The following is a 56801-nucleotide window of genomic DNA, read 5'->3' as shown; positions in this document are numbered from 1 at the left end:
GCCCGTTTCTCGGGCCGGGCGGTCGCGACTTACGTGGGTGGAACGAAGGTACATTCGCTGGACTGAGGAGGCCGCGCATGAATCAGAACGAAACCGAACGGCATTTCCAGCAGCGCAATCTCGACAAGGACATGGCGGAGGCACACAAGAACGCCTTCCCCGTGCTTTCGAAGAAGCAGGCGTCGCGGCGCTACTCGTCGACTGTCGTGCTCGGCACGGTGTTCGTGGCGCTCTGCACGCTGATCGCCACCCTGCTCGGCGGCGCGGAAATCTGGATGATCGAGAACGGCTAAGGCAAGCGGCATCGGGACAATGCTGCGAAGGAAAAGGTAGAGGGGCATGATTTCGGAACTCACCAACTGGCAGATCGCCTTGCCGATGGCGCTTGTGGCAGCCGTCGTCGGCTACCTGCTGGGCTCGATCCCCTTCGGCCTGATCCTGACGCGGGCGGCCGGTCTCGGTGACGTGCGCAATATCGGCTCCGGCAATATCGGCGCCACCAACGTGCTGCGCACCGGCAACAAGAAGCTTGCAGCCGCAACACTGCTGCTCGATGCGCTGAAGGCAACGGTCGCCGCCTGGATCATGGCCTATGTGGCAGGTCCGGAAGCCAGCGCGATCGCAGGTCTCTTCGCCTTCCTCGGCCATCTCTTCCCGGTCTGGCTCGGCTTCAAGGGCGGCAAGGGCGTCGCTACCTATATCGGCACGCTGCTCGGCATCGCGCCGCTCTTCGTCCTCGTCTTCGCGGCCATCTGGCTCGCGGTCGCCTTCATCTTCCGTTACTCGTCGCTGGCGGCGCTGACGGCGATGCTTGTCATTCCGGTTGCATTGTGGATATTTGGAGCCGAAAAGGTTGCAGCCGTCATGGCGATCATGTCGGTCATCTCCTATTACAAGCACAAGGCCAACATCTCCCGGCTCATCAGCGGGACGGAAAGCAAGATCGGGGCGAAGGGATAAGATGAGCGCCGAAAGCGCAAGGCCAAAGGGAATTGCGCTTTCAGACCGGCAACGGATCGCCTGGCTGCGGCTCATTCGCTCCGACAATGTCGGCCCTGCCACCTTCCGCGATCTCATCAATCATTTCGGTTCCGCCGAGGCGGCACTGGCCGCCCTCCCCGAGCTCTCGGCCCGCGGCGGCGCAACGCGCGCCATCAAAATTGCAACCGAACATGAAGCCCATCGCGAACTCGAGATCGCCCGCCGTTTCGGCGCCCGGTTCATCGGCATCGGGGAACCCGATTATCCCCAGGCACTGCGCCAGATCGATGGCGCGCCGCCGCTGATTGCGGTCAAGGGCGATGTCTCCATTCTCCATCGCCCGGCCGTCGGCGTCGTCGGCTCCCGCAATGCCTCGATCAGCGGTGCGAAGTTTGCGGCGATGATCGCCAGGGATTGCGGACGGGCCGGATATGCCGTGGTCTCCGGCCTGGCGCGCGGCATCGATACGGCCGCCCATCGCGCCAGCCTCGATACCGGCACCGTCGCCGCGCTCGCAGGCGGTCTCGATCAACCCTACCCGCCCGAGAACGTGCCGCTGCTGGAGGAAATCTGCGAAGGGCGCGGACTGGCGATCAGCGAAATGCCGTTCGGTTGGGAGCCCCGCGCCCGTGATTTCCCGCGCCGCAACCGACTGATCGCCGGCATGTCGCTTGGCGTTGCCGTCGTCGAGGCGGCCACGCGCTCGGGATCGCTGATCACCGCACGCCTTGCCGCCGAATTCGGACGGCTGGTCTTTGCCGTTCCCGGCTCGCCGCTCGATCCGCGCTGCCAGGGTACCAACGGATTATTGAAGGACGGGGCGATGATCATCACCTCTCCCGAGGACGTCATCGAGGCGCTGGCGCCGCTCTCGCAGCTCGACCTGTTTTCGGCACCGGTTGCCGAGGAGCCTGCGGGCAACGGCAGCGACCTTGCGCCACCTGATGATTCCGATCGCGCGCGGATTGCCGATGCGCTCGGGCCGACGCCTGTCGAGATCGACGACATCATCCGGCATACCGGCCTTCCGGCGGCGTCCGTCTATCTCGTTCTCTTGGAGCTGGATATTGCCGGGCGACTGCACCGGCATCCCGGCGGCATGGTCTCCCTTGCGATGGGAGACTGAGTGCACTACATGCGGTTGTGAAGCTCGCCCGCCTCAACATAGGCCATCTCGATCAGATAGCAGAGCATGCTGGCGTCCTCTTTCTCGGCAACCTGACGCAGCTCCGCCAGCATCTGCCGGATGAAGGCGATGTTTTCGCGCGAAGCCGATCTGTCGGTTCTCTTGTTGAAACCCTTGGGCGACATGGACAGTCTCTGAATGACGGACGGCTGCTTGGGAGGGGCCTTGACCACACTTCAAAAACGATAACGCAATTATCTTAAATTGCAATACGTTTATAATCCCCCTAAGGTTGTATCGCGTTGCAAAGCGTAAAATTGAAGCAAACCCCTTGACCGAAGCGATTTCCCTGTCCATGTCGGAGAACCGGCAATCTGCAAGCGGCAAGTATTGCGCTCATCCTCCCGCCGGGCGCGGTAGTTTTTAGAGAATCATCATGAATGTAGTCGTGGTAGAATCGCCTGCGAAGGCAAAGACGATCAACAAGTATCTGGGCTCCGGATACAAGGTGCTCGCCTCCTTCGGTCATGTTCGCGACCTGCCGGCAAAGGACGGATCGGTTTTGCCCGATCAGGATTTCGAAATGCTGTGGGAGGTCGACGGGGCCTCGGCCAAGCGTATGAAGGATATTGCCGATGCGGTGAAATCCTCCGACGGCCTGTTCCTGGCGACCGACCCTGATCGCGAAGGCGAAGCGATTTCCTGGCATGTCCTCGATATGCTCAACAAGAAGAAGGTGCTCGGCGGCAAGACCGTCAAGCGCGTGGTCTTCAACGCCATCACCAAGAAGGCCGTTCTCGATGCGATGGCCGAGCCGCGCGATATCGACGTGCCGCTGGTCGACGCCTATCTGGCGCGCCGCGCTCTCGACTATCTCGTCGGCTTCAACCTGTCGCCGGTGCTGTGGCGCAAGCTGCCGGGCGCCCGTTCGGCCGGCCGCGTGCAGTCGGTTGCGCTCCGCCTCGTCTGCGATCGTGAATCCGAGATCGAACGCTTCATCTCGGAAGAATACTGGAACATCTCGGCGCTCCTGAAGACGCCGCGCGGCGACGAATTCGAAGCCAGGCTGGTCGCTGCCGACGGCAAGCGCCTGCAGGCCCGCTCGATCGGCAACGGCGAAGAAGCCGGCAGGCTGAAGGCCCTGCTCGACGGCGCCTCCTATGTCGTCGACAGCGTCGAAGCGAAGCCCGTCAAGCGCAACCCGTCACCACCTTTCACAACCTCGACCCTGCAGCAGGCCGCATCCTCGAAGCTCGGCTTCTCGGCATCGCGCACCATGCAGGTGGCGCAGAAGCTCTATGAAGGTGTCGATATCGGCGGCGAGACCGTCGGTCTCATTACCTATATGCGTACCGACGGCGTGCAGATGGCGCCCGAGGCGATCGATGCGGCACGCGCCGCGATCCTCGACCAGTTCGGCGGCCGTTACGTTCCCGACAAGGCCCGCTTCTATTCCACCAAGGCGAAAAACGCCCAGGAAGCCCACGAAGCGATCCGCCCGACCGACTTCAACCGCTCGCCCGACCAAGTGCGCAAGTATCTGGATGCTGACCAGATCCGTCTTTACGACCTGATCTGGAAGCGCGGCATCGCCAGCCAGATGGCCTCGGCCGAAATCGAGCGTACCACCGCCGAAATCACCGCAGAAAACGGCGGCCAGAGGGCCGGTCTGCGCGCTGTCGGCTCCGTCATCCGTTTCGACGGCTTCATCGCTGCTTATACCGATCAGAAGGAAGACGGCGAACAGAGCGACGACAACGACGACGAAGATGGCCGCCTGCCGGAGATCAATGCCCGCGAAAACCTCGCGAAGCAGAAGATCAACTCGACCCAGCATTTCACCGAGCCGCCGCCGCGTTATTCGGAAGCCTCGCTGATCAAGAAGATGGAAGAGCTCGGCATCGGCCGTCCGTCCACCTATGCAGCGACGCTCGCCACCCTTCGCGACCGCGAATATGTGACGATCGACAAGCGCAAGCTGATCCCGCATTCCAAGGGCCGGCTGGTGACCGCTTTCCTCGAAAGCTTCTTCACCAAGTATGTCGAATACGACTTCACCGCCGATCTCGAAGAGAAGCTCGACCGGATCTCGGCGGGCGAACTGAACTGGAAGCAGGTTCTGCGCGATTTCTGGCAGGACTTCTTCTCGCAGATCGAAGACACCAAGGAACTGCGCGTTACCAACGTGCTGGACTCGCTGAATGAATCGCTGGCGCCGCTGGTGTTCCCGAAGCGCGAGGACGGCAGCGATCCGCGCATCTGCCAGGTTTGCGGCACGGGCAACCTGTCGCTGAAGCTCGGAAAGTACGGCGCCTTCGTCGGCTGCTCGAACTATCCGGAGTGCAACTATACCCGCCAGCTCTCCTCGGAGAACAATGGTGAGGGCGAAGGCACCGCACTGAACGAACCGAAGAACCTCGGCACGGACCCGACGACGGGCGAAGAGCTGACGCTGCGTTCGGGCCGTTTCGGACCCTATATCCAACGCGGCGACGGCAAGGATGCCAAGCGCTCCTCGCTGCCGAAGGGCTGGAAGCCTGAGGATATCGATTACGAGAAGGCCATGGCGCTGATCTCGCTGCCGCGCGATATCGGCAAGCATCCCGAGACCGGCAAGATGATCTCTTCCGGCATCGGCCGTTACGGACCGTTCCTGCTGCATGACGGCAGCTACGCCAATCTCGAGACGGTCGAGGACGTGTTCTCGGTCGGCCTCAACCGCGCCGTCACCGTGATCGCCGAGAAGGCGAGCAAGGGTCCGGGCGGGCGCACGCGTGGGACACCGGCAGCACTGAAGGAACTCGGCGATCACCCGGATGGTGGCCCGATCACGGTTCGCGACGGCAAGTATGGTCCCTACGTCAACTGGGGCAAGGTCAACGCGACGCTGCCGAAGGGCAAGGATCCGCAGGCGATCACCGTCGAGGAAGCCCTGGAGCTGATCACGGCCAAGGCCGGAAAGGCGCCGGCCGCGAAGGGCAAGGCCAAGGCGAAGACGGCCGCCGCCGAGGGCAAGGCGACCAAGACCGCCGCCAAACCGAAGGCTGCTGCGAAGCCCAAGGCCGCGGCAAAGCCGAAGGCTGCCGCCAAGACAACGAAGGCCAAGGCGCCGGCGAAACCGAAAAAGAGCTGAGTGTGAGCAAGATACCGCGCGAGAAGACTAGGGTCCCGGGCAAGCGTCCGGGCAAGATCGGCCGCGCGGGCAACGATGCCCCCGCCGAGGAGGCGAAGATCACGCCCGGCGCTATGCCGTCGCGCGAGGTCATCCTGCGCTTCATCGCCGACCATCCGCAGAAGGCATCGAAGCGCGAGATCGCCAAGGCATTCGGCCTGAAGGGCGATACGCGCGTCGAGCTCAAGCATCTGCTGCGCGACCTCGAGCAAGAGGGCATGCTGCAGAAGACCCGCAAGTCGCTGATCCGGCCGGGCGCCCTGCCCCCGGTCACCGTGCTCGACATCACCACCCGCGACAAGGACGGCGAGCTGATCGGCCGCCCGGCCGAATGGCCTGACGATCAGGGCGTGGCGCCTGCCGTCGCGATCCGCCAGACTTCGCCTGCGGGACGCCAGGGCAAGGGCAAGGCGCCCGTGGCCGGGATGGGCGACCGGGTTCTTGCGAAGATCTTTCCGGCTGCCGACCGCGGCGGCCCGGCCTATACCGCCCGCATCATCAAGGTTCTCGACAAGCGCCGCGGCGCCAGCATGGGCGTGTTCCGCACGGCCCCCGGTGGCGCCGGCCGCCTGCTGCCGATCGAACGGCGCGGCGAGGAGATGGTGATCGACCCTGATTATACCGGCGGCGCCAAGGACGGCGACCTGGTCGAGGTCGAGATCGCAAGGCTCGGCCGTTTCGGCCTGCCGCGCGCCAAGGTGCTCTCGGTCGTCGGTTCGGTCGGTTCCGAAAAGGCGATCTCGATGATCGCGATCCATGCCCATGGCATCCCGAATGTCTTCCCGCAGGCTGTCATCGACGAGGCCGAGGCTGCCAAGCCCGCCTCGATGTCGCATCGCGAGGACTGGCGCGACGTGCCGCTGATCACCATCGATCCGGCGGATGCCAAGGACCATGACGACGCCGTCTACGCCGAAGCCGACCCCTCGCCTGACAATGCCGACGGCGTGATCGTCACCGTGGCGATTGCCGACGTCTCCTATTACGTCCGGCCGAAATCGCAGCTCGATCGTGAAGCGCTGAAGCGCGGCAACTCCGTATATTTCCCGGATCGCGTCGTGCCGATGCTGCCGGAGCGGATTTCCAACGACCTCTGCTCGCTGCGCGAAGGCGTCGACCGGCCGGCGCTGGCCGTGCGCATGGTGTTCTCGAAGGAAGGCCGCAAGATCGGCCACACCTTCCACCGCATCATGATGAAGAGTGCTGCAAAGCTCTCCTACCAACAGGCGCAGGCGGCGATCGACGGCAAGCCCGACGACAAGACCGGGCCGATGCTGGAGCCGATCCTGAAGCCGCTGTGGAACGCCTATGCCGTGATGACGCGCGGCCGCGACCGGCGCCAGCCTCTCGAGCTCGACATGCCCGAGCGCAAGATCCTGCTGAAGGGCGACGGCACCGTCGATCGCGTCGTCGTCCCGCCTCGGCTCGATGCGCACAAGCTCATCGAAGAAATGATGATCCAGGCCAACGTCTCGGCTGCCGAGACGCTGGAGAAGAAGCGGCAGGTGCTGATCTACCGCGTGCACGACGGCCCGACGCTGGCCAAGCAGGAAATCCTGCGCGAGTTCCTGGCGACGCTCGGCATCTCGCTTGCCAAGGGCGGCAACATGCGTGCCAACAATTTCAACGGCATTCTTGCGAAGGCAGACGGCACGCCGCATCAGACGATGGTCAACGAGATGGTGCTGCGCTCGCAGAGCCAGGCGATCTACAGTCCCGAGAATATCGGGCATTTCGGCCTGAACCTGATGAAATACGCGCATTTCACCTCGCCGATCCGCCGCTATGCCGACCTGATCGTGCATCGCGCGCTGGTGGGTTCGCTGGGGCTCGGCGAAGGCGGCATCACGCCCGAGGAAGAAGCCTCTCTCGACGATATCGCCGCCGAAATCTCGACCTTCGAGCGCCGCGCCATGGCCGCCGAGCGCGAGACCGTCGACCGCCTGATCGCCCATCACCTTGCCGGCCGCGTCGGCGAGGAATTCGAGGGCCGCGTTTCCGGCGTGACCAAGTCGGGACTATTTGTCGCCCTGCCGGAGTATGGAGCAGACGGCTTCATCCCTATATCTACCCTGGGCCAGGACTATTTCATCTATGACGAGGCGCATCAGGCCTTGTCGGGTGAGAAGACCGGGCTCGGTTACCGGCTTGGCGACAGCGTGACGGTGAAGCTTGCGGAAGCCATTCCGCTTGCAGGCGCGCTGCGCTTCGAGATGGTCAGCGAAGGCCGCGCCATGCCGACGGCAGTGCGCTCCTTCCACAAGGCCGGCCGCCGCGACAACCGCATGGCCGCCCGCAAGAAGGTCGGCACGAGACCGCCGAGAGGCCGGCGCTAGAAACGCCAGAGGAAAGAGCGATGACGACGCCTGCACAGGAACAGCCGATCCAATATGGCGGAAGCGACGCTTCCGAACGCCCGCTTGGCCGCTCCATCATGCGCGGCATGCTGAACAAGTGCCCGCATTGCGGCAGCGGCAAGCTGTTCCGCGCCTTTCTGAAGCCGGTCGACAATTGCGCAGCCTGCGGCGAAGCGATGCATCATCACCGCTCCGACGACCTGCCGCCCTATCTGACGATCTTCGTGATCGGCCACGTCGTTCTTGGCGGCTACATGCTGACCGATCTCGTCTGGCCGCTGCCGATGTGGCTCACCTTCGCCATCTGGGCGCCGGTGACGCTGCTTTCCGCCCTCCTGATCATCCAGCCGATCAAGGGCGGCGTCATCGGCCTGCAATGGGCGCTGCGCCTGCATGGTTTCGGCGGCCATAGCGACGATCACGACGTCTACGAGATCCCCGGCCGCGACCAGCCGTAAGCGGCATCGCGGCGACCTTCACCGTCCAGACATAATTCGCTTGTATTGGGCAACGCTCACGAACTGTGCGGGCGGCTTTTGCTGCGCGCATATGTTCTCCGGCGAATAAAATGGTGCGCGTTTTCTTGACCGATCTGACGTTCGAGTATTCGATCTATTGCATTCTGCGCCGGACTTCCCGTAAAGCTCTGCCCGTCACCTGGTTTTGGCATCTCTGTGCCCTTCTATGTGGCACGAGACGGGCGATTCGTTTCAGTCATTCAAGGATGGATATATGTCTCAGCCGAGAAACGGCACGCCGGGCGATGTTGAAGAAATCCATTGGCCGTCGCTGGTTGCCGCCGTCTCGTCGATCTCTGCTGTCGGCATAGCGATCGGACTCGGACTGCCGCTGCTCTCCATCATTCTCGAGAAGCGCGGCGTTGCCTCCACTCTTATCGGGCTCAACACGGCGATGGCCGGCGTGGCCGCCATGGCTGCGGCACCGGTGACCACCAAGCTCGCCCATAAATACGGCGTCGCCTCCACCATGCTCTGGGCGGTGGTGATCTCGGCGCTCAGCGCCATCGGCTTCTACTATGCCCAGGAATTCTGGATGTGGTTCCCGCTGCGCTTTGCCTTCCATGGCGCGACGACGACGCTGTTCATCCTCTCCGAATTCTGGATTAACGCCGCCTCGCCGCCGACGAAACGCGGCTTCGTGCTCGGTATCTACGCGACCGTGCTATCGCTTGGGTTTGCCGCCGGGCCACTACTCTTCTCGATCCTCGGCAGCGACGGCGTCTTGCCCTTTGCCGTTGGGGCCGTGGCCATCCTGCTTGCCGCCATCCCGATCTTCGTCGCCCGCAACGAGAGCCCGGTGCTCGAAGAGAAGCCGGAGCTGCATTTCATGCGCTACGTCTTCCTGGTGCCGAGCGCGACGGCTGCCGTCTTCATCTTCGGCGCGGTCGAGGCTGGCGGTCTGGCGCTTTTCCCGATCTATGCGACGCGCGCCGCCTTTACCGAATCGCAGGCCGCCCTGCTGCTGACCGTGATGGGAATCGGCAACGTCATCTTCCAGATCCCCGTCGGGCTTCTTTCCGATCGCATGAAGGACAAGCGGCCGCTGCTGGCGGCCATGGCCACAATGGGCCTGATAGGCTCGCTGATGCTGCCCCTGCTCGTCCATAGCTGGGCGATGATGGCGGGCGTGCTGCTCTTCTGGGGCGGCTGTGTGGCCGGTCTCTATACGGTTGGTCTCAGCCACCTGGGCTCGCGCCTGACGGGTTCGGACCTAGCGGCTGCCAATGCCGCCTTCGTCTTCTGTTACGCCGTCGGCACCGTTGCGGGTCCACAGGTTATCGGCGCGGCCATCGATGTCGCCGGGAATAACGGCTTTGCCTGGGCAATTGCCGGTTTCTTCGGGATATATGCGGTGCTTTCAAGCATAAGACTGCTTTTCATTAGAAAGCGGGGTTGACTTTTCGGGCGGGATTCGTAGTTTCGCGCCAGAATTTGCCGTGGAGCCCATCCGGCTTGCCACGGCTTTCATTTTATTAAAGGCAGGACGACCATGGCCAAGGCTACCACAATCAAGATCAAGCTGCTGTCGACGGCCGACACCGGTTTCTTCTACGTCACGACGAAGAACAGCCGTACGATGACGGACAAGATGACGAAGACCAAGTACGACCCGATTGCTAAGAAGCACGTCGAGTTCAAGGAAACCAAGATCAAGTAATCCTTGATCCCTGGGTTTTAAAAAGGCGCGCGCCCAACGGCTGCGCGCCTTTTTCGTTTTAAGGTCTCTCATCGCGGGAAATGTTAGCGCAAACAAAAACGCCGCCCTACCGATCTATCGGCAAGGGCGGCGTTTTTACGAAAGGGGGTCGGCCAGCAAGCAACGCGGCACGAGGAACCGCTTAAGGTTGCGAACTAGCCGACCGACCCCACGACCCAGGAGATGCGGCGGACCTGAGCATCATGGGGTATCTCGGCCTCCCGGTTCCGGGAGCGCTTTTCTTATGGCTCGATAATTTGCCCGAAAATGAAAGAAAATCAACAAATTCTTAATGATTAGATTTCTTAGCTTGCTTCTATGGTTAAAAGTCCAATTTTGGGGCAGGCCCGAAAACAACGAATCACGTTTCTTTACTTGATGAAGAAAAACGCGATTGAATATAACCATAAATATACATCAGTACAATTATGGCGATCTTCCGTTACGTCAGGCGAACACGTTACATCTCGCCGAATAGTAATACCACGATAACTCTATAAATTGCGGCAGCTATGCTTTACACGCGATACTTAGATTGATTCTATTCGTGAAAATGAGCACAAATTACCCTCAAATTGGACGATCCGGCGTCCTCTCCATTTTTGGGGTATTTGGTTGAAAAACGCCCGGCGCTTTGGCGGCCGCATCATTAAAATTTGTTAATCTTTCGCCGCCACCAGTGGAAACTGAGGATAACCTACCCGGCAAAGGCGCTCCGGCGTCAGGCCGCAGCAGCAACGACTCGGTTGCGGCCAGTATTCTTCGCTTCATAAAGCGCGAGATCAGCCTGCTTCATCAGCTGATCGGGCGTCAGTACGCTCGACAGACGAGAGGCGATACCGAAAGACGCGGTGACTTTCAACTCTTCGCCGGTTGACTTCAGCGTGAAGCCGCTGGTCTCGACCGATGCACGCAGGCGCTCGGCAACGGCGGCAGCCACCTCCGGCGAGGTATCGGGCATGATGATGACAAATTCCTCGCCGCCGTAGCGGCAGGCGAGATCGGCGCCGCGCACCGTCGAGCGGATGCGGTTGGCGAATTCCTTGAGCACCTCGTCGCCGGCATCGTGACCGTAGGTGTCGTTCACCTGCTTGAAGCGGTCGATATCGGTGATCAGCACAGAGAGCGGCTTGCCGCGCGCCATCGAGCGGTTGAACAGCACGTTCAGGTGATTATCGAGATAGCGGCGATTGTTGAGGCCGGTCAGCGCATCGGTGACGGCGAGCTCGATCGTCTGCTTGACGCTGGCGCGCAGGCGGTCGTTAAAGCGCTTGCGGCGGATCTGCGTCAGGCTGCGGGCGACCAGCTCGTTCGGGTCCAGCGGGCGGACGATATAATCGTTGACCCCGAGATCGAGCGCCCGGATGACCATCTCGTCATCGCCCTGATCGGTGACGATCAGGATAGGCAGGAAGCGCGTGCGCTCCAGCGAACGGAACTGCGAGCAAAGACGAAGCGGATCGTAGTCGTCGAAGTTGGTATTGACGATGACGAGTTCGAAGGCGTTTTCCGCAGCTTCGAAGAGGGCCGCCTGCGGATCCGAGATTGCCGTGATGTCGGCGATCGGCTTCAGCGTCCTGATGATGCGTTCCTGGGAATTGGCGCGGCCATCGACGAGGAGGACCTGCCCTGCATCCTCGGCGCGCCCCTCGCCTGTCCGCAAGAGATCGTCGATCCCCATGGTCTGCGCCGTCTCGGCGCGGATGCGCAGTTCGTCGCTCAGCGTCTTCAGGCGCAGCAGGCTCTTCACCCGCGAGATCAGCTGCAGGTCGTTGACCGGCTTGGTCAGGAAGTCGTCGGCACCGGCCTTCAGGCCGCGCACGCGGTCGGCCGGCTGATCGAGCGCGGTGACCATGACGACGGGGATATGCGAGGTCTTCTGGTTGGCCTTCAGCCGCTCGCAGACCTCGAAGCCGTTGAGGCCCGGCATCATCACGTCGAGAAGAATGATATCGACCTGATTGCGCTCGCAGATCGCCAGCGCCTCATAGCCGTCGGCGGCCGTCAGGACATCGAAATACTCCGCGACCAGCCGCGCTTCGAGCAGCTTCACGTTTGCCGGAATATCGTCAACAACCAGAATGCGCGCAGTCATAGGCTTCTTTCCGATGCGCTAGGCATCGCCGAGATAGGTCTTGATCGTTTCGATGAATTTCGGGACGGAGATCGGTTTTGAGACATAGGCCTCGCAACCGCCCTGGCGGATACGCTCCTCATCGCCCTTCATCGCAAAGGCGGTGACGGCGATGACGGGAATGACGTGCAGCTCGTCGTCTTCCTTCAGCCACTTGGTCACCTCAAGCCCGGAAACCTCCGGCAGCTGGATGTCCATCAGGATCAGGTCCGGACGATGTTTGCGAGCAAGATCAAGCGCTTCCATGCCATTTCGGGTCTGGATCGTGGTATATCCGGATGCCTCGATCAGGTCGCGAAAGAGCTTCATGTTGAGCTCGTTATCTTCTACAATCATCACCTGTTTGGGCATGGCAAGCTCGTTCCTATGTTCCGTCCCTGCAAATGTCCGCCTGACGTGAAGCGACATGCGAACGCGCGGCTCGACGAAACCGATAGCGGCAAGCTACCGGTATTTGGTTGAAAAAAAGGTAACTTACCCAGCGAAATGCAAAGCAACTTCAAGACTTCGAAACAACTCGCCAGAGATCCGCATGAAACGGCGATTGCCGTACTTGGCTGGCTCGCCAACGAACCCGACATGTTCTCGCGATTCCTGGCGCTGACAGGCGTCGAGCCGGTGCAGGTGCGCAACGCCATCAACGATCCGGGCTTCCTCTCCGGCATGCTCGATTTCGTCATGCAGCACGAGCCGACAGCCATGGCATTCTGCCAGGCCACCGAGACACCGCCGGAAGCGCTGACGGCTGCCTGGCAGCACTTCTCGTCGCCAGGCCTCGATTCCGGGCAGTATTGAAACCGATGCTGATCGACGGTCTCGACACATCCCATGTACGCCTCGGCGACAGGCCGCTGATCGTCTGCGATGTCGACGACGTCGTGTTGCAATTCATCGTGCCGTTCGAGCGCTTTCTGGTCAGCGAGGGCTACCGGCTGGTGCCGCGCTCCTTCAAGCTGCATGGGAATATCGAGACGGCGGATGGCGCGCCAGCCGATGACGTGACAGTCAGCCGCTTGATCGAGACCTTTTTCGAGCGGCAGGAAGACTGGCAGGCGCCGTTGGCGCTTGCGGGGGAGAGCCTCGCCGCGCTGTCTGCGACAGCCGATATCGTTCTGCTCACGGCCATGCCGCCCGTCTACCGCGACCAGCGCCGTCGGCTGCTCGACCGGTTCGAGCTCGACTATCCGTTGCTCGCCTCGCTGCGGCCGAAGGGGCCGATCGTCAAGGCCCTGCATGGCGCCCGCGACTTGCCCGTCGTCTTCATCGACGACATGGTGCGCAACCTGCATTCCGTGCAAGAGCATGTCGATAGCTGCCTGCTGCTGCATCTGATGCCGGTATCGGAGATTCATCGCTTCGCGCCCTCCGCCATGGATGGCATTGCCAAGGTTGCGGGATGGGAAGAGGCCGCCGCCCATATCGGCGAACATCTGTCGCTGCCGCCGGCCCCTGCCCGCGACTGACTGTCTACCCCCATCGATGAAACGGCCTCAAAATGCCGTCTGATATCCAATGCCTGGCTGCTCCTCTTGTCTTGAGACTCGAAAGCTTAGAGCGTAAAGTCGCCATGTTCAACATTTGTTCCAGCGATGACTCACCCTGCGCCTGACAAGACACACGGCTTCTGTCGCGACTGCCTTGCCGAGCAGAAGGGCGAAGCGCGCCGTTGCACGGCCTGCGGCAGCCCGCGCGTGGTGCGACACAAGGAACTCTACGGACTGACGCTGGCGCATATCGACTGCGACGCCTTCTATGCGGCTGTCGAGAAACGCGACAATCCGGAGCTTGCGGACAAGCCCGTGATCATCGGCGGCGGCAAGCGCGGCGTCGTCTCCACCGCCTGCTATATCGCCCGCATCCATGGGGTGCGTTCGGCCATGCCGATGTTCAAGGCGCTCGAGGCTTGCCCGCAGGCGGTCGTCATCCGGCCCGACATGGAAAAATACGGCAGGGTCGGCCGTGAAGTTCGCAGCATGATGCAGGAGCTGACACCACTGGTGCAGCCGCTGTCAATCGACGAGGCCTTCCTGGAGCTTGGCGGCACTGAGCGCCTGCACCACGATCCCCCTGCTCGCACGCTGGCGAAATTCGCCCGGCGCGTCGAAAAGGAGGTCGGCATCACCGTTTCCGTCGGTCTCTCCTATTGCAAATTCTTGGCGAAGGTCGCCTCCGACCTGCAGAAGCCGCGGGGATTTTCGGTGATCGGCCGCGAGGAAGCGGTCGAGTTTCTGGCGCCTCGCCCCGTCACCACGATCTGGGGCGTCGGCAAGGCATTTGCCGCCACGCTTGAATCCGACGGCATCCGCACGATCGGGCAGCTGCAGCAGATGGAAGAGACCGACCTGATGCGCCGCTACGGCAGCATGGGCCAGCGCCTCGCCCGTCTCTCTCGCGGCATCGACGACCGCGAGGTGCATCTGAACGAGGCGGCAAAGAGCGTCTCGGCGGAGACGACATTCTTCGAGGATATCTCGCGGCACGACGATCTGGTGCCGATCCTGCGCAATCTCTCCGAGAAGGTCTCCTGGCGGCTGAAGAAGGATGATATCGCCGGGCATACCGTGGTGCTGAAGATGAAGACCGCGGACTTCAAGCTCCGGACGCGCAACCGGCGCCTCGAAGACCCGACCCAGCTTGCCGACCGCATATTTCGCACCGGCATCGAGCTTCTGGAGAAGGAGACCGACGGCACGAAATTCCGCCTGATCGGCATCGGCGTCAGCGATCTCTGCGATCCCGGCCGCGCCGATCCGCCCGATCTTATCGACCAGCAATCGACACGGCGGGCGGCGGCGGAAGCGGCGATGGACAAGCTGCGCGACAAGTTCGGCAAGGGCACGGTCGAGACCGGCTATACATTCGGCGGCGGCAAGCGCGAGCGCTAGACCGGTTCGACCGCGTGCAGTTCGGCAAGAACGGCCGCCTTGTTCAAGGCCGCCTGAGCGTAATCCGGTGTCTTTTCAAGAGCATGCGAATAGCTCTCGACGGCCTCGTCGAGACGGCCCATCCGGCGCAGGACATTGCCGCGATTGTTGAAGGCCGTGGCATAGCCGGGCGACAGGGCGATCGCCCGGTCATAGCTCGCCAGCGCCGCCTCATCGCGCTTCAGGGCCGCAAGGATGTTGCCGCAAGTGCAATGGGCGGCGGCATCTTCCGGCCGTAGCGCCAGTGCCTCGGCCACCTCTGTCTGCGCCGCCTCGAACCTGCCCTGCTGCAGCAGGACCAGCGCCAGCTGATGATGGGCGGCGAAATGAGCGGGCTCCGCCTCGATGACGCGGCGATAGCCTGACGCGGCCCGATCGAGCGCGCCCTGGCGGTGATCGTTGACCGCGGTCTGCATCAATGTGTCGAGCTCGCCCGCATTGGCCGGGCGGCGGCGGGCGGCTTCGAGATTGGCCCAAAGGGCGCGGCCGCGCGCATGATCCGGATCGACCGCGAGGATCTGCCGGCAGCAGAGCGCGGCATTTTCCAGATCGCCCTTCGCCGCCATATGCGAGGCACGGGTGCAGACGGCATCCAGCGATCGCGGATCGAGGCGATCGCCGATATTGCGCTCCGAGACCGTCATCACCCGACGGCGCTCGACCTGGTGCTGCTCAGCACCGAAAGTGAACTTGTAGGAGTAATCCCCGGTGCCGAAGTCATAGACACGGAAGCCGTTTTCGATCGCCCAGCGCAGGCAGTAGCAATGCAGCGCAAAACCCGGACTGTGAGACTGCGCCTCGCTATCCCGACCGCCGATAAAGCAGTGCATCGTCTTCTTCTTATGGTCGAGATAGAGGATCTGCGCGGCAACCGCCCTGTCCTCCTCCCAGAGAACCGGCACGAAGAGCGATCCGTCATCGAAGGAGCCGCGCAGCATCTTGCGGCAACCATCGATGATCCCCGCCGCATATTCCGGCTGGCGCGCACCCCATTGCGCATTCCACATGGCGTAGAAGGTTTCGAGGTTCTGCTCGAATGTCTCTGATGTCGTGTGGGTGATGTGCATCCCGTGCTTGCCGTTCGCAAGGTCGCGCAGCGCCCATCGCGCATTACGGCGCGTCTTGGGGCTGAGACGGGTGCTGAGGAAGGTCTCGAAATCATCCTCCAGCGGAATATAGACATAGGCGTCGTGATCGATGTCTTCGCCGGCATCGGTGATATGGCTGGCGCGGACCACCTTTGCCGGGACGAAATCGGCGCGCGGAAAGCTGCCGATCAGCGCCTGCAGGCGCTCGTCCGAGAGATAGATTTCATCGAGATTGAAGCGGCGCCAGTTGAAGGTCTGCAGGCTGGCGGCGAAGGCGGCCATCGCATGGCTCATCTGCTCCGGCAGCGAGAGGATGCCGCTATAGACCGAGAACGGCATGCCCGCCATGTGAATGGCATTGTAGAAGCCGTGGCCGGGCTCGAAATCCAGGCGGATCTGCAGCGGCAGGAAGGCGACATAGGGCGCGCCCTCGGCAGGTCTCGCCGCGAGAACATGCCAGTTGCCGCGCGTTTCCAGATAGCGCCGCATCCAGTTCCAGGACATGAAATAATGCGATTCCGGATCGGCATCGTAGACGGCCTCCCAATCCGGGCGCAGTCTGTCGAGCTCGTCGAACGCGGATACAATATCGACGTACATGGCGGGTCTCCCAACCGCTTAGCCCCGGCAGATTTGCATATATTCGATCACCCTACAATAAGCGGCCGCTTGATCACTAATGCGTGAGACGCGAAGCCGGACGGCGCGGGTCAAGCCTTCCTTAAACTTCGTTGAATATTGTCCCAGCCAAGTATTGCGTATTGGTTGGGTAACATGTTCTCGCGTATTGTTTTCGGCCTCGGCTTGCTGTCGGCGACCGCCTTGGTGAACCCTGCTCTTGCGGCAGACGCCCGGACGCTGCAAATCATCGTCTCCAAGGACAAGCAGTCGCTTGCCGTCTATGACGGCACGGAGGTCGTGGCGACCTCGAAAGTCTCGACCGGCAAGCCCGGCCATACGACGCCGAGCGGCATCTTCTCGGTGCTCGAGAAGAAGAAATATCACGAATCCAATCTCTATTCGGCTGCCCCCATGCCCTGGATGCAGCGGCTGACATGGTCCGGTATTGCGCTGCACGAGTCGAATTCCGTGCCGCGCTATCCGGCCTCGCATGGCTGCGTGCGCATGCCCGCCGCCTTCGCCAGGGAACTTTACAAGATGACGGACCTCAGCGTTCCCGTCATCATCAGCAATGCGGCCGTGGTGCCCGAGCCGATCGATCATCCTTCGCTGTTCCGCCCGAATGCGCCGGAACCGGCGCTCCTGCTTTCCGACGTGCAGCTGCGCCCGGCAATCGGCAGCAGCGATGGCGAGGCGGTGCAGCTGGCGATGAATACGGTCTCAGCCTCGCTGATCCCGCCGGCTGCGGCAGCGCCTGAAAATGTCGAACCGATCCGCATCCTGATCACGCGGCGCGCCCAGCGCGAGGCGATCATCGACATCCAGACCTATCTCAATCAGCTGGGCTTCAACGCCGGCAATCCCGATGGCCTGCTAGGCCCATCGACGGTGCAGGCGATCAACGCTTTCAAGGCATTGCGCCCCGCGCAGTTCAAGGGCGACCGTACGCTGACCAGCGATACTCTCCTAAGGGAAGTTTACGCCGCTGTCGGCAAGGGCGAACCGCCGAACGGCGTGTTGATGATCCGCCAGGATTTCAAACCGCTGTTCGAGGCGCCTGTGATCATCGACAATCCGCAGCTGGCGCTCGGCACGCATTTCTTCACGCTGCATAAGGTGGATCAGGAGAACGGCACCGCCGACTGGCTGGGCCTGACGCTCGACAACAATCTGCCTTCGCAGACGATGAAGCGGCTCGGCATCAAGACGCAGGAGGGCTCGATCATCATGGGCAGCCCGATCAGTAACGCGCTGTCGCGCATCCAGATCCCGGACGAGACGCGCAAGCGCGTCGACGCGCTGCTTGCCGCCGGTTCGACGATGACCATATCCGATACCGGCATTGGCCCGGAAACCGGCGCCGGCACCGATTTCATCACCGTGACGCGCTAGACAAGCTCGACATCGATAATCCCCGGCGCGGCCCGCAAGGCGGCCGCGATTTCGGGCGTGATCCGGTATTTCTGCGGCAGCGCCACCTCGACCTCGCGCTTGCCGTCTTCCTTGATGACGATGAAGGACACCAGGCCGTCGCCCTTGGCATTCAGGTGCGCAGCGACCGCCTTCAGCGGACCGGAATCACGGACATAGACGCGCAGCGCCTTCTGCATCTGAAGCGATTTCTCTTCCAGCGACTGGACGGTCTGCAGGCGCAGGCTGACGCCTTCCGGGCGCTCTTCGCCGGTTGCCGTGATCACGAAGGATTTTCCGGGCTCCAGGATATCGCGATACTGGTTCAGCATTTCCGAGAACAGCACGGATTCGAACTGGCCGGATGAATCCGAGAAGACGATGATGCCCATCTTGTTGCCGGTCTTCGTCTTGCGCTCCTGCTTGGAGATGACGGTGCCGGCGAGACGCCCGTTGGCGGCACCCTGTTTCACCGCCGCCGAGAAATCCGCGAAGGTCTGGACGCGCATCTTCTGCAGCAGGCTGTTGTAGGTGTCGAGCGGATGAGCCGTCAGGTAGAAGCCGAGGACCTGGAATTCCTTGAGCAGCCGCTCCGAGGCCAGCCAGGGCGAGAATGGCGGCAGCGCGATCTTCTCCGGTCCTGACGACAGAGCGCCGCCAAAAATGTCCGACTGGCCGCTCAGCTTGTTTTCCTGGGCGCGCTGCGCATAGCCGAGAACACGGTCGAGACCGGCCGAAAGCTGGGCACGATCGATATTGAAGCAATCGAAAGCGCCAGCATAGATCAGGCTTTCCAGCACGCGGCGGTTCACCTGGCGCGGATCGATGCGCAGGCAGAAATCCTCGATGCTGGCGAAGGGCTTGTCGCCACGCACGTTGACGATGTGCTCGACGGCGTTTTCACCGACGCCCTTGATCGCCGCCAGCGCGTAGTAGATCCGCTGGTCGCCGGTTTCGAAATGGCGGAAGGAGGTCTGCACCGAGGGCGCGATGACCTCGATGCCGAGACGCTTGGAATCCTGGCGGAAGTCGTTGACCTTGTCGGTATTCGACATATCGAGCGTCATCGAGGCGGCCAGGAACTCGACCGGATAATGCGCCTTCATATAGGCGGTCTGGTAGGAGACAATGGCGTAGGCGGCGGCGTGCGACTTGTTGAAGCCGTAGTTCGCGAACTTCGCCAGCAGTTCGAAGATGTTATCGGCCTGCGGCTTCGATACGCCGTTCTTGACGGCGCCGTCGACGAAGCGCTCGCGCTGCTGGTCCATCTCAGCCTTGATCTTCTTACCCATGGCGCGGCGCAGCAGGTCGGCCTCGCCGAGCGAATAGCCCGAGAGAACCTGAGCGATCTGCATGACCTGCTCCTGGTAGACGATAACGCCCTGGGTTTCCTTCAGCAGATAGTCGATCGTCGGATGGATCGACTCGACCTCTTCCTCGCCATGCTTGCGGGCATTGTAGGTCGGGATGTTTTCCATCGGGCCCGGACGGTACAGCGCTACCAGCGCAATGATGTCCTCGATGCAGTCGGGCTTCATGCCGATCAGCGCCTTGCGCATGCCGGCACTTTCCACCTGGAACACACCGACCGTTTCGCCGCGCGACAGCATCTCGTAAGTCAGCTTGTCGTCGAGCGGGATGGAGGCGAGATCGACTTCGATGCCGCGCTTCTTGCAGAAATCGACCGCGACCTTGAGCACCGTCAGCGTCTTCAGGCCGAGGAAGTCGAACTTGACGAGGCCGGCCTGCTCGACCCATTTCATGTTGAACTGGGTGACCGGCATGTCGGAACGCGGGTCTCGATACATCGGCACCAGCTTCGACAGCGGACGGTCGCCGATGACGATACCGGCGGCGTGCGTGGAGGCGTGGCGGTAGAGACCCTCGATCTTCTGGGCGATATCGAGCAGGCGGGCGACGACGGGCTCCTTGTCGGCCTCTTCCTGGAATTTCGGATCTTCCTCGATCGCCTTGTGCAAGGGGGTCGGGTTGGCCGGGTTGTTGGGCACCATCTTGCAGATCTTGTCGACCTGGCCATAGGGCATCTCGAGCACGCGGCCGACGTCGCGCAGTGCAGCGCGGGCCTGCAGCGAACCGAAGGTGATGATCTGTGCCACCTGCTCGCGGCCGTATTTCTTCTGCACGTAGCGGATCACCTCTTCGCGGCGATCCTGGCAGAAGTCGATATCGAAGTCGGGCATCGAAACGCGTTCCGGATTGAGGAAGCGTTCGAAGAGCAGCGAGAAGCGCAGGGGATCAACGTCGGTGATCGTCAGCGCATAAGCGACGAGCGAGCCCGCACCCGAACCGCGGCCGGGGCCGACGGGGATGTCATGCTGCTTGGCCCATTTGATGAAGTCCGCAACGATCAGGAAGTAGCCGGGGAACTTCATGCGCTCGATGACACTGAGCTCGAATTCCAGCCGCTCGCGGTAATCCTTCTCTTCGTAGCCAGCCGACATGCCGAGTGTCGCGAGGCGCATGTCGAGCCCCTCCTCCGCCTGGCGGCGAAGCTCCAGCGCCTCGGCGCGCTCGGCTTCCTCGGGATCGGCGGTGGCGCCGGTGAAGCGCGGCAGGATCGGCTTGCGGGTCTTCAGGACGAAGGAGCAGCGCCGGGCGATCTCGATCGTATTCTCAAGCGCCTCCGGCAAATCGGCAAAGAGCTTCGCCATTTCGGCGCGGCTCTTCAGGTAATGGTCCGGCGTCAGGCGGAAGCGGCTGTCGTCGGAAACGATGGCGTTATGGGCAACCGCCATCAGCGCGTCATGCGCGTCGTAGTCGTCGCGCGTCGGGAAGAAGGCCTCGTTGGTGGCGACCAACGGCAGGTCGTGCTCATAGGCGAGACCGATGATCTTCTGTTCATGGCGCTTGTCGTAAGTGCCGTGGCGCTGCAGCTCGACATAGAGCCGGTCACCGAACAGTGACTTCAGCGTCAGCAGCCGCGATACGGCCGGCGCCAGGTGTCCCTGCTTGAGGGCCATATCGACCGGGCCGCTGAGCGAACCCGTCAGCGCGATCAGGCCTTCGGTGCCCGCCTCTTCCAGCCAGGACGAGCGGATGTGGATCGCCTGTCCGTCCTCGCCGCCGAGATAGGCGCGGCTGACGAGATCGACGAGACGCTCGTAGCCGTCATCGCTGGCGGCAAGGACGACGATCGACGGGAGCTTGCCCATCATCTGCTGGCCGCCGCGCTTCTCGATCTCCAGGCCGTCTTCCATGTCGATCGACAGCTGGCAGCCGATGATCGGCTGCAGGCCCTCGTCCATGGCTTTTTGCGAGAATTCCAGCGCGACGAACAGGTTGTTCGTATCGGTGATGGCGATCGCCGGCTGGCTATCGCCCGCAGCCTTGTAGAGAACCTTCTTCAGCGGCAGCGCGCCCTCGAGCAGTGAATAGGCCGAGTGCACGCGCAGATGAACGAAGCCCGGCGTCCCGCCGATAAATCCGCTCTCTGCTTCCGCCATGACACGTCCCTTCAATCGCCCGTATGAATCGGCGCCATTGTCGGTCGTGGCCGTGGAGATGTCCAGAAGAAGACCCCGTCTTGAACCGCATGGCAGCCATGCGGTCCCCTGAAAAATTACATTGCCATCAGGATCAGCGAGAAGCTGGCAACGAACATTGCGATGGAGGTGAATGCTGCGACGTCACGGATCATGTCAGTCATTTGGCTCTCCTTTACTCGTTATGTTTTTAGTTTGTTCCACTCTTGTTCTTTCGTCAACAGGAATCTTTTCCGTTTGGTTAACGCGCGTCCGGGGGCGTTCGCCCACCTATCCCAGCCGGCGGCAATCGCTCTGTTCTCTATTTGTTCTTTACAGAAGGTCACGCATCTGCGACAACGCCCGCAGGAGGCGCGCCATGTATCTCACCCTGCTCAATGACTTCATCGTCGAGGCGAAATCGAGGACCTACGTGGGTGGCGGCAGTCCCCGCCCATCCTGCCGTCCGGGTTCGCATGACATCGGCTACGAGCGTGGCGAATGGCGCTATCTCGACAGCTATTTCGGCGGAACGGATTTTTGCGGCCAGGAAACGGTCTGGCTGAATGGCGAGCCCATCTGGGCGATGAACTATTTCGGCCACATCCTCGAGCCCGGTTTGATCGACGGCAGCCGCGCCGGCGCCGTCATCAAGGCGGCCCTGTCGTCGATGTATTCGGAAAAGAAGCGCTTCCTCGGCGGCATGAAATTCGACCACGCCTTCGGCCTCTATATCGACAGCAGCGAGGGCGACTGCGCGCATTTCCGCGGCGTGGAAATGATCATCGTCGAGGAAAGGCGCGCCTATGAACTTGACTACCGCGGCGGCCTGATCCGGCTCTGAGGCTCAGAAGTCGACGACCTTGCCGTCGCTGATCGTGACACGTCGGTCCATGCGGCTGGCGAGCTCGTGATTATGCGTGGCGATCAGGGCCGCCAAACCGGACTGGCGCACCAGCGCCTCCAGAGCATCGAAGACATAGTTGGCCGTCTCCGGATCGAGATTGCCGGTCGGTTCGTCGGCGAGCAGCAGGCTTGGCGCATTGGCAACAGCGCGCGCAATCGCCACACGCTGCTGCTCGCCGCCGGAGAGTTCGCCAGGACGATGAGCGCCGCGGTGGCCGATGCGCATGTAGTCGAGCAGCTGCTTGGCACGCTCGGCAGCTTCCTTGCGCGGCAGGCCCGAGATCATCTGCGGCATCATGATGTTTTCCTGCGCGGAGAACTCGGGCAGCAGGTGATGAAACTGATAGACGAAGCCGATCTCGCTACGGCGGATCGCCGTGCGCTTATCGTCGGACAGTCCGTTGCAGGCATGACCGTTGATGCTGACCTCACCGTCATCAGGATGTTCCAGGAGACCCGCCAGATGGAGCAGCGTCGACTTGCCGGTGCCCGACGGCGCAACCAGAGCGACGATCTCGCCGCTATGCAGCGTGAAGTCGGCCCCCTTCAGGATGGAGAGCACCGTATCGCCCTGCCCGTAGTGACGCTCGACGCCGGAAAGCTTGAGAACGACATTGCGTTTCATGGAGTTCAGCATTCCTTATTCGTAGCGCAGCGCCTGCACCGGATCGAGCCGTGAAGCCCTCCAGGCCGGGAAGATGGTCGCAAGAAAAGACAGCGTCAGAGCCATGATGACGACCGAAGTCGTCTCGCTGACGCTCATCTGCGCCGGCAGCTGGCTCAGGAAGTAGAGCTGCGGATTGAAGAGTATCGTTCCGGTGACCCAGGAGAAGAACTGGCGGATCGACTCAATATTGATGCAGACGACGACGCCGAGCAGCACGCCGGCAAGCGTCCCGACTATGCCGATCGCAGCCCCGGTCATGAAGAAGATGCGCATGATGGCGCCGGAGCTCGCCCCCATGGTTCTCAGGATGGCGATGTCGCTGCCCTTGTCCTTCACCAGCATGATGAGACCCGAGATGATGTTCAGCGCAGCGACGAGAACGATCAGCGTCAGGATCATGAACATGACGTTGCGCTCGACCTGCAGCGCCGAGAAGAAGGTCTGGTTGCGCTGGCGCCAGTCGGTGATGGCGATCTGGCGGCCCGCGGCAGCCTCGACCTTCGGCCTCAGATTGTCGATATCATCTGGATTGCTGGCGAAGAGCTCGATCGATTGCACCAGCCCTTCGGAATTGAAATAGAGCTGCGATTCCTCGAGCGGCATGTAGATGATGGCGGAATCATACTCCGACATGCCGATCTCGAAGATGCCGGAGACCGTATAGGACTTCACCCGCGGATTGATGCCCATCGGCGTGACGTCACCTTCGGGCGAGATCAGCGTGATCGTATCGCCCGCCTGCAGGCCGAGCTGGTTGGCCATGCCGGAGCCGATCAGCACGCCCTGCCCGGACATGAAACCGACGAGGTCGCCCGACTTGATGTTGTCGGAGACGGTCTTCAGCTTGGTCAGATCTTCCGGTCGAATGCCGCGCACCAGCGCGCCGGTGCCCGCACCGCCCTGACCGGAGGCCAGCGTCTGGCCCTCGACAAGCGGCAGGGCCATGCGGATGCCGGGAACGGCGGCGAACTTTTCCGTCAGCGCCGCATAATCGGTGAAGGGCGCATCGACCGGCTGAACGATCATGTGGCCGTTGATGCCGAGGATGCGCGAGATCAGCTCGGTGCGGAAGCCGTTCATCACCGCCATGACGATGATCAGCGTCGCAACGCCGAGCATGATGCCGACGAAGGAGAAGCCGGCGATGACCGAAATGAAGGCTTCCTTGCGCCGGGCGCGCAGATAGCGCCAGGCGACCATGCGTTCGAAGGTGGAAAATGGCTTGCTCGCCGGACCGAAGCCGGATTTCGAACCCCGCTTGTCCACTGCTGCCTCTGCCATTTCGCCTCCGTTATCAGCCCAAGAGCTTATTGATTGCCGCGTCGATGGTCATCGTCTCGCGGGCGCCCGTCTTGCGGTCCTTGACTTCCACTTCGCCGTTCGCGACCGCGCGCGGGCCGGCAATGATCTGAACGGGAACGCCGATCAGGTCAGCCGTCGCAAACTTCGTTCCGGCGCGATCGTCGGTGTCGTCATAGAGGACGTCCTTGCCACCCTTGGAGAGCGCTGCGTAGATCTTCTCGCAGGCACTGTCGCAGGCGGCGTCGCCGGCCTTCATGTTGATCACGATCGCATCGAACGGCGCGACGGAGGCCGGCCAGATGATTCCGTTCTCATCATGCGATGCTTCGATGATGGCGGGAACAAGGCGTGTCGGGCCGATGCCGTAGGAACCCATGTGAACATTGTGTTCCTTGCCGTCGGGACCCTGAACCTTAGCGCCCATCGGCTCGGAATATTTCGTGCCGAAATAGAAAATGTGGCCGACTTCGATACCGCGGGCCGACAGGCGTTCGCCTTCGGGGATCGCGTCGAATGCGGCCTCATCGTGCATTTCGGAGGTCGCGGCATAGAGCGACGTCCACTTGTCGAAGACGCTTTCCAGACCCTTGACGCTGTCGAAATCGGTGTCGGCTTCCGGGATGTCGAAATTGACGAAATCCTTGTGGCAGAACACTTCAGACTCGCCGGTGTCGGCAAGGATGATGAATTCGTGGCTGTGGTTGCCGCCGATCGGTCCGGTATCGGCGCGCATCGGGATGGCGCGCAGGCCGAGACGGTCGAAGGTGCGCAGGTAGGCCACGAACATCTTGTTATAGGAGTGGATCGCCCCCTCCTTCGTCAGATCGAAGGAATAGGCATCCTTCATCATGAACTCGCGCGAGCGCATGGTGCCGAAGCGCGGACGGATCTCGTCGCGGAACTTCAGCTGGATGTGGTAGAGGTTGAGCGGCAGGTCCTTGTAGGACTTGACGTAGGCCCTGAAGATGTCGGTGACCATTTCCTCGTTGGTCGGGCCGTAGAGCATCGGACGGTCCTGGCGGTCCTTGATGCGCAGCATTTCTTTGCCGTAGGCATCATAGCGGCCGCTTTCCTGCCAGAGCTCGGCGGACTGCAGCGTCGGCATCGACAGCTCGATGGCGCCGGCGCGGTTCTGCTCTTCGCGGATGATGTTGTTCACCTTGTCGAGAACACGCTTGCCGAGCGGCAGCCAGGAATAGATGCCCTGCGACTGCTGGCGGATCATGCCGGCGCGCAGCATCAGCCGGTGGGAGACGATTTCCGCCTCCTTGGGGTTTTCCTTCAGGATGGGCAGGAAGTAGCGGGACAGACGCATGGCGGATTCCAGAGCAGTTGGGATTCCACTTCAATGGCGGAATCGACGGCATTCGTTAATGGTGGGAGCGTTCATAGCTGCTTCGCAGCCGGAAAGAAACCCGCGAGCAGCGCAAGCAGCCTTCCGCAGACGCAAGTTGGCGTCCGGAAAACGCAAATGCAGAAAAAATCGCGCGTTTATAAGGGCTTGCATCAAAATCTTGTCAACAGGAATTTTTTGCCCGACTGTAGCAAAAATGCAAAAAAAGCTGGTGACAAAGCCCAATCTTTGAGCTAGTTTCAGCTCACAAAACAGGCAAGGAGATAAATTCTTGCCAATTCGCGGTCAAGTCTTGGGAGGATCAGATCTTAGGCGCGCTCGTCGCAGCCCCGGCAACGGTTACAGATCACGCGATACTTAAAACAAGGCTTTTAGCCTTGTTTTTTTTTGGTTTTTCGGCCCTTTCCCTAACGTGAACATAAGAGAATTGACGTAACGGCAGACATCGCTGCCGCCGCGTGAGCTCTTTGCATCATGTTGATGACAGCCGTATGACGGCATTTTCGCTGGCGCTAACACATATGCTCAAAGATTGAGCAAAAGCCCTATTCGATATTGAAGCTCGGGCCGATCTGCGGCAGGGCATCGAAGCCCCAGCCGAAATAGGTCGAAGACACGTACCAGGTGCCATAGATGATCGCCGAAATCACCGTCGTCAGCGAGAAGACGAAGAGCGGCCGGAAGCGCGCCGGAGCGCTCGGAACCGTGCCGAGCACCACCTCATTGTCTTCCGCCTGGGTGCGCAGACCGATCGGCAGAACGGCGAATAGCGTGAGCCACCAGACGATGAAATAGACGGCGAAGCCCTGTAGGAAAATCTGCAGCATGGCGGGTCCCAAATCGCGTTACGACCATCGCAACGCCGCGCTTATAGAGTGGAATGGCGCAAATCTCAAATCACGCCGCGACCAATGCTGGGGACTAGGTCACTCTGCCGCAGAGGCAGTGGTCAGACCTGCTCGAGCTCGATCAGCGTGCCGAAGAAATCCTTGGGATGCAGGAAGAGCACCGGCTTGCCATGGGCGCCGGTCTTCGGCTCGCCATTGCCAAGCACCCTCGCCCCTGAGGTAATCAGATGATCGCGGGCGGCGATGATGTCGGCGACTTCGTAGCAGATGTGGTGCATGCCGCCGGACGGGCTCTTTTCGAGGAAGGCGGCGATCGGCGAGTTTTCGCCGAGTGGTTCCAAGAGCTCGACCTTGGTATTGTCGAGCTCGACGAAGACGACGGTGACGCCGTGCTCCGGTAGGGGCTGCGGCGCCGATACCCTGGCGCCGAGCGTATCGCGGTAGCTGGCCGTCGCAGCGGCGAGATCGGGGACGGCAATCGCGATGTGATTGACGCGGCCGAGCATGATCAGACCTTGGTCAGGAAGGCGGTGACGACGGGTTTCTTGCCCCAGGCATGGTTGGCGGCGGCGCGCACGGCGCGGCGGATCGCTTCCTGCACCATGTCGAGATCCTTGCGGCGGGCGCGCGGAATGCTCTCGACGGCGCCGATGACGGCGTCGAACAGCGTGTCTTCCATCTCGTCGCCCTCATCGTCATAGACCGGCAGACCGATAGCGACGAGATCCGGCTCGCCGATGATGTCGTAGCGGCTGTCGAGGACAACGTTGACGGCGACATGACCGACATAGGCGAGCTTCTTGCGCTCGCCGATACCCATCTCGTCGAAATCGCCGATCAGGGAGCCGTCCTTGTAGATGCGGCCATGCGGGGCTTCGTCGATGACTTCGGCCGGACCAGGTGCCAAACGCAGGATGTCGCCGTTGCGCACGCGCGGCACGCTTGCGATGCCCGACTGCTCCGCCAGTTCCTTGTGCGCCGTCAGATGCGTCGCCTCGCCGTGGACCGGCACGACGATCTTCGGGCGAACCAGCTGGTACATCCTCTGCAGCTCGTTGCGGCGCGGGTGTCCGGAAACGTGGACCAGCGCTTCACCGTCGGTGATGATGTGGACACCCTGCTCGACGAGGCCGTTCTTGATGTCCTGGATCGCCTTCTCGTTGCCCGGGATGGCGCGCGAGGAGAAGACGACGATATCGCCGGCGGCGAGCGCCACATTGCGCATCTCGTCGCGCGAGAGCTTGGCGAGTGCGGCGCGCGGTTCGCCCTGGCTGCCGGTCAGGATCACCACGACCTTGTCACGCGGGATGTAGCCGTATTCGTCTTCGGATATGAAGGGCTTGATGCCTTCCATGATGCCGATGTCGCGCGAGACGTCGACGACGCGCTTCAGCGAGCTGCCGAGCAGCAGCACTTCGCGGCCGGCGGCTTCGGCAGCCTCGGCGACGGTACGGATACGGCCGACATTCGAGGAGAAGGTGGTGATCGCCACACGCCCCTCGGCATTCTCGATGATCTTGCGCAGGCTTTCCGAGACGTCCTTCTCCGAGGGCGAGACGCCGTCGCGCAGGGCGTTGGTAGAATCGCACATCAACGCCAGAACGCCTTCGTCTCCGAGCTGGCGAAAGCGGTTCTCGTCGGTCAGCGGCCCGAGCGACGGCTCGTGGTCGATCTTCCAGTCGCCGGTGTGAATGACATTGCCGAGCGGCGTGCGGATCATCAGCGACATCGGCTCGGGAATCGAGTGGTTCACGGCGACGCCTTCGATGCTGAAGGGGCCGACATTGATCGTGTCGCCTGCCTTGAAGATCGTGACCGGCACTTCGCCGATCGCGTCCTTCTCGAAATTGCGCTTGGCTTCGAGCAGGCCCGCGGTAAAGGGCGAGGCATAGACGGGAACATTGAGGCCCGGCCAGAGATCGGCCAGCGCGCCGTAATGATCTTCATGCGCGTGGGTGATGATGATCGCCTTCAGGCTTTTGCGCTCGGTGGCGAGATAGCGGATATCGGGCAGCACGAGATCGACGCCCGGCAGGTCTGGACCCGGGAAGGTCACGCCGCAATCGACCATGATCCACTGGCGGTGATCCGCGGGGCCATAGCCGTACAGAGCGAGATTCATGCCGATCTCGCCGACGCCGCCCAGCGGAAGAAATACCAGTTCGTCTTGTTTCGCCATTAGGTCCTACTATCCAAAGAAAACGTCGCCGGCGGCGATCTGCATCATCCTGCCTGCGCCGGTATCGAGCATCAACAGCCCATTATCATCAATTCCAGCGAAATGGCCGGAAATCGACCTGTCCGGTAAATTCACGGTAATCTTCTCGCCGACGCCACAGGCGACCTCGCGCCAGCGCGCGGTGATCTCCTTGATGCCGCGCCCGGCGTTCCAGACATCCAGCACTTCGGCCATGGAAGCAAAGAGATGGGCGAAGAGCTCCTCGGGCGAGGCCGAGCTGCCCTGCTCGCGCAGACATGTCACCGGATACATCGGGTTGTCAGGCATGACCGAGACATTGATGCCGATGCCGATCACCAGCGCATAGCGCCCGTCCGGCAGCTGCTCGCCCTCGACGAGAATGCCGCAGGTCTTCTTGCGTCCGATCAGGATGTCGTTCGGCCACTTGACCTCGAGCGGCTCGGCGCCCGGCGGCAGGACCTGGCGGATCGCCTGATGGACGGCGACAGCAATCGCCAGCGGCAGGGAGCCCATGCGCTCCATCGGAGCAGGATCGATCAGGAGAAGGGAAGAATAGAGATTGCCGGGTTCGGAGACCCAGGGGCGTCCGCGGCGGCCGCGGCCGCCGGTCTGCCTGACCGCGGTCACCCAGAGGAGGCCGGGGTCCCCTGCCCGGGCTCGGGCAAGGCATTCTGTGTTGGTCGAAGGTGTCTCCGTCAGGGCTTCGTGCCTGATATCGCCGAGCGATATCCGGCGCCGCGCTGGAGACATCATCAGAACAGCGTCGCTGCCGCCAGCTCAGCCGCACCGCCGATCGGACCGCCGATGAGAACATAGGCGAGAACGAACAGGCCGGAGAGACCGTACACCAGCTTGAGGGCGCCGGAGACGCGGGCAAACTCGCCCTTGGCTTCATCGAACCACATCAGCTTGATGACGCGCAGGTAGTAGTAAGCACCGACGACCGATGCGAGAACGCCGATGATGGCGAGCGCATAGAGCTTGGCTTCGATGGCTGCGACGAAGACGAAGTACTTCGCGAAGAAGCCAGCGAGCGGCGGGATACCGGCAAGCGAGAACATCAGGATGGTGAGAACCGTCGCCATGAATGGGTTGGTGCTCGAGAGACCAGCCAAATCGTCGATCGCTTCGACGACGGTGCCATCCTTGCGGCGCATCGACATGATGATCGCGAAGGAGCCGAGTGTCATGACCATGTAGATGACCATGTAGAGCATGACGCCGGAGACGCCCGTCTGGTTGCCGGCTGCAAGACCGACCAGCGCATAACCCATGTGACCGATCGACGAATAGGCCATCAGTCGCTTGATGTTCTTCTGGCCGATAGCGGCGAAGGAGCCGAGCAGCATCGAGGCGATCGAGATGAAGACCACGACCTGCTGCCAGTCAGCCATGATCGGCTGGAAGGCGGTGATGACGATACGGGTCATCATGGCCATGGCGGCAACCTTCGGAGCGCTCGCCAGGAAGGCGGTGACCGGGGTCGGCGCACCTTCGTAAACGTCGGGCGTCCACATGTGGAACGGCACGGCCGAGATCTTGAAGGCGATACCGGCGAGGATGAAGACCAGGCCGAAGATCAGGCCGAGCGAACGCGCGCCTTCGACATTGAGCGCCTGGGCGATATCGGCGAAGTGCGTATGGCCGGTGAAGCCATAGACCAGCGACATGCCGTAAAGCAGCATGCCCGAGGACAGCGCGCCGAGCACGAAATACTTCAGGCCGGCTTCCGTCGACTTGACGCTATCGCGGTTGATCGCAGCGACGACGTAGATCGCCAACGACTGCAGCTCGAGGCCGAGATAGAGCGCGATCAGGTCGTTTGCCGAGATCATCAGCATGATGCCGAGGGTGCAGAGCACGAGGAGAACCGGGAACTCGAACTTGTCGAGCTGGTTTTCCTTGGCGTGGCCGAGCGACATGAAGAGCGCCACGAAGGAGCCGGTCAGCGCCGTCACCTTCATGAAGCGGGAGAAGCCGTCCGCCTTGTAGACGCCGCCAAAGGCGAGGCCGTTGGACGGGATGAAGATCAGCCAGAGAGCCGCAGCCGCGAACAGGATCATGGCGAGCACGCTCACCAGACGCCCGGACCGCTCGCCCGTGAAGACACCGATCATCAGCAGGACAAGGGCGCCTACCGCGAGGATCAGCTCCGGCGCGGTGAGATGCAGGCTTGCAAGAATGGTTTCAGCGGTCATGTCCAAAAAGTCCCGTCATCAGTTCATCGACAGCGCAACGTTCTGCGCTGCGTGTACGGCGGCCGTATAATTGTTCACCAGCATGTCAACCGAAGCGGCCGTCGCATCGAAGACCGGAGCCGGATAGACACCGAAGAAGATGGTCAGCGCGATCAGCGGGTAGAGCAGCATCTGCTCACGCGGCGAAAGATCGAGCAGAGCCTTCAGCTTTTCCTTTTCAAGCGCACCGAAGATCACGCGGCGATAGAGCCACAGAGCATAGGCAGCCGACAGGATGACGCCGGTGGCAGCGAAGAGTGCAACCCAGGTATTGGCGCGGAAGACGCCGATCAGGGTCAGGAATTCGCCGATGAAGCCCGAGGTGCCCGGCAGACCGACATTGGCCATGGTGAACACCATCATCGCCACTGCGTATTTCGGCATGTTGTTGACCAGACCACCGTAAGCCGCGATCTCGCGGGTATGGGTTCGGTCGTAAACGACGCCGACGCAGAGGAAGAGCGCGCCAGAGACGATGCCGTGCGACAGCATCTGGAAGATCGAGCCTTGAACGCCCTGCATGTTGGCGGCGAAGATGCCCATGGTCACGTAGCCCATGTGCGCTACCGACGAGTAGGCGATCAGCTTCTTGATGTCGTCCTGCATCATCGCCACCAGCGAGGTGTAGATGATGGCGATGACGGACAGTGCGAAGACCATCGGCGCAAAGAAGTCGGAGGCAACAGGGAACATGCCGAGCGAAAAGCGGATCAGGCCGTAGCCGCCGAGCTTCAGGAGCACGCCTGCCAGGATGACGGACCCGGCCGTCGGCGCCTGAACGTGCGCGTCGGGAAGCCAGGTGTGAACCGGCCACATCGGCATCTTGACAGCGAAGGAGGCGAAGAAGGCCAGCCATAGCCATGTCTGCATCTGCGGCGGGAACTTGTAGGCGAGCAGCGCCGAGATATCGGTCGTGCCGGCCTGCCAGTACATCGCCATGATGGCGAGCAGCATCAGCACCGAGCCGAGCAGCGTGTAGAGGAAGAACTTGTAGCTCGCATAGACGCGGTTCGCGCCTCCCCAGACACCGATGATCAGGAACATCGGGATGAGGCCGGCTTCGAAGAAGACGTAGAAGAGCACGATATCAAGCGACACGAAGACACCGACCATCATCACTTCGAGGATGAGGAAGGCGATCATGTATTCCTTCAGGCGCTTCTCGATCGAGAGCCAGCTTGCCAGCACGCAGAAGGGCATGAGGAAGGTCGACAGGATGACGAACAGCATCGAGATGCCGTCGACGCCGACATGGTAGCCGATGCCGGTACCGAGCCAGGCGTGCTTCTCGACCATCTGGAAGCCCGGATTGGCGTTATCGAAGCCAGTCCAGATGAGGAGCGACAGCAGGAACGTGACGATCGTCGTGATCAACGAGATGTTGAGCACGTTGCGGCGGCCGTTCGGGCCGCTTTCATTCATCAGCAGCAGAAGCACCACGCCGACGAGCGGCAGGAAGGTGACCGTTGTAAGAATAGGCCAATCGGTCATCAGAAGGAACTCCCGAGCATCATCCAGGTAACGAGCGCTGCAATGCCGATCAGCATCGCGAAGGCGTAGTGATAGAGGTAACCGGTCTGCAGGCGGACCACGCGGTTCGTGACATCGACGACGCGGGCGGCAATGCCGTTCGGGCCGTAGGTATCGATGACGCCGACGTCACCCTTCTTCCACAGGAAGTTGCCAAGAGCCTTGGCGGAGCGGACGAAGAGGAAGTCGTAGAGTTCGTCGAAGTACCACTTGTTGAGCAGGAACTGGTAGAGGACGCGGTGCTGCTGCGCGAGAACGCGCGGCGTCGACGGCGACTTGATGTACATGTACCAGGCGGTCACGAAGCCGATGACCATCGCAATGAACGGGCTGAGCGCGACCAGGGCCGGAACGTGATGGAAGTGCTCCAGCAGTTCGTTTTCCTTGGAGGTAAACAGCGCGCCCTTCCAGAATTCGGCATATTCTTCGCCATAGAAGCGGCCCTCGAAGAGGAAGCCGGCGAAGACTGCGCCGATTGCCAGGATGTAGAGCGGCACCAGCATGACCTGCGGCGATTCATGGACGTGATGCATGACTTCGTGGGAAGCGCGCGGCTTGCCGAAGAAGGTCAGGAAGATCAGGCGCCAGGAATAGAAGCTGGTGAACAGAGCGGCGATGACGAGCAGCGTGAAGGCGAAGCCTGCAGCCGGCGAGTGCGACGCGTAGGTAGCCTCGATGATCACGTCCTTCGAGAAGAAGCCCGCAAAACCGATCGGAGTGAACGGAATGCCGACGCCAGTGATGGCGAGCGTACCGATCATCATCATCCAGAACGTGACCTTGATGTGCGGACGCAGGCCGCCCATGTAACGCATGTCCTGCTCGCCATCGACGGCGTGGATAACCGAACCGGCGCAGAGGAAGAGCAGTGCCTTGAAGAAGGCGTGCGTAAAGAGATGGAAGATCGCGGCACCATAGGCCCCTACTCCGAGCGCCACGAACATGTAGCCGAGCTGCGAGCAGGTGGAATAGGCGATGACGCGCTTGATGTCGTTCTGAACGAGACCGACCGTTGCCGCGAAGAAGGCAGTGATCGCGCCGATGATGGTGACGAAGGTCAGCGCATCATGCGACAGTTCGAAGAGCGGCGACATGCGGGCGACGAGGAAGACACCGGCGGTAACCATGGTCGCGGCATGAATGAGCGCCGAAACCGGCGTCGGGCCTTCCATGGCGTCCGGCAGCCAGGTGTGCAGCAGGAACTGAGCCGACTTACCCATGGCACCCATGAAGAGCAGCAGGCAGACGGCGGTCAGCGCATGCGTCTTGTCGAGCTGCATGCCGAAGAGGTTGAGAACGACTTCGCTGGCAGCTTCTGCACCTTCATGCGGCGCGAAGTTCGCAGCGTTGGCGAAGATCGTGTCGAAGTTGATGGCGCCGAAGAGAACGAAGACGCCTGCGATACCGAGCACGAAGCCGAAGTCGCCGACGCGGTTGACGATGAAGGCCTTCATCGCCGCAGCCGAAGCCGACGGCTTCTTGAACCAGAAGCCGATCAGCAGATAGGACGCCAGACCAACGCCTTCCCAGCCGAAGAACATCTGCAGCAGGTTGTCGGAGGTCACCAGCATCAGCATGGCGAAGGTAAAGAGCGACAGATAGGCGAAGAAGCGCGGACGATGCGGGTCGTGGTGCATGTACCCGATCGAGTAGATGTGCACGAGCGTCGAGACCGTGTTGACGACGATCAGCATGACCGAGGTCAGCGTGTCGATGCGCAGGGACCAGGAGACGTCGATGCCGCCGGACTGGATCCAGCGCAGGACTTCAACCTTGATCGCGCCTTCCGGATGGCCGAGGGCCACCGTGAAGAAGACGTACCAGGAGAGAGCGGCGGCGATGATCATCAGGCCGCTGGTGACATATTCCGATGCCTTGGCGCCGATCGCGCGGCCGAAAAGGCCGGCGATGATTGCGCCGATCAAGGGAAGAAAGACGATAGCCTTATAGAGGAACATGAGCCGCTCAGCCCTTCATCATATTGACGTCTTCGACCGCGATCGAACCGCGGTTGCGGTAGAAGACAACGAGAATTGCAAGACCGATGGCCGCTTCCGCAGCCGCGACGGTCAGAATGAAAAGTGCGAAGACCTGGCCGACGATGTCGTTGAGGAACGACGAGAAGGCGACCATGTTGATATTGACCGCAAGCAGGATCAGCTCGATCGACATGAGAATGACGATGATGTTCTTGCGGTTCAGGAAGATGCCGAAGACGCCGAGCGTGAAGAGGATGGCGCTGACCGTCAGGTAATGGGAAAGACCGATGACCATGTTCTTGTTCCTTGTCCCTGCGCTTAGAGGCCCTGCCCCGGCTTGACGGTGACCACCTCGACGGCGGTCGCCGGCGTACGGGCAACCTGCTGGGAAATATTCTGACGGCGAATGTTGGTGCGGTGCCTCAGCGTCAGCACGATCGCACCGATCATCGCGACGAGAAGGACCAGACCGGCGATCTGGAAGAAGTAGACGTAGTTCGTATAGAGCACGTCACCGAGCGCCGCCGTGTTGGTGCGCTCCGTCAGAGCCGGGATCGGCATGGCGACGGTCTTGGCGATCTCGGGCGAGATCACGCTGCCGCCGATGACGATGATCAGCTCAGCGGCTAGGATGATGCCGATCAGCGCGCCGATCGGCGCATATTCGAGAACGCCTGCGCGCAGCTCCGTGAAGTCGATGTCGAGCATCATGACTACGAAGAGGAAGAGAACCGCGACCGCGCCGACATAAACGACCAGCAGGATCATCGCCAGGAACTCGGCGCCAAGCAGCAGGAAGAGGCCCGCGGCATTGAAGAAGGTCAGGATGAGGAACAGAACCGAGTGAACCGGGTTCTTTGCCCAGATGACCATGAACGCCGACGCGACCGCGACGAAGGCAAAAAGATAGAAAAATAGAGCCTGCAGACCCATGTTGGTGCCTTTTTCATCTTCCCCCGGGCAGCCGGGAGTTTCCCTGCCCGATGAAGCTCCGTCTACCCTGAAGGGCCGGCAAAGCTCCGGTGCATGTTGACCGCGGGCGGCTGTCGCCTGCCCTGCGGCATTTCAAATTTCAATCAGCGGTACGGCGCGTCGATCGCGATATTGCGCGCGATTTCGCGTTCCCACCGGTCGCCATTGTCGAGAAGCCGCTGCTTGTCGAAGTAAAGCTCTTCGCGGGTTTCCGTGGCGAATTCGAAATTCGGGCCTTCGACGATCGCATCGACCGGGCAGGCTTCCTGGCAGAAGCCGCAGTAGATGCACTTCACCATGTCGATGTCGTAACGCACCGTACGGCGGGTGCCGTCATTGCGTCGCGGGCCAGCTTCGATGGTGATCGCCTGAGCGGGACAGATCGCTTCGCAGAGCTTGCAGGCGATGCAGCGCTCTTCGCCGTTCGGATAACGGCGCAGCGCGTGTTCGCCGCGGAAGCGCGGAGAAACCGGACCCTTTTCGAACGGGTAGTTGATCGTCGCCTTCTGCTTGAAGAAGTAGCGCATCGACAGAAAGAATGCGCCGACGAATTCCTTGAGGAACAGCGAGCTGACGGTGTTTGACAAGCTTGCCATCTTCAACCTCCAAATTTGCCGGAAACGAGGGATGTCATGATCATGCCCATCCCGTCAGTTTCAGCACGAATGCAACGATAATGACCATGGCGAGCGACAGCGGAAGGAAGACCTTCCAGCCGAGGCGCATCAGCTGGTCGTAGCGGTAGCGCGGCACGAATGCCTTGACCATCGCGAACATGAAGAACACCAGGCACGACTTGAGCATGAACCAGATGATGCCCGGGACCCAATTGATGAGCCAGAAATCAACCGGAGGCAGCCAGCCGCCGAGGAAGAGGATCGTCGTCAGCGAGCACATCAGGCAGACGGCCGCATATTCGCCGAGCATGAACATCATGTACGGCGAGGAACCGTATTCGACCATGAAGCCGGCAACCAGTTCCGATTCCGCTTCCGGAAGGTCGAAGGGCGGACGGTTGGTTTCAGCGAGCGCCGAGATGAAGAAGATGATGAACATCGGGAACAGCGACAGCCAGTGCCAGTCGAGGAACGAGCTGGGCAGGCCGAGCTTGGTGCCGAGACCGGTCTGCTGCGCCATGACGATATCCGTCAGGTTCAGCGAACCCACGCAGAGAAGAACGGTGACGATGACGAAGCCGATCGAGACTTCGTAGGACACCATCTGCGCAGCAGAGCGGAGCGCGCCGAGGAACGGATACTTCGAGTTCGAAGCCCAGCCGCCCATGATGATGCCGTACACTTCGAGCGACGAGATCGCGAAGATGTAGAGAATGCCGACATTGATGTTGGCGATCACCCAGCCGTTGGAGAACGGGATTACGGCCCAGGTGGACAGTGCCAGAAGCACGGTCACCAGCGGTGCCAGCAGGAAGACGACCTTGTTGGCGCCGGCCGGAATGACCGGTTCCTTGAAGACGAACTTCAAAAGGTCGGCAAACGACTGGAAAAGGCCGAAGGGACCAACCACATTGGGTCCACGGCGCAGCTGAACGGCTGCCCAGATCTTACGGTCGGCAAGCAGAATGTATGCGATGAAGACCAGCAGGCAGACCAGGAGCAGCAGCGACTGACCGACCATTAGAAGGCCAGGCAAGACATAAGTTGAAACAAACGATTCCATAGTCCCCTGCCCTTACTCTGCCGCGACTTTGAAGTTGTTGCGGGCCAATGCCGAGCACTCGGCCATGACAGCCGAGGCGCGCGCTATCGGGTTCGTCAAATAGAAGTCTTTGACCGGTGAAGCAAACCCGGATTTGTTCATCTTCCCGGCTTTTTTCGCAACTGCGGCAATTTTGGCGCTGTCGCTTTCGGCGATCTCGTCGATGGCTGCGAAATGCGGGAATGCCGCATAGAGCTTGCCGCGCAATTCGCCAAGCGAATCAAAGGGAAGCTTCTTGCCGAGCACGTCGGAGAGAGCACGCAGGATCGCCCAGTCTTCGCGGGCATCGCCCGGTGCGAAGCCGGCGCGGTTGCCCATCTGAACGCGGCCTTCGGTGTTGACCCAGGTACCGGACTTTTCGGTATAGGCAGCAGCCGGAAGGATGACGTCGGCGTTATGCGCGCCCTGGTCGCCGTGCGAGCCGATATAGACCACGAACTTCGCAGCCTTCTTGGTGAAATCGAGTTCGTCGGCGCCGAGCAGGAAGAGCACGTCCATGGAGGACAGCATCTCTGCGGCATCGACGCCCTTGGCGCCCGGAACGAAGCCGAGGTCGAGGCCACCGACGCGCGCGGCTGCCGTGTGCAGGACGGCAAAGCCGTTCCAGCCTTCAGCAACAGCGCCGACTGCGCCTGCGAGCTTGGCGGCGCTGGCGAGGACGCCTGCGCCATCAGCGCGCGAGAGGGCGCCCTGGCCGATGATGATCAGCGGCTTCTTGGCGTCAGCGAGAACCTTGGCGAAGGCATGGTTGCCGTCGACGAGATCCTTCAGCGTATCCGGACCGGCGCCGAGATATTCGTAGTCGTAGCGCAGTTCGCCGGCTTCGCCGATCACACCGATCGGGAAACCGCCGCGGCGCCAGCGCTTGCGGATGCGGGCGTTGAGAACGGCGGCTTCAAAGCGCGGGTTGGCGCCGATGATGAGGAGCGCGTCTGCTTCTTCGATGCCCTGGATCGTCGGGTTGAAGAGGTAGCTTGCGCGGCCGAGCGACGGATCAAGTGCCGTCCCATCCTGGCGACAGTCGAGGTTCTCGGAACCGAGCGACTTTACCAGTTCCTGCAATGCGTACATTTCCTCGACGGTTGCAAGGTCGCCGGCGATCGCGCCGATCTTCTCGCCCGTCGTGCCAGCAACTGCCGTCTTGATGGCGCCGAAGGCGTCGGCCCAGGTTGCCGGCTGCAGGCGGCCGCCCTTGCGGACGTAAGGACGATCGAGACGCTGCGTCTTCAGGCCATCCCAGATGAAGCGGCTCTTGTCGGAGATCCACTCTTCATTGATCTGCTCGTTGACGCGCGGCATGACGCGCATGACTTCGCGGCCACGCGTATCGACGCGGATCGCAGAGCCGAGGGCGTCCATGACGTCGATCGATTCCGTCTTGTTCAGTTCCCACGGGCGGGCCGTGAAGGCGAAAGGCTTGGAGGTCAGCGCGCCAACCGGGCAGAGGTCAACGACGTTGCCCTGCAGCTCCGACGTCATCGCCTGCTCGAGATAGGTGGTGATTTCGGCATCCTCGCCGCGGCCGATCAGGCCGAGCTCGGAGATACCGGCCACTTCGGTGGTGAAGCGGACGCAGCGCGTGCAGTGAATGCAGCGGTTCATGACCGTCTTGACGAGCGGTCCGATATACTTGTCCTCGACGGCGCGCTTGTCTTCCTGATAGCGCGAGGTGTCGATGCCGAAGGTCATCGCCTGGTCCTGCAGGTCGCACTCGCCACCCTGGTCGCAGATCGGGCAATCCAGCGGATGGTTGATCAGCAGGAATTCCATCACGCCTTCGCGGGCCTTCTTGACCATCGGCGTGTTGGTGAAGACTTCGGGCAGTTCGCCGTTCGGGCCGCCGCGGATATCGCGCACGCCCATGGCGCAGGAAGCCTGCGGCTTCGGCGGGCCACCCTTCACTTCGACAAGGCACATGCGGCAATTGCCGGCGACCGACAACCGCTCATGGAAGCAGAAACGCGGAACTTCAGCGCCGGCTTCCTCACACGCCTGAATGAGCGTGTAGTGATCCGGGACCTCGATCTCGTTACCGTCAATCTTCAGTTTTGCCATCGTCACTCAGTCCTGTTTCCCGTTCGCCGGATGGCGGCAAACAAACCTTATTCTGCAACATGACCGCTGCCAGGCGGGATTTCGTCCCCGCAAGCACCGGTGTCGCCCAAATTGTCTTTCCCCGGCCCCGGGGAACCCGAGACCCGATCGGCTTGCCTGAGCGAGGCCCCTGCCCCGTCATGCCTGCCTTATTCCCTCCGGCCGCTTGGGTCAGCCGGAAAAACTCAAACCCGCTTGCGGCGCTTCGCCGCGAGAGCCGTCGCCTGATCGCGCCAGTCGTCGCGGGCGATCCGGCCGTCGAAGCCGAGATCGGCGTCGATGCCTGCCGCTTCCGCATCGCTCCAGGCCGCGATCGCAGCGAAGGTGCGAATGCCCTTGGCGTTCAGCACCTGCTCCAGCTTCGGACCGATGCCGGAAATCAGCTTCAGGTCGTCGGCCTTTCTGGCACGGCTCGCCGGCTTCTTCGCAGCGACAGGAGCCGCCTTCGGCTCCGGCGTTGCGACGATCGACAAGGCCGCCTTCTTGGCAGCAGCCGGCCGGATGTTCTCCGGCTTGATGCGAACCTCGGGCTTTGCAGCAGCCGGCGGCGTCTCGTCGAGCGCTTCGGCAATCCGGCTCGTGGCTTCGAAGGCGCCTTGCAGCGCACCGAAGAAAGCACCGGCCATCTGCGTCGAGAAACCGATGCCGACGGCGGTTGCCGCTGCCATCGCTGCGGCCGGATGGGCCATCATCGGATGCATCGGCATCGAGCGGGCATTCTCCAGCATCTCGGCAGCAAGACGGCCGAAGTCAGCCGAGAAATCGGCCCCTCCCTGCTTGTCCTTGCTGCCCGACGCCTTCGTCATCGCTTACTCCGCAGCTTCCAGAACCGCGCCATGAGCCATGGCGCTGGCGGTGTACTGGTCGATACGCGCTTCGATTTCCGGACGGAAATTGCGGATCAGACCCTGGACCGGCCATGCAGCAGCATCACCGAGCGCACAGATGGTGTGACCCTCGATCTGCTTGGTGACCTGGAACAGCATGTCGATTTCGCGCTTCTGGGCGTTGCCCTTGGCCATGCGCTCCATGACGCGCCACATCCAGCCGGTGCCTTCGCGGCACGGCGTGCACTGGCCGCAGCTCTCGTGCTTGAAGAAGGCCGAGATACGGGCGATCGCCTTGATGACGTCGGTGGACTTGTCCATGACGATCGCAGCGGCCGTACCGAAGGACGAGCCGACAGCGCGCAGGCCGTCGAAGTCCATCGGGCAATCGATGATGTCCTTGGCCGGAACGATCGGGCACGATGCGCCGCCCGGAATGACGGCGAGCAGGTTGTCCCAGCCGCCGCGGATACCGCCGGCGTGACGGTCGACCAGCTCACGGAAGGTGATGCCCATCTCTTCTTCGACGGTGCACGGCTTGTTGACGTGACCCGACAGCATGAACAGCTTGGTGCCGACATTGTTCGGACGGCCGATCGACGAGAACCAGCCGGCGCCGCGGCGCAGGATGGTCGGCGCAACAGCGATCGATTCGACGTTGTTGACGGTCGTCGGGCAGCCGTAGAGACCCATGTTGGCCGGGAACGGCGGCTTCAGGCGCGGCTGGCCCTTCTTGCCTTCAAGGCTTTCGAGCAGCGCGGTTTCTTCGCCGCAGATGTAGGCGCCGGCGCCGTGGTGGACGTAGATGTCCATCGGGTAGCCGAGCTTGTTGCTCTTGCCGAGCAGGCCGTAATCGTAGCACTCGTCGATCGCCGCCTGCAGCGCTTCACGCTCGCGGATATATTCGCCGCGGACGTAGATATAGGCAGCGTTGGCACCCATCGCGAAGCTCGCGATAACGCAGCCTTCGATCAGCGTATGCGGATCGTGGCGCATGATGTCGCGGTCTTTGCAGGTGCCCGGTTCCGATTCGTCGGCATTGACGACGAGGTAGTGCGGACGGCCGTCGGATTCCTTCGGCATGAAGGACCACTTGAGACCGGTCGGGAAGCCTGCCCCGCCGCGGCCGCGAAGGCCAGAAGCCTTCATCTCGTTGATGATCCAGTCACGGCCCTTTTCGAGGATCTGCTTGGTGCCATCCCAGTGGCCGCGGCTCATCGCGCCCTTCAGGGACTTGTCCTTGAGGCCGTAGATATTGGTAAAGATGCGGTCTTTATCTTGTAACATGCTTCACCTCTTACCGCGGCTTCTTGCCGAAGACCTTGATATATTCCGCTTCACCGCCCTTGGCGAGCGCCTTGGCCTGCTTGACCCAGTCGTCGCGTTCGATGCGGCCCTTGAAATTCAAGTATCCATCGACCCATTCGCGTTCAGCCTTCTTCCACGCCGCGACTTGCGCGAAGGTGAAGATGCCGAGTTCGTTCAAAATACCTTCGATCTTCGGACCGACGCCGGAGATCAGCTTGAGATCGTCGGGTGCAGCCGGCTTTGCGATCCCTGCAGGACGGTTCTTGTCCTCCAGCGAGGGCTTCGCAGCGGCGGGAGCGGCAGCAGCCTTGGCAGGCTTCTCGGCAACGGCCGGAGCAGCTTCAGCAGCAGCGTTCTTGGCAGCGGCCTTCGGCGCCGTTTGCGGCGTCTTCAGCGTCGGATTGGTTTCCGCATCCGTGCTCTTCGGGCGAGCGGCCTCAGACGGCGGAACGCTGACGGCGTCCGCCTCAGCCTTCTTCGCGGAAGTCTTGGCCTTCGCCTTCGGCTCTTCGCTCAGAAGCGACGTCGGGCCGCCTTCCGGCGACGAGAAGTGACGGTCGATCTGCGGGCCGGGTGTGATGCTGGCGCCGTTGCCGGCGTTGAACGTGTCGATGATCTCTTCGAGACGCTCAGGCGTCAGATCCTCGTAAGTGTCCTTGCCGATCATGATCATCGGTGCGTTGACGCAAGCCCCGAGACATTCGACTTCTTCCCAGGACAGCGTGCCTTCGGCGTTACGCTCGAACGGATGCTGGTGGATCTTGCTGCGGCAGACGCCCATCAGCTTTTCCGAACCGCGCAGCATGCAGGGCGTGGTACCGCAGACCTGAACGTGGGCGCGCGTGCCGACCGGACCGAGCTGGAACTGGGTGTAGAAGGTAGCGACCTCGAGCACGCGGATATAGGCCATATCCAGCATGTCGGCGACCTTTTCGATCGCGGCGCGCGTGACCCAACCGTCCTGCTCCTGCGCTCGCATCAGCAGCGGAATGACCGCGGACTGCTGACGGCCTGCGGGATATTTCTGGATCGTCTTATCCGCCCAGACCGCGTTTTCGTCATTGAAGGCGAATGCGGCAGGCTGGAATTGATCTTCGGCTAGTCGACGAACGGACATTCTTCCTCACGCCTTGTCAGTTTAGGGTCCCACACTGCGAAGCTGTCAATGACTGCATCTCGCATGCGTAGGCCGACTGGTCTTTCTGCAAAAACACTACGAATTTCTTGCCATTCGGTACGGCGGCCTTGATCTGGTAACCCTTGGACAAGAGCTCCCCCATCGTGGCCCGACCGCTTGGCGGCGTTACTTCATCAGAACCGAGCTTAGGGCCAAATCCCTGCGTGTTGTTGTCCTGGGCGAAAGCCGAGGCGGCAACGAGGAATGCAGCGGCCGAGAGCACGGTGAGCTTCATCAGCGATCAACCTCACCGAAGACGATGTCGAGCGAACCGAGAACGGCGGCGACGTCGGCCAGCTGGTGACCACGGCACATGAAATCCATCGCCTGAAGGTGGGCATAGCCCGGGGCGCGGATCTTGCAGCGGTACGGCTTGTTGCTGCCGTCGGACACGACGTAGACGCCGAATTCGCCCTTCGGCGCTTCGACGGCGGCGTAAACTTCGCCGGCCGGAACGTGGTAGCCTTCGGTATAGAGCTTGAAGTGGTGGATCAGCGCTTCCATCGAGCGCTTCATCTGGCCACGCTTCGGCGGAACGACCTTGCCGTCAACAGAAGAGAACGGGCCTGTCTTGGCATCCGACAGCAGGCGGTTGACGCACTGCTTCATGATCTTGCAGGATTCGCGCATCTCGATCATGCGGATCAGGTAACGGTCGTAGCAGTCGCCATTCTTGCCGATCGGAATGTCGAATTCGAGATCCGAGTAGCACTCGTAAGGCTGCGAGCGGCGCAAGTCCCAGGCAGCGCCCGAACCGCGAACCATGACGCCCGAGAAGCCCCAGGCCCAGCAATCTTCCAGCGAGACGACGCCGATATCGACGTTACGCTGCTTGAAGATGCGGTTGCCGGTCAAGAGGTCGTCGATATCGTCGAGCTTGGATGGGAATTCGTCGCACCACTTGCCGATATCCTGGACCAGCTCTTCCGGCAGATCCTGGTGGACGCCACCCGGACGGAAATAGGCAGCATGCATACGGGCGCCACAGGCGCGCTCGTAGAACACCATCAGCTTTTCGCGCTCTTCGAAGCCCCAGAGCGGCGGCGTCAGCGCACCGACGTCCATAGCCTGCGTCGTGACGTTCAGAAGATGCGACAGGATACGGCCGATTTCCGAATAGAGAACGCGGATCAGCTGGCCGCGGATCGGGATGTCGATGCCGAGCAGCTTTTCGACGGCCAGGGCATAGGCATGCTCCTGGTTCATCGGTGCGACGTAATCGAGACGGTCGAAATAAGGGACCGCCTGCAGATAGGTCTTGGTTTCGATGAGCTTCTCGGTGCCGCGGTGCAGCAGGCCGATATGCGGGTCAACACGCTCCACAATTTCGCCGTCAAGCTCCAGGACAAGACGAAGAACGCCGTGCGCCGCCGGATGCTGCGGTCCGAAATTGATGTTGAAGTTGCGGACGTTATGTTCTGTCATGGCGATCGGGCTCGCGTTCTCAGATAATCAGTGAATGGCGGGCAATAGCCCACCAGTCGCCATAAAGCTTTACTGCTTCGCCTTCTCATCACCAGGCAGCACATAATCCGTGCCTTCCCAGGGCGACATGAAGTCGAAGTTGCGGAATTCCTGCTTCAGTTCCACCGGCTCGTAGACGACGCGCTTGGCGGCGTCGTCGTAGCGGACTTCGACGAAACCGGTCGTCGGGAAGTCCTTGCGCAGCGGGTGCCCCTCGAAACCGTAGTCGGTGAGGATGCGGCGCAGATCCGGGTGGCCGGTGAAGAGGACGCCGTACATGTCCCAGGTCTCGCGCTCGAACCAGTCGGCGCCCGGATAGACGGCGCAGGCGGACGGCACCGGCGTATCTTCGTCGGTCGCGACCTTGATGCGGATGCGCAGGTTCTGCTTCGGAGACAGGAGATGATAGACGACATCGAAGCGCAGCTCGCGCTGCGGCCAGTCGACGCCGCAGATGTCGATCATGTTGACGAAGCCGCACTTGGCGTCGTCACGCAGGAACGTCAGCAGCGCGATCAGGTTTTCACCCGTCGTCGTCAGGGTCAATTCGCCGAACTTCATCTGCGACGCGGCAATCAGGTTGCCACGCGCTTCCGAGATATAGGACGACAGCTCAGTGAGGGCTTCGCTCATATGTCTTGTCCTTAACCCTTACCGCTCGATCGTGCCGGTGCGCCGGATCTTCTTCTGCAGCAGGAGCACGCCGTAAAGCAGCGCTTCCGCCGTGGGGGGACAGCCCGGCACGTAGATGTCGATCGGCACGACGCGGTCGCAGCCGCGAACAACCGAATATGAATAGTGATAGTAGCCGCCGCCATTGGCGCAGGAGCCCATCGAGATGACGTAGCGCGGCTCGGGCATCTGGTCGTAGACCTTGCGGAGCGCGGGGGCCATCTTGTTGGTCAGCGTGCCGGCGACGATCATGACGTCGGACTGGCGCGGCGAGGCGCGCGGCGCAAAGCCGAAGCGCTCGACGTCGTAACGCGGCATCGACAGCTGCATCATTTCGACGGCGCAGCAGGCGAGACCGAAGGTCATCCACATCAGCGAGCCGGTACGGGCCCAGTTGATCAGCTCGTCGGTCGAGGTGACCAAAAAGCCCTTGTCGGCGAGCTCGTTGTTGATTTCACCAAAGAACGCGTCGTTGGCGCCGATCGGCTTGCCGGTCGAGGGATCGATGATCCCCTTCGGAGCCTGCGAAACGAGCGGCTGATTGCCGGCGGGGGTCACTCCCATTCCAGGGCTCCCTTCTTCCATTCATAGATAAAGCCGATGGTCAGCACACCAAGGAAGACCATCATGGACCAGAAGCCGAACCAGCCGATGGCACCGAAGGAAACGGCCCAGGGGAAGAGGAAGGCGACTTCGAGGTCGAAGATGATGAAGAGAATCGACACGAGATAGAAGCGGATATCGAACTTCATACGGGCATCGTCGAAGGCGTTGAAACCGCATTCGTAAGCGGAGAGCTTTTCCGAATCAGGCGCCTTGAAGGCAACGGCAAACGGCGCGATCAGAAGCGCCAGGCCGATAACGAGAGCGATACCAATGAAAATAGCGATCGGAATGTAATTACCGAGCAGTTCAGTCATCATGTTCATCCCTGCTTGCCGGCTGCGCCGGGCGGCGCAATGGGCAAATGCCCGGCAAGCGAACGTGCGTTGCAACAAGCCGTGGTTAGCGCAGGCTGAGCCACGGCGCAAGACTTTTAGAAGACCAATTCCAACTGCGATGATGCGACATTATCAAGCAGCTGCAACGATGTCGCGACAAATCCGCGTAAGTTGCGAGAGGCTGCATGGCAGCCCACCAAAATCTGCATGGCTTGGAGAAGAAATGGCGCGAGTGACGGGGCTCGAACCCGCGACCTCCGGCGTGACAGGCCGGCACTCTAACCGACTGAGCTACACCCGCGCATTGCGAAGGAAAGACCGGACAAGCACCTTTCGGCACCTCTTGAAAATGGCGCGAGTGACGGGGCTCGAACCCGCGACCTCCGGCGTGACAGGCCGGCACTCTAACCGACTGAGCTACACCCGCACTTCATTTCAAGCAATCCGGAGGCTTTCGCTTCCTTCACCGAGGCGGGCTGGCCGCTTCGATGAGCGGCTAACTAAGGGGTTCGCATTTGAGTGTCAAGCAGGTTTGGAGACAAAACGATGACAGCACAGAAATTGTTTTGGGCCACCCCCGGGACAGCCTCCAATGGCACCCCGGCACACACGCGCCCGCACACATGAGAGGTAGAGCGCCACCGCCGAGCAGCGCGCCTCCCCTCCCCTTTTTCCACAGGCAACCGACCCGCGGAAATCCGGGCTTGCCGCTGCCGCCCTCCAAAAAAATCAAAAAATCTTCACAAACACTCTTGCGGTTTTTTCCCGATCCGCATAGATCACGGCCACCGACGCGGCGGGCCGAACAGGCTTCGTGACGCGAGGGCGATTAGCTCAGTTGGTAGAGCGCCTCGTTTACACCGAGGATGTCGGGAGTTCGAGTCTCTCATCGCCCACCATTCTTTTCCTTATGTTGTCAGATATCTGCACCTCAGGCGCATTTCGCGGCTTTGGCCACGCGCACAACGAAAAAGCGCGGCATTTGCCGCGCTTTCGATGATTCCCGCTGCCTGACGAGCTCAGGCGCGGTCGCGGATGTTGTAATAGATCATCACGCCGACGCTCCAGGCGAAGAGGCAGCCAAGCAGGACCAGAATCGAATCAAGAAAGCGCTTTGGGTATTGCGCCTCCTCCGACAGCGTCGGACGGATGAAGGTCGCGAGATAGCGCTCCTTGCCATTCGCATCGATTCTCGCTTTCTCCAGGCTCGCCATGGCGGCTGTGTAGGCCTTCTCGGCGAATTCCTCTTCGGTGGCGAGATTCTGGAATTTTTCGATACGTCCGGCGACATCAGACGATGCGACGTTGTTGCCGGCGCCGCTGCCCAGCCGCTCCTTCTCGGTCGCGATCTGTTCGCGGATGCTGCTCATCTGCGCCTTCAAAACTTTGATACGCGGTGATTCTTCCGCCATCTGGGTCCGCGCCGTGGTCAGCGTCGTGTTCAGGCTGGCAAGCTTGCCTTCGAGTTCACCGATGATCTGCGAGGCGACCTTAGCGCCCTCGACAGGATCGACTTCCTGAGAGACGTCACGGTACTGGCGCACTTCGGTGCGCGCCTTCAGCAGCCGGTGCTCGGCGAACTTCACTTCCTGCTGGGCGCCGCGCATGATCTCTTCGCGAGCCCGGTCGGATAGCGTGTTGATCAGCGCTTCGCTCCTGCCGATGATGAAATTGGTAAGGTTCTGGGCATCGTTGGGATCGAAAGCCCGAAGGTCGAGGGTCATGATGCCGGAAGCGTGATCGAAGCTCACGGCAACCATGTTGCGCCAATATTCAAGCTTGTCCTCGATCGGCAGGCCCGGCGTCAGCGAGAAGAAGAAATCCCCTCCCCGCCGCGCGAACATCTTTTCCAGATCGAAATTCTTCGAGACGTCGGCGAGCATCTCTTCGCTTCTGATGTAGTCGATCAGGATGAAGCCATCCGAGACGGTGCTCGATCCGGAAGCCTGCGAGAAGATACCGAGAATGTCGCCTGCCGAGGCCGCCTCGATGCTGCGCACCGAGAAGGAGGCCGAGCTGTGATACTGGTCGGCAGCGATGAAGGCCATGTAGAAGCTGGCTGTCGATGCCGGCACGACGACGCAGAGCGCGAAGGTGGCGGCAATGATCGCATGGCGCCATTTGACGGGCTTGAGCAGACGTTTGATGAGACCCGGCTTTGCCTTGCCCTTGACGCCCTTGCGTGCCAATCCGTCATCCGTGCCTAGCAGCAGATGCAGATTCGGGGGGGCCTTCGCGGGCGCCTTCGGCTTTGCGGCAACAGGCGGATCGATCCTTACCGGTTGGCCCTCGGCGCCATCGATCCGTGCAGGTGTCTTGTCCGCAGCCGGACGTCCTGGATTTTCGCTCACCTGTCCTCGCCCCTCATTTCATTCTCATGTTGCGGTCATGCGCTTCGATCGCATGCTCGACATCTTCGTAATAAGTCAGTTTGCCGTCTTCCAGCACGATGCCTGTGTCGCAGTAGTCGCGAATGGTCGATGTCGAATGCGATACCATGACCACATCGGAATCCTGGAGGCGATCCTCGAAGACCGCCTTGCACTTGGCCTTGAAATTCGCATCCCCGACGGCGGTAATCTCGTCAACCAAGTAGTAGTCGAAATTGACGCCCATCGATAGCCCGAAGGCCAGACGGGCCTTCATGCCCGAGGAATAGGTCGATGTCGGCGCTCTGAAAAACGGGCCGAGATCGGCAAAATCGGCGACATAGTCGACAAGCTGTTCTGTATCGACGCCATAGATGCGCGCGACGAAACGGACATTCTGCTCGCCCGTCATACTGCCCTGGAAGCTTCCGGCAAAGCCGAGCGGCCAGGAGACCTTGGCGCGCCTGACAATACGGCCGCCATCGAGCTGGATCGTACCGGCGATCAGGCGCAGCAGCGTCGACTTGCCGGCGCCGTTGCGTCCCAGCAGTCCGACGCTCTTGCCGCGCGGCATGACGAGATTCACCCGATCGAGAATCGTCTTGTTGATCCCCTTCGCCCGCGCGTATTTGGTGGCATCTTCCAGTCTGATCATTCTTTTCTCAGAAAATGCTTGTAGCCGGTGAATGTCAGCATGCCGACGAACAGCCAGCAGGCCGTGAAGATATAGAGATAGCGCATATCCAGCAGACCGGGGTCATATTCGGAATAGAATCCGGAGCGGAACCGCATCAGCGCGTGGCAAAGAGGATTGATCAGCAGCATGTCGCGATAGGGCGGCGGAATCAGTTCCGGCAGAAAGAAGACGCCGGAGACCATGAACAGCGGCCTATTGAGAATGCCGAAAATCTGCTCGTAGATCGGCAGCCGCGGGAAGATCACGTTGTTGAACAACGCCGCGCCAAGGCCGATTAGACAGGCAAGCGCCGCCGCCTCGATAATCGCCAGCCAGTCGAGCACGAGCGGCGTCTTCAGGAACAGCGAGATCGTGCCGAGAATCAGCACGGCGACGGCCGACGTGGTTCCAAGCTGGAGCAGAAACCGCGCGAAAACCGGATCAACAGGCGCGACGTTGGGGTAGCTCAGCAGCGCCTTGTTGGATTTGACCGCGCCGTTCACATAGGTGACGACAGCCGTATAGAACTGAAAACAGATATAGCCGGTGGCGAAGAACAGCGGGAAACTGGTGCCGAGCGCCGGTTTGTGCGAAATGGCGCCAAAGATGACGGTCAGGAAGATGATATAGGCGGCCGGATCGAGAATGGCCCAGACATAGCCGCCGGGCTTACTGCCGAAACGCGTCGCCATTTCGCGAATCAGCAGTGCGGCGACGACACGCAAATGTGAGCCGAGATAATATCCGGGGGTATGGCCTTGCGCTTGCTGCATTCCTACCATTCACCTGCCGGCGCCGCGGCATCGTCATCGATGCCGCGCGCGAGGCTGACGGGTCACCATTGCGCGAACCCTGAGCTGCTTATACTACAACTTTAAGGGCGGCCGCTAGCCGCTCAGGTAGCGAGACCAGACGACGATGAAAACACGCGAAGAACGGCAGGCGCAGCGCGCGGCGATGCCGCGGACACAGCTTTCGGCCCATCATATGGAGAATGCCAAGCTCCTGCCGGATAGAGGGGAGCTGCTCTACCGCATTCCGAACGGCGGCGTGGGCGTCGAGGTCGGCGTGGCCTTTGGCGAGTATACGGCCGAGATCATCGAGAAGAATCGCCCTTCGCAGCTCTTCCTTATCGATCCCTGGGGGATGGACCGGTACAGTTCCGGCCTGCATGACGTGCAGACCAAGTTCGAGGCGGAGATCGCTTCGGGACAGGTCAAGCTGATGCAGGGCACGTCTCTAGAGAAGCTCAACGAGTTCGAGGACGGATTTCTCGACTGGGCCTATATCGATACCGACCATTCCTTCGAGCTCACTTGGCAGGAGCTCTTGCTCTGCGACAGGAAGGTGAAGCGGACGGGGCGGATTGCCGGGCATGATTTCTGCACCGGCAATACGGTGAAGCCGATCGTCTATGGCGTGGTCGAGGCCGTCAGCAAGTTCTGCAAGGATTACGGCTGGCAGTTCGAGTTCCTGACGGTCGAATCACATGCGCATTTTTCCTACTGCCTGAAGCGGCTCTGATGCCGCTGCGGCGGCCGGCACGGATGCCGGTCGCCTTCTCTGCCGGATGGTTACGCCTGACGCGAAACGTTCCAGCTTTTTCCTGCATATTGATCGTCACTGACATGCTCCATCCAGTCGACCGGGGAGCCGTTCAGCGCTTCCTGGATGGCGATGTGGCTCATTGCCGTGTCGGGCGCTGCACCATGCCAGTGCTTTTCGCCAGGCTCGAACCAGACGACGTCGCCGGGGCGGATCTCGCGGATGTCCTGCCCCCAGACCTGCACGAGGCCCTTGCCTGACGTCACGATCAGCGTCTGACCCAGGGGATGCGTGTGCCAGGCGGTGCGGGCGCCGGGTTCGAAGGTGACGGTGGCGGCGCGGACGCGTGCCGGATCGGGACCTTCGACGATCGGGTCGAGGCGGACGGTGCCGGTGAAATAGTCGGCGGATGGCCTAGTCGAGGGCCGCGATCCGGCCTGCTTGATGTCCATTGTGATTCTCCTGCGATTGATCCGGTGCGTGCGTGCAAACGTAGGTCAGTGACAGGATGATTTGAAGTGGAGGAAGACCATGCGACGCACCGGTCTCATCATCATCGCCGCGATTCTCGCCATCATCGCCCTGCCGCATCTGGCCAGTGCGCGCGATTTCACGCTCGAGGATTTCTTTGCCGGGCGCAGCGTGGCTCAGGGGGAGTTCAAGGCGATCAACGGCGTCGACCGCAAGTTTCGCGTGGCGCTGACTGGACGCTGGAACGGCAGGCAGCTGACGCTTCGTGAGGATTTCGTCTATGCCGATGGGCAGCGCGAGCGGAAGACCTGGCGCTTCATCAAGACGGCGCCCGGCCGCTACAGCGGCACCCGCGAGGATGTGGTTGGCCCAGCGGAAGTGACGATCAAGGGCGACGTGGCGCGCTACAGCTATCTCGTCGATATCGCGCCCGAGCCCAAGCAGAATATCGTGCGCTTCCACGATACGATCCGGCGCCAGCCTGATGGGACCCTGCTGAATACCGCTTGGGTCAGCAAATTCGGCTTCCCGGTCGCCACCGTGCGGGTCGTCTTCTCGAAGAAGTGAGACCCCGCCCTATCTCCCTTGCGGTCGCGCGCTTGCCGCCCTTTGCGGCGGCTGCTAGGTGCGATGCAGTTTCATCACGAGGGAGATTTTCCATGAAAGAGCATAGTTTCGGCCGCATGCCGTTTTCGGTGACCAATGTCGGCTTCGGCGCCTGGCAGATCGGCGGCTCCTGGGGTGACGTCAGTGAGGCCGATGGCCGCGCCGCGCTCAACGCAGCACTCGATGCCGGCATGACCTTCATCGACACCGCCGACGTCTATGGCGACGGCCGCTCGGAAAAGATCGTCGCCGACGTCCTGAAGAGCCGCGGCGGCAAGCGCCCGATGGTCGCCACCAAGGCCGGACGCCGTCTCAATCCGCATGTCGCCGACGGCTACACCAAGGCCAATCTCGAAGGCTTCATCGACCGCAGCCTGAAGAATCTCGAGGTCGAGAGCCTCGACCTCGTGCAGCTGCACTGCCCGCCGACGGAGGTGCTTTACCGCGCGGAGGTCTTCGAAGGCCTGAACGAGCTACAGAAGGCCGGCAAGATCAAGGGCTATGGCGTCAGCGTCGAGAAGGTCGAGGAAGCGCTGAAGGCGATCGAATTCCCGGGCGTCGAGAGCATCCAGATCATCTACAACATCTTCCGCCAGCGCCCCGATCACTTGTTCTTCCAGGAAGCGCGTCGCAAGAACGTCGCGGTGATCGCCCGCGTACCGCTCGCCAGCGGCCTGCTCTCCGGCAAGATCACCCGCGACACGAAATTCGCGGCCGACGATCACCGCAACTTCAACCGCAACGGCGAAGCCTTCGATGTCGGCGAAACCTTTGCCGGCGTTCCCTTCGAGGTCGGCCTGCAGGCGGTCGAGGAAGTGCGCAAGCTGGTGCCTGCGGGCGCCACGATGGCCGCCTTCGCGCTGCGCTGGATCCTGATGCATGAGGCCGTTACCGTGGTCATCCCGGGCGCGCGCAATGCCGAGCAGGCGAAGGCCAACGCCGCGGCCGCCAGCCTTGCACCACTTTCCCAGGACGTGATGGCGGCGACGCGGGAGATCTACGAGCGGCTGATCGCACCGCATGTGCATCATCGCTGGTAGGATTTGGCGAGAGTTTAGTGAGGAACGGCCGGGTATTGCCCGGCCGTTTCTATTTGCGAGGACCTCTCCTCCTCTCCCCTCATTCCTGTGCTTGTCACAGGAATCCAGTCGCCGCGCGTCTGCGCGGCGGGAAAGAGTCTCTTCTGCCCAAGGACTTGGGCAGGCTGGATTCCTGTGACAAGCACAGGAATGAGGGAGGTGGTTGGAATGGGCGCCTCACATTCCGCCAACGTCCACCGAGACAAAAAGGCCGGGCTCTCGCCCGGCCTTCCGATTTCATCCAGCTACCGCCAGACCTCAGTTCGTGCCGACCAGGTTGACCGGGAAGAACAGGGTCTCGCCGGAGGAGTCGCTGACGCCGTCGTTGTCGGGGACGGCGTAGGGCTTGCCCGAGGCGTCGAAGGCGAAGCCTTCGAGCTTGTCGAGGACGTAGCCGTTGGTTGCCGTCTTCAGTTCGTCGAGGAAGTCATGAGCTTCCGCCTTCTTGACGACCGGAAGTTCGCCGCCGAGCTTGGCGGGCTTCAGGTCGGAGATGGCGACCTTGTAGAGCTTCTTCAGCTTGGCAGCATCGCCGACGAGGTTGTCGCGCTCGATGATGTAGACGCTGTCGCCGTGGGCGGAGATTTCCGAGAGACCGACCCAGCCGTTTTCAGACTTGTCGAGCGGGTAGCGCACGGCGCCCCATTCCTTGCTCTTCGGGTTGTAGGAGGCGAGCTTGACGAAGCCCTTCTCGTCGTCCTTCCACTCGCGCTGTACAGCCATCCACAGCGTCGCATCGTCGCCGGAGCCAACGATCGTCACGCCTTCGAAGCCGTAGCGGATCTCGTTGTCCGTCAGTTGCTTCGGCAGCGCGATCTCTTCCTTGATCTCGCCCTTCGGGTTGACGTGGTAGAGAGCGTGCGGCAGCAGCTTTTCGCTATTGCCTTCCGAAGCCAGCCAGAACCAGCCCTTAGCATCGACGGCGATGCCTTCGATGTCGAGCTTCTGGGCAGCGGCGCCATCGCGCTTGACGGTCATGGCGTCGGTGATGACGGCAGGCTTCTTGGTGGCGTCGATCGTGTAGATCGTCGGCTGATTGCCGAGAACGCTGTCGGACACGGCAAAGAGCTGGCCGGCCTCTTCAGGAACGGCAGCAAGGCCCGAAAGCGCTGCGAAGCCGATCGGATTGCCGTCCTTCTCTGCCGAGACGATCTGCGGATAGGCCTTTTCGCCTTCGCCGCGCTCATAGATCATGACATGCGAGCGCGGGCCGCCGTCTTCGCCGAGATCGGCTTCGTTGGCCGTGGCGAAGAGATTGCGACTCGGGATGGCGATCGCGCCTTCCGGCGAGACGCCCGACGGCAGGATCTGCAGCAATTCCGGATCCGCGCCGGTGTCCTTGAAGACGCCGACGACCGAAGCGCGCTCTGCGAGCAGGAAGAACAGCTGGTCGTCGCCGAACTTGGCGGCTTCCAGGCCTTCGGGCTCGACGCCCTTCGAGGAAGAGCGGCCTTCCGGATAGTGGCCGAGATGGGCAACGGCGCGCTCGAAGGACGAGCCCGATTCGTAGAGAACCTTGCCGGTCTTGTCGAAGACGGTGAAGCCGCGCGAGCCGCCTTCATAATCGCCTTCGTTGGCGACGACGAGACGGTTGTCGTCCAGCCACTTCACGGCGTCGGGCTCGCGAAGAACGCCCTTGGCTTCGCCGGTGAACTTCAGCTGGCCGTCCTTCTTGGTGTCGATGCCGGAGAGATCGGTGCTGCCAGCGGTGAAATGCGTCTTCACCGTGCCGGCCTTGCCGTCGATGATGACGATCTCGTTGTTTTCCTGCAGCGTCAGGGCGATTTCGTCCTGGCCATTGAAGGAGACGAATTCGGGCTCCGGATCCTCAGGCGCGATTCCGGCGAGACCCGTCAGCGTGACGTGCTTGATGGTGCCGCAATCGACGGCGCCGTTCTTGACCTGGAAGAGCACGAGATCGCCAGCCGGCATCTGCGGGATCTTGCCGTCGTTGATCTCTTCGTCACGCTCGTTCTCGATGGCGATCGTGCCGAGCGTCTTGTCCTTGTTGAGAGCGATCGAATCCGGCTGGCCGCCGAGATCGCAGGTATTCTCGATCTTCTTGGTGGCAACATCGACGATGGCGAGGCGGCCCGACGGCTTGACCTTGCTTTCGCTGGTGTTGACGGCGACGAGCGCCTTGCCCGAGGTCGAGGTGACCGATGTCGGTTCACCGTCCATCATCAGTGCGCCGAGAGCCTTCGGGGCCTTGGCGTCGGTGATGTCGACGAAGCCGATCGCGCCGAGCGGGCTGTCGCTGTAGATCAGCGTATTGCCGTCGTCGGTTGCGGTGATGATTTCTGCAGAGGTCGTCGAAAGCTTGTCCTTGCCTTCAGGCAGGTTCGAAGCGACCGGAAAAGATGCAATGCGATTGAAAACAGGCTCGGCAACTGCCGGAAAGGCAACAGAAGCCAGGAGCACGGCAGCGAGCGCTGCCTTGCGCGATGAATTAGTCATGAAATCCCCCATGCGTCGAAAAATCGAAACATGGGGGTTTTGAGGGAAACGGATGACAGGCAGATGACAGTGCGCGCAATTTTGCACCGCTTTGCATCAGGCCGCATTTTTCTCTCGGCGCATCTCGTTGCGCATGATGAAGAGCGACGCCATCAGGATCAGTGCGGCGCCGAGCCAGAGATAGCCCGCCGGCGCATAGCCGAAGAACAGCCATCCGGCGAGAACGTTGAGCGGCAGCTTCAGATCGTCGAAGGGCTGAACATAGGCGGCATCGGCGACGGTGTAGGCCAGCGTCAGCAGGTATTGCGCGAAGACGGTCAGCAGACCGGCGAAGACGAAGAGCGCCAGGGTCATGCCCTGAGGCACCTCGAAGCCGGCCACACCCGCGAGCACGCCGTTGATCGGCGTCAGCAGCACCAGCAGCCAGACAGTGATGGTCTCCGGTTTCTCGATGCCGGTCAGGCTCTTGGTGATCAGCGCCGACGCGCCCCAGAAGAGCGCCGAGATAATCGGAAGGAGTGCCGCCCAGGTGAAGGCGTCCGACCATGGCTGCAGGATGATCATCGCGCCGGCAAAGCCGACCGCCGTCGCCGCCCAGCGTGCCGGGCCGACGCGCTCGCCGAGAAAAAGGCGGGCGCCGAGGATGATGAAGAAGGGCGAGGTCATGACCAGCGCGATCGCCTGCCAGATCGGCACCGAGGCAAGACCGGATACCCAGGCTTCGACCCCGAGGGCGGCGAGCGCCACGCGAACGACATGGCGCCAGGGATAAGAGGTGCGCATTGCCGAGAGGCCGGCGCGGCGCAGGAAGGGAAGCGAGAAGAGGAGCGCGAAGGCATATTGCCAGAAGGCGGCGGAAGCGGCTGCGAAGCCGAGCTTCATCGTCAGCCATTGGGTGACGACATTGAGAACGGAAAAGGCGATACCCGCCAGCACCATGAAAGCGGCACCGGCCATCGCACGCGACGAGGAAAAAGCAAGGGAAGTCTGATTCATGTCTTTCATCCAGAAAGGGACCAACACAAATCAGGACGCATGAGCGCAGGACGGCAGCCGGACAGACCCCTGCCCCGCTCACAGCTTGCGATCATTCTCTTTCATCCGGACTATACCGTCGGCTCCGGAATTGCACCGGATCTGCTGACCCCCGGCCTTTGACGGCCGAAGCGCTCGCGGGCTTGGGCCTAGACCCTTTACCGCCGGTGGGGACTTTCACCCCGCCCTGAGAACGGCCGATCCGTAGATCAAAGGCCTGCGCTGCGCAAGGCCACGGAAATGCGAAAAGGGTCCGGCTTTCGCCGAACCCTTCGAAGTGATGCTCTTCTACCGGCAGCCGGTCTCAGAACTCGGACCATTCCTGCTTCACCGCGGCATTGCCGTGGCTGGCATAGACCGGGGCCGGTGGAGCACTGCGCTGCGGGCGGGCCATGGCGGCTGCGGTCTGGCGCAAGGCGGATGCATTGGTCTCCGTGCGGCTGCCGCCGAGCTGGAACTGGCCGATCAGCTGGTTCATGCGGTCAGCCTCGGCGGCGAGCGTGGCGCTGGCGGCGTTGGTCTCCTCCACCATCGCGGCGTTCTGCTGGGTTACCTGATCCATCTGGTTGACGGCGCTGTTGACTTCGGAAAGACCGGTCGACTGTTCGCGCGACGACGTGGCGATGGCATCCATGTGCTGGTTGATGGTGACGACCAGCTGCTCGATGGTCTTCAGCGCCTCGCCGGTTTCGCGCACCAGCTTGACGCCGCCTTCGACTTCAACCGACGAGTTGCGGATCAGGTCCTTGATCTGCTTTGCGGCCTGGGCGGAACGCTGTGCCAGTTCACGGACTTCCTGGGCAACGACGGCAAAGCCCTTGCCGGCTTCACCGGCACGCGCTGCCTCAACACCG

The 56801-nt window shown here is 61.5% G+C and carries 52 protein-coding genes, 3 tRNA genes and 1 riboswitch (2 of these 56 only partly in view); of the genes, 18 read left to right on the top strand and 37 right to left on the bottom strand.

Annotation, left to right across the window (positions count from 1 at the left end; genetic code table 11):
* The 4 genes in view from ABIE40_RS07380 to dprA are tightly spaced (at most 46 nt apart) and all read left to right on the top strand, a layout consistent with a single transcriptional unit that may run on beyond the window.
* Positions 1-66: the 3' end of a dihydroorotase gene (locus ABIE40_RS07380; protein WP_199628725.1), read on the top strand. It extends 1224 nt beyond the left edge of the window; the window shows 66 of its 1290 coding nt (coding positions 1225-1290); the start codon falls outside the window, past its left edge; it ends in the stop codon at positions 64-66.
* A gap of 11 nt (positions 67-77) precedes the next feature.
* Positions 78-293, top strand: coding sequence for a hypothetical protein (locus tag ABIE40_RS07375; RefSeq protein WP_112720447.1), 216 nt, complete (start codon positions 78-80; stop codon positions 291-293).
* 46 nt (positions 294-339) lie between these two features.
* Entirely contained in the window at positions 340-960 is a 621-nt protein-coding gene (plsY, locus tag ABIE40_RS07370) for a glycerol-3-phosphate 1-O-acyltransferase PlsY (RefSeq protein ID WP_199628726.1), read from the top strand.
* Position 961: 1 nt separating this feature from the next.
* On the top strand, positions 962-2107 hold the full coding sequence (dprA, locus tag ABIE40_RS07365) for a DNA-processing protein DprA (protein WP_199628727.1): 1146 nt from the start codon (positions 962-964) through the stop codon (positions 2105-2107).
* A gap of 5 nt (positions 2108-2112) precedes the next feature.
* On the opposite strand, the gene ABIE40_RS07360 is transcribed toward dprA, so the two are convergent.
* Positions 2113-2292, bottom strand: a complete 180-nt coding sequence (locus ABIE40_RS07360) for a hypothetical protein (RefSeq protein WP_112720450.1) — start codon at positions 2290-2292, stop codon at positions 2113-2115.
* Positions 2293-2543: 251 nt separating this feature from the next.
* Here ABIE40_RS07360 and topA point away from each other — a divergent pair, with 251 nt between their 5' ends.
* From topA to rpmG, 5 genes are all read left to right on the top strand, one after another.
* Positions 2544-5240: a type I DNA topoisomerase gene (gene topA, locus ABIE40_RS07355; RefSeq protein ID WP_199628728.1), complete on the top strand. Its 2697-nt coding sequence runs from the start codon at positions 2544-2546 to the stop codon at positions 5238-5240.
* Positions 5241-5242: 2 nt separating this feature from the next.
* A complete protein-coding gene (gene rnr / locus ABIE40_RS07350) occupies positions 5243-7615 on the top strand; it encodes a ribonuclease R (RefSeq protein WP_199628729.1) in 2373 nt (790 codons plus the stop codon).
* Between the two features lie 20 nt (positions 7616-7635).
* Positions 7636-8094, top strand: coding sequence for a DUF983 domain-containing protein (locus ABIE40_RS07345; protein WP_112720453.1), 459 nt, complete (start codon positions 7636-7638; stop codon positions 8092-8094).
* A 274-nt stretch (positions 8095-8368) separates the two neighbouring features.
* Positions 8369-9553, top strand: coding sequence for an MFS transporter (locus tag ABIE40_RS07340; RefSeq protein WP_112720489.1), 1185 nt, complete (start codon positions 8369-8371; stop codon positions 9551-9553).
* A 93-nt stretch (positions 9554-9646) separates the two neighbouring features.
* Positions 9647-9814: a 50S ribosomal protein L33 gene (gene rpmG / locus ABIE40_RS07335; protein ID WP_003587245.1), complete on the top strand. Its 168-nt coding sequence runs from the start codon at positions 9647-9649 to the stop codon at positions 9812-9814.
* A 760-nt stretch (positions 9815-10574) separates the two neighbouring features.
* Here rpmG and ABIE40_RS07330 read toward each other — a convergent pair.
* Together ABIE40_RS07330 and ABIE40_RS07325 are read right to left on the bottom strand one after the other, a co-directional pair.
* A complete protein-coding gene (locus ABIE40_RS07330) occupies positions 10575-11948 on the bottom strand; it encodes a PleD family two-component system response regulator (RefSeq protein ID WP_130282576.1) in 1374 nt (457 codons plus the stop codon).
* Between the two features lie 18 nt (positions 11949-11966).
* Positions 11967-12338 carry a response regulator gene (locus ABIE40_RS07325; RefSeq protein ID WP_003547430.1) on the bottom strand — a complete coding sequence of 124 codons (372 nt, stop codon included), beginning with the start codon at positions 12336-12338 and terminating at the stop codon, positions 11967-11969.
* 135 nt (positions 12339-12473) lie between these two features.
* Here ABIE40_RS07325 and ABIE40_RS07320 point away from each other — a divergent pair, with 135 nt between their 5' ends.
* From ABIE40_RS07320 to ABIE40_RS07310, 3 genes are all read left to right on the top strand, one after another.
* Positions 12474-12782, top strand: a complete 309-nt coding sequence (locus ABIE40_RS07320; RefSeq protein ID WP_112720455.1) for a DUF3572 domain-containing protein — start codon at positions 12474-12476, stop codon at positions 12780-12782.
* 5 nt (positions 12783-12787) lie between these two features.
* Complete coding sequence (locus ABIE40_RS07315) at positions 12788-13450, top strand: hypothetical protein (RefSeq protein WP_199628730.1); 663 nt, start codon at positions 12788-12790, stop codon at positions 13448-13450.
* A 126-nt stretch (positions 13451-13576) separates the two neighbouring features.
* The gene (locus tag ABIE40_RS07310) at positions 13577-14872 is read left to right on the top strand and encodes a DNA polymerase IV (RefSeq protein ID WP_112720457.1); all 1296 of its coding nucleotides are present in this window, start codon (positions 13577-13579) and stop codon (positions 14870-14872) included.
* On the opposite strand, the gene ABIE40_RS07305 is transcribed toward ABIE40_RS07310, so the two are convergent.
* Positions 14869-16599, bottom strand: a complete 1731-nt coding sequence (locus ABIE40_RS07305; RefSeq protein WP_199628731.1) for a GNAT family N-acetyltransferase — start codon at positions 16597-16599, stop codon at positions 14869-14871. The genes ABIE40_RS07310 and ABIE40_RS07305 overlap by 4 nt on opposite strands.
* A 174-nt stretch (positions 16600-16773) precedes the next feature.
* On the opposite strand from ABIE40_RS07305, the gene ABIE40_RS07300 reads away from it, so the two are divergent.
* A complete protein-coding gene (locus ABIE40_RS07300; protein ID WP_199628732.1) occupies positions 16774-18012 on the top strand; it encodes a L,D-transpeptidase family protein in 1239 nt (412 codons plus the stop codon).
* On the opposite strand, the gene dnaE is transcribed toward ABIE40_RS07300, so the two are convergent.
* Positions 18009-21494 carry a DNA polymerase III subunit alpha gene (gene dnaE / locus ABIE40_RS07295; RefSeq protein ID WP_199628733.1) on the bottom strand — a complete coding sequence of 1162 codons (3486 nt, stop codon included), beginning with the start codon at positions 21492-21494 and terminating at the stop codon, positions 18009-18011. The genes ABIE40_RS07300 and dnaE overlap by 4 nt on opposite strands.
* Positions 21495-21891: 397 nt before the next feature.
* Between dnaE and ABIE40_RS07290 the strand changes: the two genes are divergently transcribed.
* Positions 21892-22356 carry a DUF5680 domain-containing protein gene (locus ABIE40_RS07290; RefSeq protein WP_199628734.1) on the top strand — a complete coding sequence of 155 codons (465 nt, stop codon included), beginning with the start codon at positions 21892-21894 and terminating at the stop codon, positions 22354-22356.
* Positions 22357-22359: 3 nt separating this feature from the next.
* Here the strand turns inward: ABIE40_RS07290 and ABIE40_RS07285 are convergent, their stop codons facing one another.
* The 25 genes from ABIE40_RS07285 to ABIE40_RS07165 all read right to left on the bottom strand — a co-directional run bounded on the left by ABIE40_RS07285 (position 22360) and on the right by ABIE40_RS07165 (position 46136).
* Complete coding sequence (locus ABIE40_RS07285; RefSeq protein ID WP_112720490.1) at positions 22360-23043, bottom strand: ABC transporter ATP-binding protein; 684 nt, start codon at positions 23041-23043, stop codon at positions 22360-22362.
* A gap of 15 nt (positions 23044-23058) precedes the next feature.
* Positions 23059-24366 (bottom strand): lipoprotein-releasing ABC transporter permease subunit, encoded by a 1308-nt coding sequence (locus ABIE40_RS07280; protein WP_199628735.1) that lies wholly within the window; start codon positions 24364-24366, stop codon positions 23059-23061.
* Between the two features lie 13 nt (positions 24367-24379).
* Complete coding sequence (gene proS / locus ABIE40_RS07275) at positions 24380-25702, bottom strand: proline--tRNA ligase (RefSeq protein ID WP_130282592.1); 1323 nt, start codon at positions 25700-25702, stop codon at positions 24380-24382.
* Positions 25703-26286: 584 nt separating this feature from the next.
* The gene (locus ABIE40_RS07270) at positions 26287-26568 is read right to left on the bottom strand and encodes a DUF1467 family protein (RefSeq protein ID WP_199628736.1); all 282 of its coding nucleotides are present in this window, start codon (positions 26566-26568) and stop codon (positions 26287-26289) included.
* A 122-nt stretch (positions 26569-26690) separates the two neighbouring features.
* Entirely contained in the window at positions 26691-27095 is a 405-nt protein-coding gene (gene mce, locus ABIE40_RS07265; protein WP_199628737.1) for a methylmalonyl-CoA epimerase, read from the bottom strand.
* Positions 27096-27097: 2 nt separating this feature from the next.
* Positions 27098-28768 (bottom strand): ribonuclease J, encoded by a 1671-nt coding sequence (locus ABIE40_RS07260; protein WP_199628738.1) that lies wholly within the window; start codon positions 28766-28768, stop codon positions 27098-27100.
* Positions 28769-28777: 9 nt separating this feature from the next.
* A complete protein-coding gene (locus tag ABIE40_RS07255; protein ID WP_199628739.1) occupies positions 28778-29542 on the bottom strand; it encodes a biotin--[acetyl-CoA-carboxylase] ligase in 765 nt (254 codons plus the stop codon).
* Positions 29542-30987, bottom strand: coding sequence for an NADH-quinone oxidoreductase subunit NuoN (gene nuoN, locus ABIE40_RS07250; RefSeq protein WP_112720491.1), 1446 nt, complete (start codon positions 30985-30987; stop codon positions 29542-29544). The genes ABIE40_RS07255 and nuoN overlap by 1 nt, the downstream gene beginning before the upstream one ends.
* Positions 30988-31005: 18 nt before the next feature.
* Positions 31006-32517, bottom strand: a complete 1512-nt coding sequence (locus tag ABIE40_RS07245; RefSeq protein WP_199628740.1) for an NADH-quinone oxidoreductase subunit M — start codon at positions 32515-32517, stop codon at positions 31006-31008.
* Positions 32517-34514 (bottom strand): NADH-quinone oxidoreductase subunit L, encoded by a 1998-nt coding sequence (nuoL, locus tag ABIE40_RS07240; protein ID WP_112720470.1) that lies wholly within the window; start codon positions 34512-34514, stop codon positions 32517-32519. The genes ABIE40_RS07245 and nuoL overlap by 1 nt, the downstream gene beginning before the upstream one ends.
* Positions 34515-34521: 7 nt before the next feature.
* Positions 34522-34830, bottom strand: coding sequence for an NADH-quinone oxidoreductase subunit NuoK (gene nuoK, locus ABIE40_RS07235; protein ID WP_018900202.1), 309 nt, complete (start codon positions 34828-34830; stop codon positions 34522-34524).
* 23 nt (positions 34831-34853) lie between these two features.
* A complete protein-coding gene (locus tag ABIE40_RS07230) occupies positions 34854-35468 on the bottom strand; it encodes an NADH-quinone oxidoreductase subunit J (protein ID WP_112720471.1) in 615 nt (204 codons plus the stop codon).
* Positions 35469-35611: 143 nt separating this feature from the next.
* Complete coding sequence (gene nuoI / locus ABIE40_RS07225) at positions 35612-36103, bottom strand: NADH-quinone oxidoreductase subunit NuoI (RefSeq protein WP_112720472.1); 492 nt, start codon at positions 36101-36103, stop codon at positions 35612-35614.
* 40 nt (positions 36104-36143) lie between these two features.
* Entirely contained in the window at positions 36144-37187 is a 1044-nt protein-coding gene (gene nuoH, locus ABIE40_RS07220; RefSeq protein WP_112720473.1) for an NADH-quinone oxidoreductase subunit NuoH, read from the bottom strand.
* A 12-nt stretch (positions 37188-37199) separates the two neighbouring features.
* Positions 37200-39281 carry an NADH-quinone oxidoreductase subunit NuoG gene (gene nuoG / locus ABIE40_RS07215; protein WP_199628741.1) on the bottom strand — a complete coding sequence of 694 codons (2082 nt, stop codon included), beginning with the start codon at positions 39279-39281 and terminating at the stop codon, positions 37200-37202.
* A gap of 224 nt (positions 39282-39505) precedes the next feature.
* Positions 39506-40126, bottom strand: coding sequence for a helix-hairpin-helix domain-containing protein (locus ABIE40_RS07210; RefSeq protein ID WP_199628742.1), 621 nt, complete (start codon positions 40124-40126; stop codon positions 39506-39508).
* Between the two features lie 3 nt (positions 40127-40129).
* Positions 40130-41434: an NADH-quinone oxidoreductase subunit NuoF gene (gene nuoF, locus ABIE40_RS07205; protein WP_199628743.1), complete on the bottom strand. Its 1305-nt coding sequence runs from the start codon at positions 41432-41434 to the stop codon at positions 40130-40132.
* 10 nt (positions 41435-41444) lie between these two features.
* Positions 41445-42572, bottom strand: coding sequence for an NADH-quinone oxidoreductase subunit E (locus ABIE40_RS07200; protein WP_199628744.1), 1128 nt, complete (start codon positions 42570-42572; stop codon positions 41445-41447).
* A gap of 16 nt (positions 42573-42588) precedes the next feature.
* The gene (locus ABIE40_RS07195) at positions 42589-42867 is read right to left on the bottom strand and encodes a hypothetical protein (RefSeq protein WP_199628745.1); all 279 of its coding nucleotides are present in this window, start codon (positions 42865-42867) and stop codon (positions 42589-42591) included.
* A complete protein-coding gene (locus ABIE40_RS07190; protein WP_199628746.1) occupies positions 42867-44057 on the bottom strand; it encodes an NADH-quinone oxidoreductase subunit D in 1191 nt (396 codons plus the stop codon). Before ABIE40_RS07190 ends, ABIE40_RS07195 begins: the two co-directional genes overlap by 1 nt.
* A 69-nt stretch (positions 44058-44126) precedes the next feature.
* On the bottom strand, positions 44127-44729 hold the full coding sequence (locus ABIE40_RS07185) for an NADH-quinone oxidoreductase subunit C (RefSeq protein WP_199628747.1): 603 nt from the start codon (positions 44727-44729) through the stop codon (positions 44127-44129).
* 18 nt (positions 44730-44747) lie between these two features.
* Complete coding sequence (locus ABIE40_RS07180) at positions 44748-45332, bottom strand: NuoB/complex I 20 kDa subunit family protein (RefSeq protein WP_112389670.1); 585 nt, start codon at positions 45330-45332, stop codon at positions 44748-44750.
* Positions 45323-45688, bottom strand: coding sequence for an NADH-quinone oxidoreductase subunit A (locus tag ABIE40_RS07175; RefSeq protein WP_112720492.1), 366 nt, complete (start codon positions 45686-45688; stop codon positions 45323-45325). Before ABIE40_RS07175 ends, ABIE40_RS07180 begins: the two co-directional genes overlap by 10 nt.
* Before the next feature lie 245 nt (positions 45689-45933).
* A tRNA-Asp gene (locus ABIE40_RS07170) sits at positions 45934-46010 on the bottom strand.
* A 49-nt stretch (positions 46011-46059) separates the two neighbouring features.
* A tRNA-Asp gene (locus ABIE40_RS07165) sits at positions 46060-46136 on the bottom strand.
* A 396-nt stretch (positions 46137-46532) separates the two neighbouring features.
* Here ABIE40_RS07165 and ABIE40_RS07160 point away from each other — a divergent pair.
* Positions 46533-46608 (top strand) — tRNA-Val (locus ABIE40_RS07160).
* A gap of 120 nt (positions 46609-46728) precedes the next feature.
* Here ABIE40_RS07160 and ABIE40_RS07155 read toward each other — a convergent pair.
* From ABIE40_RS07155 to ABIE40_RS07145, 3 genes are all read right to left on the bottom strand, one after another.
* Positions 46729-48012 (bottom strand): KpsE/RkpR family capsule polysaccharide export protein, encoded by a 1284-nt coding sequence (locus ABIE40_RS07155; protein ID WP_502944801.1) that lies wholly within the window; start codon positions 48010-48012, stop codon positions 46729-46731.
* Positions 48013-48073: 61 nt separating this feature from the next.
* Complete coding sequence (locus ABIE40_RS07150; protein ID WP_112720482.1) at positions 48074-48733, bottom strand: ABC transporter ATP-binding protein; 660 nt, start codon at positions 48731-48733, stop codon at positions 48074-48076.
* Positions 48730-49527, bottom strand: a complete 798-nt coding sequence (locus tag ABIE40_RS07145; RefSeq protein WP_199628749.1) for an ABC transporter permease — start codon at positions 49525-49527, stop codon at positions 48730-48732. Before ABIE40_RS07145 ends, ABIE40_RS07150 begins: the two co-directional genes overlap by 4 nt.
* A gap of 145 nt (positions 49528-49672) precedes the next feature.
* Here ABIE40_RS07145 and ABIE40_RS07140 point away from each other — a divergent pair, with 145 nt between their 5' ends.
* Positions 49673-50278, top strand: coding sequence for a class I SAM-dependent methyltransferase (locus ABIE40_RS07140; RefSeq protein WP_199628750.1), 606 nt, complete (start codon positions 49673-49675; stop codon positions 50276-50278).
* A 50-nt stretch (positions 50279-50328) separates the two neighbouring features.
* Here ABIE40_RS07140 and ABIE40_RS07135 read toward each other — a convergent pair whose 3' ends face one another.
* A complete protein-coding gene (locus ABIE40_RS07135) occupies positions 50329-50751 on the bottom strand; it encodes a (R)-mandelonitrile lyase (protein WP_199628751.1) in 423 nt (140 codons plus the stop codon).
* A 79-nt stretch (positions 50752-50830) separates the two neighbouring features.
* On the opposite strand from ABIE40_RS07135, the gene ABIE40_RS07130 reads away from it, so the two are divergent.
* Complete coding sequence (locus tag ABIE40_RS07130) at positions 50831-51337, top strand: DUF3833 family protein (protein ID WP_199628752.1); 507 nt, start codon at positions 50831-50833, stop codon at positions 51335-51337.
* A 92-nt stretch (positions 51338-51429) separates the two neighbouring features.
* Positions 51430-52416 (top strand): aldo/keto reductase, encoded by a 987-nt coding sequence (locus tag ABIE40_RS07125; RefSeq protein ID WP_199628753.1) that lies wholly within the window; start codon positions 51430-51432, stop codon positions 52414-52416.
* Between the two features lie 297 nt (positions 52417-52713).
* Here ABIE40_RS07125 and ABIE40_RS07120 read toward each other — a convergent pair whose 3' ends face one another.
* From ABIE40_RS07120 to ABIE40_RS07110, 3 genes are all read right to left on the bottom strand, one after another.
* Entirely contained in the window at positions 52714-54912 is a 2199-nt protein-coding gene (locus tag ABIE40_RS07120; RefSeq protein ID WP_199628754.1) for an esterase-like activity of phytase family protein, read from the bottom strand.
* Between the two features lie 96 nt (positions 54913-55008).
* On the bottom strand, positions 55009-55908 hold the full coding sequence (locus tag ABIE40_RS07115) for a DMT family transporter (RefSeq protein ID WP_199628755.1): 900 nt from the start codon (positions 55906-55908) through the stop codon (positions 55009-55011).
* 89 nt (positions 55909-55997) lie between these two features.
* A riboswitch (FMN riboswitch) is annotated at positions 55998-56146 on the bottom strand.
* Between the two features lie 105 nt (positions 56147-56251).
* Positions 56252-56801, bottom strand: the 3' portion of a protein-coding gene (locus ABIE40_RS07110; protein ID WP_199628756.1) for a methyl-accepting chemotaxis protein. The gene runs 1373 nt beyond the window's last position; only the last 550 of its 1923 coding nucleotides appear in the window; its start codon lies beyond the right edge, outside the window; the stop codon is at positions 56252-56254.

This window comes from Rhizobium sp. OAE497, assembly GCF_040546565.1.
Taxonomy (GTDB): domain Bacteria; phylum Pseudomonadota; class Alphaproteobacteria; order Rhizobiales; family Rhizobiaceae; genus Rhizobium.
This window is presented reverse-complemented; position numbering and strand designations above follow the sequence as displayed.

Coding starts and splice junctions, on each gene's coding strand:
- ABIE40_RS07375 (WP_112720447.1), top strand. CDS start 78: ATGAATCAGAACGAAACCGAACGGCATTTCCAGCAGCGCAATCTCGAC.
- plsY (WP_199628726.1), top strand. CDS start 340: ATGATTTCGGAACTCACCAACTGGCAGATCGCCTTGCCGATGGCGCTT.
- dprA (WP_199628727.1), top strand. CDS start 962: ATGAGCGCCGAAAGCGCAAGGCCAAAGGGAATTGCGCTTTCAGACCGG.
- ABIE40_RS07360 (WP_112720450.1), bottom strand. CDS start 2,292: ATGTCGCCCAAGGGTTTCAACAAGAGAACCGACAGATCGGCTTCGCGC.
- topA (WP_199628728.1), top strand. CDS start 2,544: ATGAATGTAGTCGTGGTAGAATCGCCTGCGAAGGCAAAGACGATCAAC.
- ABIE40_RS07345 (WP_112720453.1), top strand. CDS start 7,636: ATGACGACGCCTGCACAGGAACAGCCGATCCAATATGGCGGAAGCGAC.
- ABIE40_RS07340 (WP_112720489.1), top strand. CDS start 8,369: ATGTCTCAGCCGAGAAACGGCACGCCGGGCGATGTTGAAGAAATCCAT.
- rpmG (WP_003587245.1), top strand. CDS start 9,647: ATGGCCAAGGCTACCACAATCAAGATCAAGCTGCTGTCGACGGCCGAC.
- ABIE40_RS07330 (WP_130282576.1), bottom strand. CDS start 11,948: ATGACTGCGCGCATTCTGGTTGTTGACGATATTCCGGCAAACGTGAAG.
- ABIE40_RS07325 (WP_003547430.1), bottom strand. CDS start 12,338: ATGCCCAAACAGGTGATGATTGTAGAAGATAACGAGCTCAACATGAAG.
- ABIE40_RS07320 (WP_112720455.1), top strand. CDS start 12,474: ATGCAAAGCAACTTCAAGACTTCGAAACAACTCGCCAGAGATCCGCAT.
- ABIE40_RS07315 (WP_199628730.1), top strand. CDS start 12,788: ATGCTGATCGACGGTCTCGACACATCCCATGTACGCCTCGGCGACAGG.
- ABIE40_RS07310 (WP_112720457.1), top strand. CDS start 13,577: ATGACTCACCCTGCGCCTGACAAGACACACGGCTTCTGTCGCGACTGC.
- ABIE40_RS07305 (WP_199628731.1), bottom strand. CDS start 16,599: ATGTACGTCGATATTGTATCCGCGTTCGACGAGCTCGACAGACTGCGC.
- ABIE40_RS07300 (WP_199628732.1), top strand. CDS start 16,774: ATGTTCTCGCGTATTGTTTTCGGCCTCGGCTTGCTGTCGGCGACCGCC.
- dnaE (WP_199628733.1), bottom strand. CDS start 21,494: ATGGCGGAAGCAGAGAGCGGATTTATCGGCGGGACGCCGGGCTTCGTT.
- ABIE40_RS07290 (WP_199628734.1), top strand. CDS start 21,892: ATGTATCTCACCCTGCTCAATGACTTCATCGTCGAGGCGAAATCGAGG.
- ABIE40_RS07285 (WP_112720490.1), bottom strand. CDS start 23,043: ATGAAACGCAATGTCGTTCTCAAGCTTTCCGGCGTCGAGCGTCACTAC.
- ABIE40_RS07280 (WP_199628735.1), bottom strand. CDS start 24,366: ATGGCAGAGGCAGCAGTGGACAAGCGGGGTTCGAAATCCGGCTTCGGT.
- proS (WP_130282592.1), bottom strand. CDS start 25,702: ATGCGTCTGTCCCGCTACTTCCTGCCCATCCTGAAGGAAAACCCCAAG.
- ABIE40_RS07270 (WP_199628736.1), bottom strand. CDS start 26,568: ATGCTGCAGATTTTCCTACAGGGCTTCGCCGTCTATTTCATCGTCTGG.
- mce (WP_199628737.1), bottom strand. CDS start 27,095: ATGCTCGGCCGCGTCAATCACATCGCGATTGCCGTCCCCGATCTCGCC.
- ABIE40_RS07260 (WP_199628738.1), bottom strand. CDS start 28,768: ATGGCGAAACAAGACGAACTGGTATTTCTTCCGCTGGGCGGCGTCGGC.
- ABIE40_RS07255 (WP_199628739.1), bottom strand. CDS start 29,542: ATGATGTCTCCAGCGCGGCGCCGGATATCGCTCGGCGATATCAGGCAC.
- nuoN (WP_112720491.1), bottom strand. CDS start 30,987: ATGACCGCTGAAACCATTCTTGCAAGCCTGCATCTCACCGCGCCGGAG.
- ABIE40_RS07245 (WP_199628740.1), bottom strand. CDS start 32,517: ATGACCGATTGGCCTATTCTTACAACGGTCACCTTCCTGCCGCTCGTC.
- nuoL (WP_112720470.1), bottom strand. CDS start 34,514: ATGTTCCTCTATAAGGCTATCGTCTTTCTTCCCTTGATCGGCGCAATC.
- nuoK (WP_018900202.1), bottom strand. CDS start 34,830: ATGGTCATCGGTCTTTCCCATTACCTGACGGTCAGCGCCATCCTCTTC.
- ABIE40_RS07230 (WP_112720471.1), bottom strand. CDS start 35,468: ATGGGTCTGCAGGCTCTATTTTTCTATCTTTTTGCCTTCGTCGCGGTC.
- nuoI (WP_112720472.1), bottom strand. CDS start 36,103: ATGGCAAGCTTGTCAAACACCGTCAGCTCGCTGTTCCTCAAGGAATTC.
- nuoH (WP_112720473.1), bottom strand. CDS start 37,187: ATGGAATCGTTTGTTTCAACTTATGTCTTGCCTGGCCTTCTAATGGTC.
- nuoG (WP_199628741.1), bottom strand. CDS start 39,281: ATGGCAAAACTGAAGATTGACGGTAACGAGATCGAGGTCCCGGATCAC.
- ABIE40_RS07210 (WP_199628742.1), bottom strand. CDS start 40,126: ATGACGAAGGCGTCGGGCAGCAAGGACAAGCAGGGAGGGGCCGATTTC.
- nuoF (WP_199628743.1), bottom strand. CDS start 41,434: ATGTTACAAGATAAAGACCGCATCTTTACCAATATCTACGGCCTCAAG.
- ABIE40_RS07200 (WP_199628744.1), bottom strand. CDS start 42,572: ATGTCCGTTCGTCGACTAGCCGAAGATCAATTCCAGCCTGCCGCATTC.
- ABIE40_RS07195 (WP_199628745.1), bottom strand. CDS start 42,867: ATGAAGCTCACCGTGCTCTCGGCCGCTGCATTCCTCGTTGCCGCCTCG.
- ABIE40_RS07190 (WP_199628746.1), bottom strand. CDS start 44,057: ATGACAGAACATAACGTCCGCAACTTCAACATCAATTTCGGACCGCAG.
- ABIE40_RS07185 (WP_199628747.1), bottom strand. CDS start 44,729: ATGAGCGAAGCCCTCACTGAGCTGTCGTCCTATATCTCGGAAGCGCGT.
- ABIE40_RS07180 (WP_112389670.1), bottom strand. CDS start 45,332: ATGGGAGTGACCCCCGCCGGCAATCAGCCGCTCGTTTCGCAGGCTCCG.
- ABIE40_RS07175 (WP_112720492.1), bottom strand. CDS start 45,688: ATGACTGAACTGCTCGGTAATTACATTCCGATCGCTATTTTCATTGGT.
- ABIE40_RS07150 (WP_112720482.1), bottom strand. CDS start 48,733: ATGATCAGACTGGAAGATGCCACCAAATACGCGCGGGCGAAGGGGATC.
- ABIE40_RS07145 (WP_199628749.1), bottom strand. CDS start 49,527: ATGCAGCAAGCGCAAGGCCATACCCCCGGATATTATCTCGGCTCACAT.
- ABIE40_RS07140 (WP_199628750.1), top strand. CDS start 49,673: ATGAAAACACGCGAAGAACGGCAGGCGCAGCGCGCGGCGATGCCGCGG.
- ABIE40_RS07135 (WP_199628751.1), bottom strand. CDS start 50,751: ATGGACATCAAGCAGGCCGGATCGCGGCCCTCGACTAGGCCATCCGCC.
- ABIE40_RS07130 (WP_199628752.1), top strand. CDS start 50,831: ATGCGACGCACCGGTCTCATCATCATCGCCGCGATTCTCGCCATCATC.
- ABIE40_RS07125 (WP_199628753.1), top strand. CDS start 51,430: ATGAAAGAGCATAGTTTCGGCCGCATGCCGTTTTCGGTGACCAATGTC.
- ABIE40_RS07120 (WP_199628754.1), bottom strand. CDS start 54,912: ATGACTAATTCATCGCGCAAGGCAGCGCTCGCTGCCGTGCTCCTGGCT.
- ABIE40_RS07115 (WP_199628755.1), bottom strand. CDS start 55,908: ATGAATCAGACTTCCCTTGCTTTTTCCTCGTCGCGTGCGATGGCCGGT.